The sequence below is a fragment of the Ideonella flava genome, from assembly GCF_051857595.1.
Lineage (GTDB): Bacteria > Pseudomonadota > Gammaproteobacteria > Burkholderiales > Burkholderiaceae_C > Ideonella.
The window spans coordinates 111,675-169,345 of sequence record NZ_JBPZHD010000015.1; the positions used below are offsets into that span (position 1 = coordinate 111,675).

The 57,671-nt window shown below is 68.3% G+C and carries 41 protein-coding genes (1 of these 41 only partly in view); 11 read left to right on the forward strand and 30 right to left on the reverse strand.

Annotation, left to right across the window (positions count from 1 at the left end):
• Window positions 1-31 precede the first annotated feature (31 nt).
• The 3 genes from guaA to guaB all read right to left on the reverse strand — a co-directional run bounded on the left by guaA (window position 32) and on the right by guaB (window position 4,564).
• Entirely contained in the window at window positions 32-1,639 is a 1,608-nt protein-coding gene (gene guaA, locus ACS5PM_RS28370) for a glutamine-hydrolyzing GMP synthase (RefSeq protein ID WP_439391280.1), read from the reverse strand.
• On the reverse strand, window positions 1,636-2,898 hold the full coding sequence (locus ACS5PM_RS28375) for an MFS transporter (protein ID WP_439391281.1): 1,263 nt from the start codon (window positions 2,896-2,898) through the stop codon (window positions 1,636-1,638). Before ACS5PM_RS28375 ends, guaA begins: the two co-directional genes overlap by 4 nt.
• Before the next feature lie 193 nt (window positions 2,899-3,091).
• Complete coding sequence (gene guaB, locus ACS5PM_RS28380; protein WP_439391283.1) at window positions 3,092-4,564, reverse strand: IMP dehydrogenase; 1,473 nt, start codon at window positions 4,562-4,564, stop codon at window positions 3,092-3,094.
• A gap of 134 nt (window positions 4,565-4,698) precedes the next feature.
• Here guaB and ACS5PM_RS28385 point away from each other — a divergent pair, with 134 nt between their 5' ends.
• The gene (locus ACS5PM_RS28385) at window positions 4,699-5,220 is read left to right on the forward strand and encodes a DUF4124 domain-containing protein (RefSeq protein ID WP_439391284.1); all 522 of its coding nucleotides are present in this window, start codon (window positions 4,699-4,701) and stop codon (window positions 5,218-5,220) included.
• A gap of 6 nt (window positions 5,221-5,226) precedes the next feature.
• Here the strand turns inward: ACS5PM_RS28385 and ACS5PM_RS28390 are convergent, their stop codons facing one another.
• Complete coding sequence (locus ACS5PM_RS28390) at window positions 5,227-5,532, reverse strand: RnfH family protein (protein WP_439391285.1); 306 nt, start codon at window positions 5,530-5,532, stop codon at window positions 5,227-5,229.
• Window positions 5,519-5,974 carry a type II toxin-antitoxin system RatA family toxin gene (locus ACS5PM_RS28395; protein WP_439391286.1) on the reverse strand — a complete coding sequence of 152 codons (456 nt, stop codon included), beginning with the start codon at window positions 5,972-5,974 and terminating at the stop codon, window positions 5,519-5,521. The genes ACS5PM_RS28390 and ACS5PM_RS28395 overlap by 14 nt, the downstream gene beginning before the upstream one ends.
• Before the next feature lie 54 nt (window positions 5,975-6,028).
• On the opposite strand from ACS5PM_RS28395, the gene smpB reads away from it, so the two are divergent.
• Together smpB and pip are read left to right on the forward strand one after the other, a co-directional pair.
• Window positions 6,029-6,511: an SsrA-binding protein SmpB gene (gene smpB, locus ACS5PM_RS28400; protein WP_439391288.1), complete on the forward strand. Its 483-nt coding sequence runs from the start codon at window positions 6,029-6,031 to the stop codon at window positions 6,509-6,511.
• A 290-nt stretch (window positions 6,512-6,801) separates the two neighbouring features.
• The gene (pip, locus tag ACS5PM_RS28405; protein WP_439391289.1) at window positions 6,802-7,770 is read left to right on the forward strand and encodes a prolyl aminopeptidase; all 969 of its coding nucleotides are present in this window, start codon (window positions 6,802-6,804) and stop codon (window positions 7,768-7,770) included.
• A gap of 3 nt (window positions 7,771-7,773) precedes the next feature.
• On the opposite strand, the gene ACS5PM_RS28410 is transcribed toward pip, so the two are convergent.
• The 5 genes from ACS5PM_RS28410 to adh all read right to left on the reverse strand — a co-directional run bounded on the left by ACS5PM_RS28410 (window position 7,774) and on the right by adh (window position 13,102).
• Window positions 7,774-8,970 (reverse strand): PLP-dependent transferase, encoded by a 1,197-nt coding sequence (locus ACS5PM_RS28410; RefSeq protein ID WP_439391290.1) that lies wholly within the window; start codon window positions 8,968-8,970, stop codon window positions 7,774-7,776.
• Entirely contained in the window at window positions 8,967-10,358 is a 1,392-nt protein-coding gene (gene rimO, locus ACS5PM_RS28415) for a 30S ribosomal protein S12 methylthiotransferase RimO (protein ID WP_439391291.1), read from the reverse strand. Before rimO ends, ACS5PM_RS28410 begins: the two co-directional genes overlap by 4 nt.
• A 52-nt stretch (window positions 10,359-10,410) precedes the next feature.
• A complete protein-coding gene (gene phaR, locus ACS5PM_RS28420) occupies window positions 10,411-10,986 on the reverse strand; it encodes a polyhydroxyalkanoate synthesis repressor PhaR (RefSeq protein ID WP_439391292.1) in 576 nt (191 codons plus the stop codon).
• A gap of 137 nt (window positions 10,987-11,123) precedes the next feature.
• Window positions 11,124-11,501: a DUF779 domain-containing protein gene (locus ACS5PM_RS28425; RefSeq protein WP_439391293.1), complete on the reverse strand. Its 378-nt coding sequence runs from the start codon at window positions 11,499-11,501 to the stop codon at window positions 11,124-11,126.
• Window positions 11,502-11,581: 80 nt separating this feature from the next.
• Entirely contained in the window at window positions 11,582-13,102 is a 1,521-nt protein-coding gene (adh, locus tag ACS5PM_RS28430; protein ID WP_439391294.1) for an aldehyde dehydrogenase, read from the reverse strand.
• 660 nt (window positions 13,103-13,762) lie between these two features.
• Here adh and ACS5PM_RS28435 point away from each other — a divergent pair.
• From ACS5PM_RS28435 to ACS5PM_RS28445, 3 genes are all read left to right on the forward strand, one after another.
• Entirely contained in the window at window positions 13,763-14,911 is a 1,149-nt protein-coding gene (locus tag ACS5PM_RS28435) for a porin (protein WP_439391295.1), read from the forward strand.
• Window positions 14,912-15,238: 327 nt separating this feature from the next.
• Complete coding sequence (locus ACS5PM_RS28440; protein ID WP_439391296.1) at window positions 15,239-17,326, forward strand: sigma-54-dependent Fis family transcriptional regulator; 2,088 nt, start codon at window positions 15,239-15,241, stop codon at window positions 17,324-17,326.
• A 109-nt stretch (window positions 17,327-17,435) separates the two neighbouring features.
• Window positions 17,436-18,308, forward strand: coding sequence for an MBL fold metallo-hydrolase (locus tag ACS5PM_RS28445; protein WP_439391298.1), 873 nt, complete (start codon window positions 17,436-17,438; stop codon window positions 18,306-18,308).
• 291 nt (window positions 18,309-18,599) lie between these two features.
• Here ACS5PM_RS28445 and ACS5PM_RS28450 read toward each other — a convergent pair whose 3' ends face one another.
• The 4 genes from ACS5PM_RS28450 to pedF form a co-directional block, all read right to left on the reverse strand.
• Entirely contained in the window at window positions 18,600-20,063 is a 1,464-nt protein-coding gene (locus ACS5PM_RS28450; RefSeq protein ID WP_439391300.1) for a cytochrome b/b6 domain-containing protein, read from the reverse strand.
• An 83-nt stretch (window positions 20,064-20,146) separates the two neighbouring features.
• A complete protein-coding gene (locus ACS5PM_RS28455) occupies window positions 20,147-22,312 on the reverse strand; it encodes a TonB-dependent receptor family protein (RefSeq protein WP_439391301.1) in 2,166 nt (721 codons plus the stop codon).
• A 98-nt stretch (window positions 22,313-22,410) separates the two neighbouring features.
• Entirely contained in the window at window positions 22,411-23,322 is a 912-nt protein-coding gene (locus ACS5PM_RS28460; RefSeq protein ID WP_439391302.1) for a substrate-binding periplasmic protein, read from the reverse strand.
• Window positions 23,306-23,785 carry a cytochrome c-550 PedF gene (pedF, locus tag ACS5PM_RS28465; RefSeq protein ID WP_439391303.1) on the reverse strand — a complete coding sequence of 160 codons (480 nt, stop codon included), beginning with the start codon at window positions 23,783-23,785 and terminating at the stop codon, window positions 23,306-23,308. Before pedF ends, ACS5PM_RS28460 begins: the two co-directional genes overlap by 17 nt.
• 286 nt (window positions 23,786-24,071) lie before the next feature.
• Here pedF and ACS5PM_RS28470 point away from each other — a divergent pair, with 286 nt between their 5' ends.
• The 3 genes from ACS5PM_RS28470 (at window position 24,072) to ACS5PM_RS28480 (ending at window position 28,692) form a co-directional block, all read left to right on the forward strand.
• Window positions 24,072-26,177: a 4Fe-4S binding protein gene (locus tag ACS5PM_RS28470; protein ID WP_439391304.1), complete on the forward strand. Its 2,106-nt coding sequence runs from the start codon at window positions 24,072-24,074 to the stop codon at window positions 26,175-26,177.
• Complete coding sequence (locus tag ACS5PM_RS28475) at window positions 26,174-27,166, forward strand: FAD:protein FMN transferase (RefSeq protein WP_439391305.1); 993 nt, start codon at window positions 26,174-26,176, stop codon at window positions 27,164-27,166. The genes ACS5PM_RS28470 and ACS5PM_RS28475 overlap by 4 nt, the downstream gene beginning before the upstream one ends.
• Before the next feature lie 125 nt (window positions 27,167-27,291).
• Entirely contained in the window at window positions 27,292-28,692 is a 1,401-nt protein-coding gene (locus ACS5PM_RS28480) for a sensor domain-containing diguanylate cyclase (RefSeq protein WP_439391306.1), read from the forward strand.
• A 101-nt stretch (window positions 28,693-28,793) separates the two neighbouring features.
• On the opposite strand, the gene ACS5PM_RS28485 is transcribed toward ACS5PM_RS28480, so the two are convergent.
• From ACS5PM_RS28485 to ACS5PM_RS28560, 16 genes are all read right to left on the reverse strand, one after another.
• Entirely contained in the window at window positions 28,794-29,207 is a 414-nt protein-coding gene (locus ACS5PM_RS28485) for a type II secretion system protein (RefSeq protein WP_439391307.1), read from the reverse strand.
• 2 nt (window positions 29,208-29,209) lie between these two features.
• Window positions 29,210-29,587, reverse strand: a complete 378-nt coding sequence (locus tag ACS5PM_RS28490) for a type II secretion system protein (protein WP_439391308.1) — start codon at window positions 29,585-29,587, stop codon at window positions 29,210-29,212.
• Between the two features lie 8 nt (window positions 29,588-29,595).
• Window positions 29,596-30,063, reverse strand: coding sequence for a type II secretion system protein (locus tag ACS5PM_RS28495; protein WP_439391309.1), 468 nt, complete (start codon window positions 30,061-30,063; stop codon window positions 29,596-29,598).
• Between the two features lie 30 nt (window positions 30,064-30,093).
• Window positions 30,094-32,076 (reverse strand): secretin GspD/PilQ domain-containing protein, encoded by a 1,983-nt coding sequence (locus ACS5PM_RS28500; RefSeq protein WP_439391310.1) that lies wholly within the window; start codon window positions 32,074-32,076, stop codon window positions 30,094-30,096.
• Between the two features lie 50 nt (window positions 32,077-32,126).
• The gene (locus ACS5PM_RS28505) at window positions 32,127-32,693 is read right to left on the reverse strand and encodes a hypothetical protein (protein WP_439391312.1); all 567 of its coding nucleotides are present in this window, start codon (window positions 32,691-32,693) and stop codon (window positions 32,127-32,129) included.
• Complete coding sequence (locus ACS5PM_RS28510) at window positions 32,690-33,178, reverse strand: hypothetical protein (RefSeq protein WP_439391313.1); 489 nt, start codon at window positions 33,176-33,178, stop codon at window positions 32,690-32,692. Before ACS5PM_RS28510 ends, ACS5PM_RS28505 begins: the two co-directional genes overlap by 4 nt.
• 56 nt (window positions 33,179-33,234) lie before the next feature.
• On the reverse strand, window positions 33,235-33,756 hold the full coding sequence (locus tag ACS5PM_RS28515) for a PilN family protein (protein ID WP_439391314.1): 522 nt from the start codon (window positions 33,754-33,756) through the stop codon (window positions 33,235-33,237).
• Entirely contained in the window at window positions 33,753-34,544 is a 792-nt protein-coding gene (locus tag ACS5PM_RS28520; RefSeq protein ID WP_439391315.1) for a hypothetical protein, read from the reverse strand. Before ACS5PM_RS28520 ends, ACS5PM_RS28515 begins: the two co-directional genes overlap by 4 nt.
• A complete protein-coding gene (locus ACS5PM_RS28525; protein ID WP_439391316.1) occupies window positions 34,531-36,189 on the reverse strand; it encodes a GspE/PulE family protein in 1,659 nt (552 codons plus the stop codon). The genes ACS5PM_RS28520 and ACS5PM_RS28525 overlap by 14 nt, the downstream gene beginning before the upstream one ends.
• On the reverse strand, window positions 36,186-37,379 hold the full coding sequence (locus tag ACS5PM_RS28530) for a type II secretion system F family protein (RefSeq protein WP_439391317.1): 1,194 nt from the start codon (window positions 37,377-37,379) through the stop codon (window positions 36,186-36,188). Before ACS5PM_RS28530 ends, ACS5PM_RS28525 begins: the two co-directional genes overlap by 4 nt.
• A 15-nt stretch (window positions 37,380-37,394) precedes the next feature.
• The gene (gene gspG, locus ACS5PM_RS28535) at window positions 37,395-37,841 is read right to left on the reverse strand and encodes a type II secretion system major pseudopilin GspG (protein WP_439391392.1); all 447 of its coding nucleotides are present in this window, start codon (window positions 37,839-37,841) and stop codon (window positions 37,395-37,397) included.
• A 406-nt stretch (window positions 37,842-38,247) separates the two neighbouring features.
• Window positions 38,248-42,561 carry an RHS repeat-associated core domain-containing protein gene (locus ACS5PM_RS28540; RefSeq protein ID WP_439391318.1) on the reverse strand — a complete coding sequence of 1,438 codons (4,314 nt, stop codon included), beginning with the start codon at window positions 42,559-42,561 and terminating at the stop codon, window positions 38,248-38,250.
• 318 nt (window positions 42,562-42,879) lie between these two features.
• On the reverse strand, window positions 42,880-43,317 hold the full coding sequence (locus ACS5PM_RS28545) for a hypothetical protein (RefSeq protein WP_439391319.1): 438 nt from the start codon (window positions 43,315-43,317) through the stop codon (window positions 42,880-42,882).
• Complete coding sequence (locus ACS5PM_RS28550; RefSeq protein WP_439391320.1) at window positions 43,314-47,372, reverse strand: RHS repeat-associated core domain-containing protein; 4,059 nt, start codon at window positions 47,370-47,372, stop codon at window positions 43,314-43,316. The genes ACS5PM_RS28545 and ACS5PM_RS28550 overlap by 4 nt, the downstream gene beginning before the upstream one ends.
• 741 nt (window positions 47,373-48,113) lie before the next feature.
• A complete protein-coding gene (gene acnA, locus ACS5PM_RS28555) occupies window positions 48,114-51,032 on the reverse strand; it encodes an aconitate hydratase AcnA (RefSeq protein WP_439391321.1) in 2,919 nt (972 codons plus the stop codon).
• 185 nt (window positions 51,033-51,217) lie between these two features.
• The gene (locus tag ACS5PM_RS28560) at window positions 51,218-52,729 is read right to left on the reverse strand and encodes a S8 family serine peptidase (RefSeq protein WP_439391322.1); all 1,512 of its coding nucleotides are present in this window, start codon (window positions 52,727-52,729) and stop codon (window positions 51,218-51,220) included.
• Window positions 52,730-53,018: 289 nt separating this feature from the next.
• Here ACS5PM_RS28560 and ACS5PM_RS28565 point away from each other — a divergent pair, with 289 nt between their 5' ends.
• Entirely contained in the window at window positions 53,019-54,587 is a 1,569-nt protein-coding gene (locus ACS5PM_RS28565; RefSeq protein WP_439391324.1) for a methyl-accepting chemotaxis protein, read from the forward strand.
• Between the two features lie 275 nt (window positions 54,588-54,862).
• A protein-coding gene (locus ACS5PM_RS28570; RefSeq protein WP_439391325.1) for a beta strand repeat-containing protein crosses the window boundary here: on the forward strand, window positions 54,863-57,671 show its 5' portion. Its footprint extends 1,628 nt past the window's final position; 2,809 of the gene's 4,437 nt are visible here — the first part of the coding sequence; it begins with the start codon at window positions 54,863-54,865; its stop codon lies off the right edge, out of view.

Below are 57,671 nucleotides of genomic sequence, written 5' to 3' on the forward strand. Positions count from 1 at the left end.
TCGTCGGCGGGGCTTACCGGCTCGTCCACGGTCACTCCCACTCGATGGTGGCGGGCGGCTTGCTCGACACGTCGTAGGTCACCCGGTTGATGCCACGCACCTCGTTGATGATTCGACTGGACACGCGCTTGAGCAGACCGTAGGGCAGCTCGGCCCAGTCGGCGGTCATGAAGTCGCTCGTCTGCACGGCGCGCAGGGCCACCACGTAGTCGTAAGTGCGGCCGTCGCCCATCACGCCCACGCTCTTGACGGGCAGAAAGACGGCGAAGGCCTGGCTGGTGAGGTCGTACCAGCTCTTGCCGGTCGCCTCGTCCTTCCATTCCCGAAGTTCCTCGATGAAGATCGCATCGGCCCGGCGCAGCAGGTCGGCGTAGTCCTTCTTGACCTCGCCCAGGATCCGCACGCCGAGGCCCGGCCCCGGGAAGGGGTGGCGATAGACCATCTCGTGCGGCAGGCCCAACGCCACGCCGAGCTCCCGCACTTCGTCCTTGAACAGGTCGCGCAGCGGCTCCAGCAGCTTCAGGCCCAGGGTCTCGGGCAGGCCGCCGACGTTGTGGTGGCTCTTGATCGTGGTCGCCTTCTTGGTCTTGGCGCCGCCGGACTCGATCACGTCCGGGTAGATCGTGCCCTGGGCGAGCCACTGCGCACCCTTGTGGCCGCCAGTGCCCGCCTTGAGCTTGGCGGCCTCCGCCTTGAACACCTCGACGAACTCGCGGCCGATGATCTTGCGCTTCTGCTCGGGGTCGCTGACGCCGGCCAGGTGACCCAGGAACTGGTCAGCCGCGTCGACATGGATCACCTTGGCGTGCAGCCGGCCCACGAACATCTCCATCACCATCCGGCCTTCGTCCAGGCGCAGCAGGCCGTGGTCGACGAAGACGCAGGTCAGCTGGTCGCCGATGGCGCGGTGGATCAGGGCCGCGGCCACGCTGGAATCGACGCCGCCCGACAGGCCGAGAATCACCTCCTCGTCGCCCACCTGCTCGCGGATCGCGGCGACCGCTTCGGCGATGTGGTCCTTCATGATCCAGTCGGGGCGGGCAGCCGCGATCTTGAGCACGAAGCGCTCGAGCAGCGCCCTGCCCTGCAGCGTGTGCGTCACCTCGGGGTGGAACTGCACGGCGTAGTAGCCGCGGGCCTCGTCCGCCATGCCGGCGATCGGGCAGCTGGGGGTGCTCGCCAGGAGCTTGAAGCCCGGCGGCAGCTGGGTGACCTTGTCGCCATGGCTCATCCAGACCTTCAGCATGCCGTGGCCCTCGGCGGTGCGGAAATCCTCGATGCCCTCCAGCAGCTTCGTGTGGCCGCGGGCGCGAACCTCGGCATAGCCGAACTCGCGGTGGTCGCTGTATTCGACCAGGCCGCCGAGTTGCGCCGCCATGGTCTGCATGCCATAGCAGATGCCGAGCACAGGGACCCCGAGATCCCACACGGCCTGCGGGGCGCGCAGCTCGGCTGATTCGTAGGTGCTGGCGTGGCTGCCGGACAGGATGATCCCCTTGGGCGCGAACTCGCGCACGAAGGCGTCGCTGACGTCGTTGGGATGGATCTCGCAGTACACGTGCGCCTCGCGCACGCGGCGTGCGATGAGCTGGGTGACCTGGGAGCCGAAGTCGAGGATCAGGATCTTGTCGTGCGTCATGGAGCGGTGGGCGTGGTGGCCGGTTGGGCCGCCGACGCGGCCTGGTGGGTACTGAAATGGCGGACCGCGAGCAGGGTCGCCAGCCCCTGCAGCACGGCACAGAAGTAGTACGGCGCGCCAATGCGCCAGTCGCCGCGCGGCAGATGGGAGACGACCGAAAGCAGCGCCGGCCCGACGATGGGCGCGATGACCGCCATCAGGCTGTTCAGGCCGGCGACGGCGCCCATGGTCTGGCCCTGCGTGCTCTGGCCCGCGGCGTTGGAGATGATGCTCTGGATGGCCGCCGTGCCGGCGAAGCCCAGCAGGTTGGCAAAGATGACGGCGTACATCATCCAGCCCTCGGTGGCCGCCCCCCAGGCGGCGAACGCCAGGGTCGAGGACAACAGGCCCAGCACGGCCAGCCGGCGGGGCGAGAAGCGGCGCAGCAGCGGGCCCATGAGCACGCCCTGCACGAGGGCGGACATGACACCGACGGCGAACAGCGACCAGCCGGTCTCGCGCGGCCCCCAGCCGAACTTGAGGTCGGTGTAGAGCACCCAGGTCATGTGCAACGTGAACTGCGCCAGGCCGGCCAGCCCGACCACCGCCACCAGCAGCCCTATGCCCTGGATCTGGGCCAGCCCGGAAAGCGAGCTGACCGGATTGGCCCGCTTCCACTCGAAGCGGCGGCGGCGCTCGGGGGGAAGCGACTCCGGCAGCACGAAGTAACCGTACAGCCAGTTGGCCAGCGCGAGCACGCCGGCCGCATAGAACGGCAGGTGCAGGTCGATGCCGCCTAGCACGCCGCCCACCGCCGGGCCGAGGATGAAACCGAGCCCGAACATCGCCCCCAGCATGCCGAAACGCTTGGCTCGCTGGTCCGGCGTCGAGATGTCGGCCACGTAGGCGTTGGCAACGGCCGCGTTGGATTGCATCGCCCCGCTGAACAGGCGCACCACGATCAGCATCCACAGCGCCGTGGCCATCGCGGTGACGAAGAAGCTGAGCGCGAGCCCGCAGAAGCCCACCAGCAGCACCGGCCGGCGGCCGTAGCGGTCGGACAGTCCACCGATGATGGGCGAGCCGAAGAAGTTGGCGATGCCGAAGGAGAAGGCCACGACGCCGAACCACATCGTCTTCTCGGTGGCCGACGAGGTGAAGCTGCCCACCAGGTGCGGCAGCACCGGGATGATCAGGCCGATCGCGATCATGTCGATCAGCACGGTCAGCATGATGAAGGGCATCGCGGCTTCGCGGCCGCGGGCGGCGGGAGCGCTCATCGACTTCTGATTCGTTCGCTGCAAATGACCGCGCCCGGCGTCATGGCCGGGCGCTTTCCATCGGGGGGCCGATCCCCCTCGGGGGGACCGGCGCCATTGGCGCCGTACGGGGTCTCGGCCGCCGACGGGCCGCCCCTAGGTGGCCGATCCCCCTTGGGGGGACCGGCGCCATCGGCGCCGTAGGGGGCTTCATTCACTCGGCCCGGTAGTTCGGTGCCTCTTTGGTGATCTGCACGTCGTGCACGTGGCTCTCGCGGATGCCCGCCGAGGTGATCTCCACGAACTCCGCCAGCTCGCGCATCTCGTCGATCGTCGCGCAGCCGCAGTAGCCCATGGCCGCCCGCAGGCCGCCGGCCATCTGGAAGATGATGGACACCATCGAACCCTTGTAGGGCACCCGGCCCTCGATGCCCTCGGGCACCAGCTTGTCGGCGTTCGGGTTGGTGGTCTCGTCGTTTTCCTGGAAGTAGCGGTCGGCCGAGCCGGCCTTCATCGCGCCGATCGAGCCCATGCCGCGGTAGCTCTTGTAGCTGCGGCCCTGGAAGAGGATGACTTCGCCCGGAGCCTCTTCGGTGCCGGCGAACATGCCGCCCATCATCACCGTGCCTGCGCCGGCTGCGATGGCCTTGGCGATGTCTCCCGAGTAGCGGATGCCGCCATCGGCGATCAGCGGGACGCCGGTGCCCTTGAGCGCCGTCGCGACGTTGTCGATCGCCGTGACCTGCGGCACGCCCACGCCGGCGACGATGCGGGTGGTGCAGATGGAGCCGGGACCGATGCCGACCTTGACGCCGTCGGCGCCCGCCTCGACGAGGGCGAGTGCCGCGGCACCGGTGGCGATGTTGCCGCCGATCACGTCGACCTGAGGGAAGTTCTTCTTCACCCAGCGGACCCTCTCCAGCACGCCGTGGGCGTGACCGTGCGCCGTGTCGACCACCAGCGCATCGACGCCGGCCTTGACCAGCAGTTCGACGCGCTCTTCAGTGCCCTCGCCCACGCCGACCGCAGCGCCCACGCGCAGCTTGCCGTTCGGGTCACGCGCCGCGTTCGGGAAGGTGGTCTGCTTGGTGATGTCCTTGACCGTGAACAGGCCGCGAAGCTCGAGCGCATCGTTGACGACCAGCACCCGCTCCAGCTTGTGCCGGTGCATCAGTGCCTTGGCTTCGGCGAGCGAGGCGCCCTCGCGCACCGTGACCAGCCTTTCGCGGGGGGTCATGATGTCGCGTACCGGGGCGTCGAGCCGGGTTTCAAAGCGCAGGTCGCGGTTGGTCACGATGCCGACCACCCTGCCGTCCTCGACCACCGGGAAGCCCGATATCCCATGCTGGCGCGAGAGCTCGATCACGTCGCGCACGCGGGCGCCCGGGGCGATGGTGATCGGATCTTTCAGCAGGCCGGACTCGTAGCGCTTGACCCGCGCCACCTCGGCCGCCTGCTGCTTGGGAGACAGATTCTTGTGGATGATCCCCATGCCCCCCTCTTGCGCGATGGCGATCGCCAGGCGCGCTTCGGTCACGGTGTCCATCGCGGCGGACACCAGCGGCAGGTTCAGGAGGATGTTGCGGGAAACGCGGGTGGCCAGCGAAGTGTCGCGAGGCAGCACCTGGGAGTACGCCGGCACCAACAACACATCGTCGAAGGTGAGCGCTTTGCCTAGAAGGCGCATGGGAAAGCTCCAGACGCAAAAGAGGATTATACGGATGACCGAATGCACGGCTGCGGCCGGGGCGCACGCCGTACACTGCCGGCTGAGATAGCCACCCACGTGACGGGTCCGCAACGGGCCTGCCGTCGCCACGCATGCAATACAAAGCCACGCCATTCCGCTCGTTGGGACGACTCGGACTCCTGGCCCTGACGCTGGCGCTCGCCGCCGGCGCGGCCAACGCCCAGAGCATCTGGAAATGGCGCGACAAGGACGGTCGCGTGCAGGTCAGCGACCGGCCGCCGCCGATGGAAGTGCCGGAAAAGGACATCCTGCAGCGGCCGCACGGCGCCCGCGCGCCTATGGCCGCCGCCAGCGATGCGCCGATGGGCGCCGAGTCCGCCTCCGGCGTCGATCCTGCGCTGGAGGCCAAGAAGAACAAGGCCCTGGCCGACAAGGCCGCTGCCGACAAGGCGAGGCTGGCGGCCGACAAGGCCAGGAGCGACCAGGTCAAGCTCGAGAACTGCCAGCGGGCCCGCAACCAGCTGACGGCGCTCGAAGGCGGCCAGCGAGTCGCGCGGATGAACGACAAGGGCGAGCGCGAGGTCCTGGACGACGCGGGTCGCGCCGCCGAGATCGCCCGCACCCGGCAGATCGCCGACGCCAACTGCCAGTAGCGCGACTCAGCGCTTGTGCTTGCGGTAGCGCTGCCGCCGGGCTTCCTTCGGGTCCACCGTCAGACCGCGGTAGATCTCTATGCGATCCGCCTCGCGCACAGGCGTGTCCAGCGGCTTCGCCTTGCCCCAGATCCCGACGCTGAGGCCATCCTCGGCGCGAAGGCCGTGCCGCTCGAGAAGCCCGCTGGCGCGCAGGGCATCGGCCAGCCGGCTGCCCGGCGGAAGATCCAGTTCGACCTGGTCCACCCGCCTGGGCGCAGGGCTGTAGCTGACCTGGACCTTCACCGCCACCGCCTCTTCAACGCGGGCCATGGACCTGCTCCGCCCGGCTGACGAAGGAATCGACGAAGGTGTTGGCCACGCGGTCGAAGACTGGGCTGAGCACCGCCTCCAGCGGCCGGCTCGAGAAGGCGTAGCGCAGGTCGAACTCGATGCGGCAGGCTGTCGGCGCCTCCGCGCCCGGCCGGCCCAGGGGAACGAAATCCCAGGCCCCTTCGAGCAGCGAGAACGGCCCGTCGACCAGTTTCATCAGCACCTGGCGATCGGGCACGTGCACGTTGCGGGTGGTGAAGGCGTGGCGCACGCCGGCGTAGTGCAGGCCGATCCTGGCGGTCATGCCGTCCTCGTGCTGCTCGAGGATCTCGGTCTTCTCGCACCAGGGCAGGAAATCCGGGTAATGCTGCAGGTCGGTGACCAGGCGGTACATCTCGGCGGGGGAGTACCACAACAGGACGGACTTCTTCACGTGCTTCATACAATGGCCGGATTCTAGGCACCCGCCATCGCATCCGAAGGTGCCCCACGCCCCATGCCGCCTGCTTCCAACGCCCTCATCGCCGAAAACCGCCGAGCCCGCTTCGAATACCACATCGAGGAGCAGTACGAGACCGGCATGGTGCTGGAAGGCTGGGAGGTCAAGGCCATCCGCGCCGGCCAGGTCCAGCTGACCGATGGCTACGTGGTGATCAAGGGCGGCGAACTCTTCCTGATCGGTTGCCGGATCAACGCCTTGCGCAGCGCCTCCACCCACGTCCATCCCGAGGCCGACCGGACCAAGAAGCTCCTCATGAGCAAGGACGAGATCCGGCGCCTGATCGGGAAGGTCGAGCAGCGGGGCTTCACCCTCGTGCCGCTCAACCTGCACTACAAGGGCGGCCGCGTGAAGGCCGAGATCGCGCTGGCCAAGGGCAAGGCCCAGCACGACAAGCGCGAGACCGAGAAGAAACGGGATTGGGACAGAGAAAAGGGCCGCCTGATGAGACATAAGGTCTCATCAGGTCCGAAGGAATGAACGGCGAAGCCGGTCAGCGGCCCTTTCGGCACCGCCACAAGGGCCGCCTGATGAGACATAAGGTCTCATCAGGCCCGAAGGAATGAACGGCGAAGCCGGTCAGCGGCCCTTTCGGCACCGCCACAAGGGCCGCCTGATGAGACATAAGGTCTCATCAGGTCCGAAGGAATGAACGGCGAAGCCGGTCAGCGGCCCTTTCAGCGCCGCCACAAGGGCCGCCTGATGAGACACAAAGTCTCATCAGGTCCGAAGGAATGAACGGCGACAGGCCGGAACACAGGGGGTTGACCATGACGCTGGATGACGTGCTCTACCCTCCCCTCGAGCCCTTGCGCACCGGCCGCTTGCAGGTCAGCGCGCTTCACGAGATCTACTGGGAGACGGTCGGCAATCCCCACGGGATCCCGGCAGTGTTCCTGCACGGTGGCCCGGGCGCCGGCATCTCGCCCAGGAGCCGGCGCTACTTCGATCCGGCGCGCTACCACGTCACGCTTTTCGACCAGCGCGGAGCCGGCCAGTCCAGCCCGCTGGGCGAGACGCGAGAGAACACCACCGGATTGCTGATCCAGGACATCGAGCGACTGCGCGAGATGCTGGGCATCGAACGCTGGCTGGTCTTCGGCGGCTCCTGGGGCTCGACGCTGTCACTGGCCTACGCGCAGGCCCACCCCGAGCGCTGCCTGGGCCTGGTGCTGCGCGGCATCTGGCTGGTGAGCGACGAAGAGATCGACTGGTGGCTGCACGGCGTGCGCAACTTCTTCCCGCGCGAATGGGAGGCGTTTGCGGGTCATGTGCCCGAGGCCGAGCGAGGCGACCTGCTCGCCGCCTACAGCCGCCGCCTGAGCTCGGACGACAGGGCCGTCTACACGCCGGCGGCCCGGGCCTGGAGCCGCTACGAAGGCTCGTGCCTGCACCTGCTGCCCCACCCTGAGACGGCAGACGCCTTCACCGAGGACGCGATAGCCCTCGGCATCGGCCGCCTCGAGGCCCACTACTTCCGGCACAAGGCCTTTCTTCGGCCGCGCCAATTGCTCCAGGACATGGCCCGCATCCGGCACCTGCCGGCCTTCATCGTGCACGGGCGCTATGACGTCATCTGCCCGGTGCGCTATGCCTTCGCCCTGGCCGATGCCTGGCCCGGCTGCGAACTGAGGATCATCGAGGACGCGGGCCATTCGTCCTACGAGCCCGGCATCGCCGCGGCCCTGGTCGACGCCACCAACCGCTTCGCCCGCGAAGGGCACTTCGCCGGCCGCTGAGCATCAGGCGGCTTGCAGGCGCTGCAGGCCCAAGGCGAGGTCGGCGATGAGGTCGTCGGTGCCCTCCAGCCCGATGGACAGGCGCACCAGCGTGCCCGCGTAGGGGCTGCCCAGCTGGCGCAGCCGCGTGCTCGCCTGGTAGGGCACCGCCAGGCTCACCGGCCCACCCCAGCTCCAGCCGATGCGGAACAGTGCCAGGCCCTCGATGAAGGCATCGACGCGCGCCGGCTCCACGGCCGGGTCGAACTCCAGCGTCATCAAGCCGGCGGCCGCACGGCAGACACTGGCCCAGTGCTCGTGCCCCGGGGAGCCCGGCAGGGCCGGGTGCAGCACGCGGCGGATGAGCGGCCGCTGGCCCGCAGCCCACTCGGCGATCCGCCGGGCCGAGGCATCCTGAGATGCGTAGCGCAACGGGAGTGTCGGCAGCGCACGCAGGACGGCCTCGGCATCGTTGGCGCCTACGCCCAGACCGAGGCGGCTGTGCGTCATGGCCAGTCGCTGGTAGAGCGCCTGGTCGCGGCAGGCGATCGAGCCCATCAGCAGGTCGCCACCGCCCGAGGGGTACTTGGTCAGCGCGTGGATGGTGAGGTCCACCCCCAGCTCGAAGGCATCGAAGGCCAGCCCCGCGCCCCAGGTGTTGTCCAGCGCGATGACGGCCTGCGGCGCAGCTTCGCGCACGGTGCGCACCAGCGCCGGCAGGTCCGGGAACTCCATCGTCACCGAGCCCGGGGCCTCCAGCCAGACCAGTTTCACATCCGGGCCGAGGGCCTGCAGCAGGGACTCCGGCTGCATCGCGTCGTACACCTTGTGGGAGATGCCCCACCGCGCCAGTTCGTGGCGCGCGAACTCCTTGCTGGGGTTGTAGACGTTGTCGGGCAGCAGCACGGCGTCACCGCTGGACAGCAGCGCCATGTTCACGTTGGTCAGCGCCGACAGGCCGCTCGGAGCCAGCAGCACATGCTTGGCCCCTTCCAGCGTGGCCAGCCGCTCCTCCAGGGTGAAGGTGGTGGGCGTGCCATGCAGGCCGTAGGTGTAGGCCTGCTTGTCGAGCCAATGCTGGCTGCGCAGCGCCGCGACGCTGGGGAAGAAGACGGTGGAGGCCTTGCAGACCGGCACGGCCGGCGATGCAAAGCCCTCGGGCGGGCGGTATGGATGGTGGATCAGGCCGGTGGCCGGTGAGCAGTCCTTCTTTGCACTCATAGGGGCTGGCCCACCAGGTCGTGCCCTTCCGCGGCAACGATCCGGGCCTTGGCGAATTCACCGGCACGCAGCTGGGTCGAGGCCTTGAGCGGCGGCAGCAGGCGCACCGTACCGTCGATCTCGGGCGCATCGGCATACGAGCGCCCGACGCCACCCTTGCGGCCGAGCGCCGGCGCATGATCGACCAGCACCTGCATGGTCGCGCCCACGCGGCGTGCCAGGCGAGCGATCGACACCTCCTCCGCCACCGCCATGAATCGCGCGCGCCGCTCCTCGCGCAGTTCGTCCGGCAGCGCGCCGGGCAACTCGTTCGCCGCCGCGCCGGTCACCGGCGAGTAGGCGAAGCAGCCCGCACGGTCGATGGCCGCCTCGCGCATGAACTGCAGGAGGTGGTCGAACTCGCCTTCCGTCTCGCCCGGGAAGCCGGCGATGAAGGTCGAGCGAATGACCAGCTCGGGGCACATCTCTCGCCACTTCTGGATGCGCTCCAGGTTGCGCTCGCCGCTGGCCGGGCGCTTCATGCGCTTGAGCACATCGGGGTGCGAATGCTGGAAGGGCACGTCCAGGTAGGGCAGCACCAGCCCCTCGGCCATCAGCGGGATCACCTCGTCGACGTGCGGATAGGGGTAGACATAGTGCAGGCGCACCCAGGCGCCGTGAGCCTTGGCCAGCTCGCCCAGCTGGGCCACGAGATCGAGCATGCGGGTCTTGACCGGCTTGCCGTCCCAGAAGCCCGTGCGGTATTTCACGTCCACGCCGTAGGCCGAGGTGTCCTGGCTCACCACCAGGAGCTCCTTCACGCCGCCCTCGAACAGCGCCCTCGCCTCCTTCAGCACGTCGCCCACCGGCCGCGAGACCAGGTCGCCGCGCATGCTGGGGATGATGCAGAAGGTGCAGCGGTGGTTGCAGCCCTCGCTGATCTTCAGGTAGGCGTAGTGCCTGGGCGTGAGCTTGATGCCGGCCGCGGGCACCAGGTCGACGAAGGGATCGTGCGGCTTGGGCACGTGCACGTGCACCGCGTCCATCACCTCCTGCGTGGCGTGCGGGCCGGTCACGGCCAGCACCTTGGGATGGATCTGCTTGACCAGGTTGCCGCCACCATCGCCCTGCTTGGCGCCCAGGCAACCGGTGACGATGACCTTGCCGTTCTCGGCCAGGGCCTCGCCGATGGTGTCCAGGCTTTCCTTCACCGCGTCGTCGATGAAGCCGCAGGTGTTGACGATCACCAGGTCGGCCCCCTGGTAGGTCTTGGCGGTCTGGTAGCCCTCGGCGGAGAGCTGGGTCAGGATGAGTTCGGAATCGGTGAGGGCCTTGGGGCAGCCCAGGCTCACGAAGCCAATGGTCGGCGCGGGCTTGTCGGCGCCCAGCGCGGTGGGGTCAGCGGTCATCCCGCGATTGTCGCAAACCGGCATCGGCCCGCCCGGGCTGCCGGGGCAAGGCCTACTTCTGCGGCGGCGCGGGGAAGCCGGGGAACAAGCCGCCCGACTGCTTCTGCATCTGCTCCTGCATCTGCACGAAGAGGTTCTTGGACTGTTCCAGGTAGTTGCCCATCAGCCCTTGCATCATCGGAGCCTGGCCGCTCATGAACTGGGCCCACATCTCGGGCGTGAAGGCCTTGGGGTCGTACAGCCCGCGGGCCTGCTCGGCCATTCGGGTCTGCATCTCGACGAAGGTCTGCAGGTTCTTCTCGAGGTAGGAGCCCATCATCCCCTGCATGGCGTGGCCGTAGAAGCGGATGATCTGCTCCAGCATGGTGGCGGTGAACATCGGCGCGCCGCCGGTTTCCTCTTCCAGGATGATCTGCAGCAGGATGCTGCGGGTGAGGTCGTCGCCGGTCTTGGCATCGCGCACCTCGAAGGCCACGCCATCGAGAACCATCTGCTTCACGTCCGCCAGGGTGATGTAGGTGCTGGCGCTGGTGTCGTAGAGGCGGCGGTTCGGGTACTTCTTGAGCACCCGCAGGGGCGGGGGCGCGGTGATCGCGGCACCGGGCTCGGGCCGTCGGGCGGATGGCATCGGGTGGGGCTCCTTGTGCGCCGCGGCACATGGGAAAGTTGTGCAACTGCACAACGATTCTAGGTGCGCGGTCCGCGATGCCCCCCGCGGGGATTCACTGTCAGGGCAGCCCCGAACGCCGCCCCGGCGCCGGCGGGTCAGCCGGCCGGTTGGTCCTGGGCGTCGAGCTGCGCGATCTCATCGGCCGTGAACACGCGCGAGCGGGTGTGGAAGGCCTTGCCTTCGGGACCCTCGAGCGAAAAGGTGCCGCCATGGCCCTCGATCACGTCGATGATGAGCTGGGTGTGCCGCCAGTACTGGTACTGCGCCTTCCCGATGTAGAACGGGCAGCCGCCGATGTCGCCCAGGTACACGTCGCCAGCCCCGGTGGTGATCTCGCCGAGCAGGTAGCAATTCGCCGCGCTGTTGTCGCAGCAGCCGCCGCTCTGGTGGAACATCAGGCCCGGACCGTGCCGGGCCTTGAGGAACGCGATGAGCTCGAGCGCCGCCGGGGTGGCGATGACCTTCTCGATCATGGGAATCTTTCATGGTCCGAATGAGAAAAAGGGAGGCGGTCGCCCGCCTCCCGTCGTCGTGGTGAACCTCGGCCCGCCGCTCAGAAGAAGCCCAGCTTGTTCTCGCTGTAGCTCACCAGCAGGTTCTTGGTCTGCTGGTAGTGGTCCAGCATCATCTTGTGGGTCTCGCGACCGATGCCCGATTCCTTGTAGCCGCCGAAGGCGGCGTGTGCCGGATAGGCGTGGTAGCAGTTGGTCCACACGCGACCGGCCTTGATGGCCCGGCCCATGCGGTAGGCCACGTTGCCGTTGCGGCTCCAGACCCCGGCGCCCAGGCCGTACAGCGTGTCGTTGGCAATCTCGAGCGCCTCGGCCTCGTCCTTGAATGTGGTCACGGCCAGCACCGGGCCGAAGATCTCCTCCTGGAAGATGCGCATCTTGTTGTGGCCCTTGAAAAGCGTGGGCTGCACGTAGTAGCCGCCTTCGAGTTCACCGCCGAGCTTGGCCTGGCTGCCGCCGCAAAGCAGTTCCGCGCCCTCCTGCTTGCCCAGGTCGAGGTAGGACAGGATCTTGGTCAGCTGCTCCTTGGACGCCTGCGCGCCGATCATGGTGTCGGTGTCGAGCGGGTTGCCCTGCTTGATCGCCGCCACGCGCTTGAGGACCCGCGCCATGAACTGGTCGTAGATGCTCTCGTGGATCACCGCACGGCTCGGGCAGGTGCAGACCTCCCCCTGGTTGAAGGCGAACAGCACCAGGCCCTCGATCGCCTTGTCGAGGAAGGCGTCGTCCTTGTCCATCACGTCGGCGAAGAAGATGTTGGGCGACTTGCCTCCGAGCTCCAGCGTGGCCGGGATCAGGTTGTTGGCCGCGGCCTGTGCGATCACGCGGCCGGTGGTGGTGGAGCCGGTGAAGGCGATCTTGGCGATGCGCTTGCTCGTGGCCAGCGGCATGCCGGCTTCACGGCCATAGCCGTTGACGATGTTCAGCACGCCCGCGGGCAGCAGGTCGGCGATCAGCTCGGCCAGCACCAGGATCGAGATCGGGGTGTTCTCGGCCGGCTTGAGCACCACCGCATTGCCCGCGGCCAGCGCCGGGGCCAGCTTCCAGGCGGCCATCAGGATGGGGAAGTTCCACGGGATGATCTGGCCGACCACGCCCAGGGGCTCGTGGATGTGATAGGCCATGGTGTTCTCGTCGATCTCGCTGATGCCGCCCTCCTGGGACCGCAGCGCGCCGGCGAAGTAGCGGAAGTGGTCCACCGTCAGCGGGATGTCGGCATTCAGCGTCTCGCGGATCGGCTTGCCGTTGTCCACCGTCTCGGCGTAGGCCAGCAGCTCGAGGTTCTGCTCGAGGCGGTCGGCGATCTTCAGCAGGATGTTGGACCGGGTCGCGGCATCGGTCTTGCCCCACTTGTCGGCGGCGGCGTGGGCGGCGTCCAGCGCCAGCTCGATGTCTTCGGCCGTGGAACGGGCGGCCATCGTGTAGGGCTTGCCCGTCGTGGGCGTGACCACGTTGAAATACTCGCCCTTGACCGGCGGCGTCCACTGCCCGCCGATGAAGTTGTCGTAGCGATCCTTGAAGGCGATCTTGGCGCCAGCGGCGCCGGGTGCAGCGTAGATCATGTGTCTCTTTCGGTCTGGTGGAACAGGTGGCTTTAGCCGTGCGGCCGACCGAGACAACCCAACTTCCGTGCCAGGCGCGCGACGTGGGCGATCGGCCCGCCGGGCCCAGGTTTACGCCTACCGGCTGCTCCCGCCGGAGACGCAACGCCCTGGTGTCATTGATCCGCTGTGTCACCTTGAAGCAGGCGTCTCGGTCGAACAAGCGCCGAGGGCATCAACCTTGAGGAACATCGGCTGCCGACTCGTGGAATCGAAGGCGGTGTCCCTCGCTTCGGGTGGTGGTCGGAACTTGAGCGCCCACGTGCACCGCGCTGCCACAGCGCGCGGCCAGGTCAGCCCGCAGCCTCGTGGCAAACCCGTAGCGCGAGCGCTGAATTCGGGGCCCGACCGTGGTTTGAGCGCCTGGCACGCCGCTGGCATCTGAGCGTCGAACACCTACGAGGTGATGCCGGCCCCCGTGCCGGCAGACCCAGCAGCTGCTGCTTGACCACGGCGGACAGCTGCCGGGCCTCGCCAGAGGCCCGAGGCGCGACAAGGCGCCACACCCCCTGTCCCGAACAACCACACCCAGGCGAGGAACGGGCCTGCGCGTGAGCGCGCGCAAGGCCCGCCACTTCAGCGCTCGAAATCCACCCAACCATCCATCGAGGAGACAGACCCATGCATTCAGCCACCCCCAGCCGCGTCCTTGTTCCGTTGGCGTTGTGCGCCATGGCCGGCCCGGCAGGCGCCGTCGACATCAAGGCCGGAGACTGGGACCTGTCGGTCGGCGGCTTCATCAACGCCTATTACACGTATGCCGATTGCGACGGCAACCAGGCGATCACCGGTGTCGCCCTGGCCACGCAAGCGCTGGGATGCGGCGGACACGACAAGAGCACCGTCATCGGCAACGGCCTTTTGCCCAACGCGCTCATCGTCGGCGCCAAGAGCAAGCAGGCGGGCTACGACGTCGGCGCCACGCTGATGATCGGCGCCGCCGTCGCCACCGGCAGCTCCATCGCCAGCAACAGCGAGGTGGATGTCCGCCAGGGCTTCCTCACCGTCGGCCGTCCCGAGATGGGCACCTTCAAGCTCGGCCGCGACTACGGCATCTTCGGCGCCAACGCCATCCTCGCCGACATGACGCTGCTCGGCGTCGGCTTGCCCACCTCCGCCACGCAGCGCGGCCGCGTCTCGCTGGGCCACATCGGCGCCGGCTACAGCTACCTCGGCACCTATGGCGAGATCACCTACACCGCGCCCACCGCCAGCGGCTTCACCTTCAGCGGTGGCCTGTTCAGCCCGGTCAGCAATGGCGTCAACGCCCCCAGCGCCACCGAGCCGCAGTTGCAGGCCCAGCTGGCCTACGCGATGCCCGCGGGCAAGGTCTGGCTCGGCGCCAAGACCCAGAAGTTCGACGAGAGCGTGGCCGGGGCAGGAGACGACTTCCGCATGAGCGGCGTCGAGCTGGGCGGCAGCGTCGACTTCGGCGCCTTCTCGCTGCTGGCCAACGTGCAATCGGGCAAGGGCCTGGGCGTGCTTGCCGACGGCGACTCCGGCGACCGCAAGCAGACCGCCGTGCTGGTGCAGGCCACCTTCAAGGCGACCGCCGACCTCAAGCTCGGCCTGGGCTACGGGCAGACCAAGCTGAAGGACGGCGTCGCCACCGACCTGGACAAGAACGTCAGCCTGACGCTGGGCAGCTACTACAAGCTCACGCCCTCGTTGACCCTGGTGGGCGAACTCAACCGCACCGAATCCACCCCGGTGGTGGGCGACAAGGCGCGCCAGAACGGGGTTTCTCTCGGCGCCATCCTGTTCTTCTGAGACCCAACTCGCGCCCCGCGGCTGCGGGGCGCTGCCACGGCCGAGGCGCTCGCCCTGATCGAGCGCCTCGTAGCCGGCCTGGCGGCGGGCGCAGGATCAGGCAGCCCCTGCCCTTCCGTAAGCCTCGCGAAAGCACTGTCACCTTCCGGACCAGAGTTGTCCCGGATTGGGACAACCCTGTGCCCCGCACCAGGGATTCCTGCAGCTGACGCAGATCAATTCCAGGGCCTACGATGGCTTGTGCGTCGCTGTCCGGCCGCTACGCTTCGCAGCACCCGGCGGTCGCTACGCTTCGAAGGACCGGCGATACGCAAAAGGACCCGTGCGATGGTGAACTCTCTCCCGGCTCGCGACCCGACCACCCTGCCGGTGCCCGGGGACACATTGCATGCCGAGACCATCCTGCATTCGCACGAGCGCTGTGTCGCACGGGGCTTGTCCCGCATAGACCGGCCCGACCACGCCGGCCTGATCCGCTCCGATCTGGCCATAGCCCGCGAGCGCAACCTGCGCCTGCACCTGCATGCGGCGCCGGTGATGGAGCTGCTGCTGGAGCAGACCATGGCCAGCCAGAGCATGGTGCTGCTGACCGACGCGCAGGGCACCGTGCTGCACTCGGTGGGCCACGATTCCTTCCTGCAGAAGGCCTCCAAGGTGGCCCTGGCGCCGGGGGCGAACTGGTCGGAGTCCAGCAAGGGCACCAACGCCATCGGCACCGCGCTGGTCGATGAAATCCCGACCGTCGTGCATGCCGACGAGCACTACATGCATGCCAACGGCTTCCTCACCTGCTCGGCATCGCCCATCTTCGACCCGCGCGGCAACATGCTCGGGGTGCTGGATGTCTCGGGCGACCAGCACTCGTACCACATGCACACCATGGGGCTCGTCAAGATGTCGGCCCGCATGATCGAGAACCACTGGCTGACGGACGACTTCCGCCACGCCCTGAGGCTGCATTTCCACAGCCGGCCGGAGTTCATCGGCACCCTGATGGAAGGCATCGTCGCCGTCGGCCGCGACGGCAAGCTGCTGGGCGCCAACAGGAGCGCGCTCGACCAGCTCGGCCTGAGCGGTGCAGCCCTGCGCATGAACAGCGTCGCCACGCTTTTCTCGGTCACCGTCGGCGCGGTGGTCGACCATTTCCGTTCCCCCATCGCCCCGCCCATGGCCATGGTGCTGCCCAATGGCCAGCGCCTTCACATGCGCGCCGCCTTCAACTGGCCGACCTGGCACGCGCTGGGCAGCACGACAGTGGAGGCGGAGGAGGATCTGCCTCCCCCGTCGTCCTGCCCGCCGGTGGAGTCCGCCTACTTCTCGGCTGCGGCGAGACCCGCGCCGGGCATGACGTCGGGCAGCGCGCCGGGAGCCGCCAGCGGGCTGTCCGGCCTGCGCTACCTGCAGACGGGCGACCCGCAGATGGAAGCGGTCGTGACTAAGGTCCGCCGCGTGCTCAACCGGGACATCTCGGTGCTGGTGCTGGGCGAGACCGGAACGGGCAAGGAGCTGCTGGCCCGCGCCATCCACCAGGATTCCGACCGTGCCCGCCACGCCTTCGTCGCCGTCAACTGCGCCTCCATCCCCGAGAGCCTGATCGAAGCCGAGCTCTTCGGCTACGAGGACGGCGCCTTCACCGGCGCGAGGCGCAAGGGGGCGACCGGCAAGATCCTGCAGGCCAACGGCGGCACGCTGTTCCTGGACGAGATCGGCGACATGCCGCTCGCCCTGCAGGCCCGCCTGCTGCGCGTGTTGCAGGAGCGCCAGGTCACGCCGCTGGGCTCGGCGAAATCGGTGCCGGTCGATGTCGCCGTCATCAGCGCCACCCACCGCAACCTGCGCGAGATGATCAGCGGCCAGGGCTTCCGCGAAGACCTGTACTACCGCCTCAACGGCCTGGTGGTGCGCCTGCCCGCCCTGCGCGAGCGGACGGACCTGATGACCATCGTGCGGAAGATCCTGCGGGCCGAAACGAACGGGCGGCCGCTGGACCTGCACGCCGAGGTGGTCCAGCTGCTCCAGGGCTACCACTGGCCGGGCAACATCCGCCAGCTCACCAACGTGCTGCGCACCGCCGCCGTCATGGCCGGCAGCGACATGGTGATCACGCGTGCCCACCTGTCGGACGACTTCCTCGAGGACGCGCAGGAGGACCTGTCTGCGCCCGCGGTGGCCGTACCGGTGGCGTCGGCATCGGCACAAGCTGTCGCGCAACCGGTGGCGACACCCTCCGTGCCGCCTTCCTCCACCGAGCCCGATTCGGGTGCCGCCACGCTCGAGGAGCTCGAGCTGCGAACCATCCAGCGGGCGGTCGACGAGGCCGGCGGGAACATCTCCGTCGCCTCCCGGCGCCTGGGCATCAGCCGCAACACGATCTACCGCAAGCTGCGCTGGCAGGCCACGACGAGCCGGGGCTGAGAGTTTCCCCGAACTGACGCGCGGGGCACGCGTCTTGCAGTGCTGAGGGCATCTGCCACAACGTGGAGCGGCGAGCCAGCGGCCCATCGCTCGCAAGCCCTTCAGCGAAATGAAAATCCTCGTGCTCGGCTCCGCTGCCGCGGGAGGCTCGCCCCGCTGGAACTGCACTTGCCGCCAATGCGCCGGACTGCGTGACGGGACCTTGCGAGGTCGTCGCCGCACCCCCGGCTCGATCGCCGTCTCGGCCGACGGCGAAGGCTGGCTGCTCATCAACGCCTCGCCCGACCTGCCTCAGCAACTGCGCGACACGCCGGCCCTGCAGTCACCGTCCGGCTGCGGCGGCCCCCCGCCCATTCGCGCCATCCTCCTGACCGACGCCCGGCTGGACCACGTCGCCGGCCTGCTCAACCTGCGCGACGGCCCGCCCCTGGAGCTGTACTGCACCCCGCGGGTGTTCGAGGAGCTCACCGGCGAACTGGCCCTGCTGCCGGTGCTCGACCACTACTGCGGCGTGCGCTGGCACCTGCTGCCGATCTCGGGTGAACTCGGCGACGAGCAGGAGCCGGCCGCGCAGTCCAGCGCCGAGTTCCGCGTCCCCGGCTGCCCCGGCCTGCGCCTGCGTGCGATCGCCCTGCCCGGCTCCCCCCCGCCTCACTCGCCGCGGCGCGACGACCCTGCGGCCGGCGACTCCATCGGCGTCCTGATCGAGGACGAGGCCAGCGGCGAGCGCCTGTTCCACGCGCCGACGCTGGAAGGGGTGGGCCCGGTGGAGCGCGAATGGATGGCGCGCGCCCAGTGCATCCTGGTCGGCGGCCTGCACGCGCCGCTGAACGACCTGGCCACGCTCTCGGCCACGCGCAAGGTCCTCACCGAAGCCCAGCACGACCACCCTCTGCTGGACGAGGCCAGCGCCGAACGCCGCCAGCTCGCCGCGCACGGCATCGAGGTTGCGCACGACGGCATGGAGATCGAGCTGAGCTAGGAGGCAGCAGGCGGAGCAATGGCCGATGGCCATTGCCCCTGCGAACGTTTTGCTCCCCCGAAAGCCCGCCTCCAAGCGGGGGCTCCCGTCAGGTCGTCAACACCTCCCAGCCCTCCTCCGCGAGAACGCCACCAGCCAGACCGACGAAGGGCGCTGGCAACTCGTCACTCATGCTGGAGCCTCCCTCTCGGAGGGAGGCTGGAGGGAGCCCATTGCAGGCTGGAGCCCCCGCTTGGAGGGGGCTCGGGGGAGCCCAGCATGCGGCCAACGGCCATCCGCTGAGCTATCAGCTCAGCGGATTGCCACACCCCACGGCAACTTGCCCACGCGAATCTCGGCCAGCTTGATGTGCTTCAGGGCATCGACCACGGCGACGGTGCCCGAGCGGCCGCAGGCCACGTAGAGCTTGGCGCCGTCGGGCGACAACGCCATGTTCCAGGGGCGCTCGCCCACGGGCACCGTGGCCACGGTGGCCAGCGTCGTCGAGTCGATGACCGACACCGAGGCCGCGCCGCCGTTGGAGACAAAGATCCACTTGCCGTTGGGATGGACGGTCACGCCGTTGCTGCGCGAGCCGACCTTGGCCTTGTTGGCCACCTGCAGGGTGCGGGTGTCGATGACGTAGAGCTCGTCGGAGTTCTCGGCGGCCACGTAGGCCCTGGAGCCGTCGGGCGAGAAGCCGATGCCGCGCGGCCGCGCCCCGACCGCGATGCGGGCCACGTCCTGCCGCTTGGCGACGTCGATCACGTTGACCGCCTCGCCCTCCTCCGCACTGACGAACAGCAGCTTGCCGTCGGGCGAGAACACCACGTGCTCAGGGTTCTTGCCGGTCACCGGCACGACGAAGGCCTTGGTGTTGGTCGCCGTGTCGACGAAGGCGACGTCGTTGCTCTCCTCGATGGCCACCGCAGCCAGGCGCCCGTCCGGGGACAGGCCCACGCCCTCGGGCGACTCGCCCAGCGCCACCTCGCCGCTGGCCTGGCGCTTGACCAGGTCCACGATCACCAGCCGGTTGTTCGGCTGGTCGCTGACGTAGGCGCGCAGGCCGTCCTTGGAGATCACGGTGCCGCGGGGCTTCTTGCCGGCAGCGACCTCGGCCACGACCTGGTCGGTGGCGATGTCGATGATGCTCAGCGTGCCCGAGCCTTCGTTGGGCACGTAGGCGAAGGGGGCCGCCTGCGCATTGCCGGCGACGACCACGAGGCCGGCCGCCAGGGCCGCCGGCCACATGCGCTGGAACAGGCCGTCGCGACGCACGATCAGGTGCAGCAGCGCGAAGGCCACATGCCCCGCGATCAGCGCGCTGAAGGCCCAGCCCAGGGCCACGTGCATGCCGTTGAAGAAGTTGTAGACACCCGGCAGGTTGGGCCCCCACGGCTTGAGTGCGATGCCGAAGAACTTCACGCCGTGCTGGCTGAAGTTCGAGGCGATGTAGCCCGACAGCGGCATGAGCAGCATGCAGGCGTACAGGGCCCGGTGGCCCCACAGCGCGGCGCGGCGAGCGCGCTGCGCCATGCCGGCGGGCCACGGGGGCGGACGATGCGCGAGGCGCCACGCCAGGCGCAGCGCGATCAGCGCCAGCAGCACGAGCCCGAAGGATTTGTGCAGGTTGACCACCTGCCCTCGCGCCGGCGTGCCCTTGGGCGCCAGGTCGTCCAGCAGGAAGCCGAACACGATCTGCGCCAGCAGGGCCAGGCCGATGGCCCAGTGCAGGATCATCGCGACCCGGTCGTAACGGGCAGACCGCTCATCCATGAAGGCAACTCCTCGAGGCCGTGGGACCACTTTGCTTGAACCCCCGCGGGGGCGGGCTGGGCGCAGCCCGGCCCTGGGGGCGATCAGAAACTGTAGCTCGCGTTGAAGCCGGCCAGCCAGGTGCGCCCCGGCGCCGGTTCAAAGAAGCGGCCGTTGCCTTCATTGACGATCACCGAGCCCGCATAGTTCCGGTCGAAGAGGTTGTCCGCCCGCACGAAGCCATTGAAGGCCCACGGCCCGCGCTGCACGCGGTAGCCGACGCTCGCGCTGGCCATGCCGAAACCGGCCGCGGCGTCGCTGTTCAGGTCGTTCACCTTCACGTCGCTCAGGGCCCGGACCTCCACGCCCGCCTGCCAGCCTTCCGGCGGCGCCCAGCGCAAGGCGGCGTAGCCGGAGGTCCTGGCCACGCCGGGCAGCCGGTTCCCCGCGGGGATGACGAGCGTCGGCGTGTTGCAGGGGGGCGCGGCGCAGGTGGTGAAGCTCTCATCGTACTGGGCATCCAGCCAGGTCAGCGAGGCCTGGGCCTTCCAGTCGCTCGCGAGCTTGGCGGACCAGCCGATCTCCAGCCCGTCGCGCCGGGTCTTGCCCGCGTTCTGGAAGCTCGCGCGGCCGCCCAGGTTGGTCTGGGTGACGATCTCGTCGGTCGTCCGCACCATGAACAGCGCCGCGTTCAGGGCCTGGCCTTCCGCCGGCTTCCACTTCACCCCGAACTCGAGGTTGTCGCTGCGGGCGGCCTTGAGGTTGGTGTTGAGGCCGGCCGAGCCGTCGCTGCGGTAGGCCAGCTCGTTGAGCGTCGGCGTCTCGAAGCCGCGGCCGGCGGAGAGGTAGACGTGCAGCGTCTCGCTGGCCAGGTACATCACCGAGGCGACCGGCGTGGTGGCGCTGAAATCGGTGCTGCCGCTGTCGTCCCCGTTCGGGCCGACGATGTAGTGGTCGCGGCTTCTGACCTTGACCACGCTGTGGCGCACGCCTGCGTCGAAGCGCCAGTCGGCCCGCGGCCTGACCGTGGCCTGGACGTACTGGTCGAAGGCGGTGCTGCGGTTGTCCTCGTCCCGCCTCAGGCCGCCCTTGACGCCGAGGGTGTCGCCGATGAAGTTCTCGTAGCCGCGGCGATGCTCGTCCAGCCCGTCGAAGGAGACGCCGGCAACGACCGCATAAGGCATCAACGCGAAGCGCTGGTCCAGCGTCCAGCGCAGGTCGGCGCCGCTGTAGTCACGTGCCAGGTCGATCACGCCACCGGGGTGGGTCGGGCTGCCCTGCGGCCCGACCGGGATGGCCTGGAACTGCTCGGTGTGGCGGCTGCCGCCGTAGGCCATCAACTGCAGGCGCTGGCTCGCCCCGAGCGACTGCTCGTAGGTGGCGCCGAGCTGGGTCTGGTCGAAGGACTTGCGGGTGTTGAAGGCGAGCGCCACCGGATCGACGCTGCGCGGGTCGGCATCGAACTGGGCACGGGTCAGCCCCAGCGGATCCTGGGCTTCAGGCGTGTCCACGCTGTTGGCGACGACCGTGAGCTTGCTGCCGCCGCCTGCCGGTTGCCAGGTGAACTTGAGGTTGCCGATTTCGCGCCGGACCGCGCTGTGCACCCGATAGCCGTCGGTCTCGAAGTGGCTCACGTCGGCAAGGTAGCCGAACTCTCCCGCTGCGCCCTGCAGCTGCAGGTTGGCGCGCAGCGCCTGGTCGCTGCCGGCGGCGTAGCCGAAGTCCAGCGTGGGCGGGCCGCTGCCCTCGGCGCTGGTCACTTCGATCACGCCGCCCGAGGAGTTGCCGTACAGGGCCGAGAACGGGCCGCGCAGGATCTCTATGCGCTGGGCGCTGCTCAGGTCGACGTGCGAGACCTGGCCCTGGCCATCGGGCAGCGTGGCGGGGATGCCGTCGACGTAAAGCCGCACGCCGCGGATGCCGAAGGTCGAACGCGCGCCGAAGCCTCGCACCGAGACCTGCACGTCCTGCGCGTAGTTCTGCCGGTCTCGTGCGAGCAGGCCCGGCACGCCGCCCAGGCTCTCGGCGATGTTGGCTTGCAGCCGCGTGTCGCGGATCTGGTCGGCCTGCAGGCGATCGACCGAGGCCGGCACGTCGAAGGGCCGCTCCGACAGGCGCGTGCCGATGACCACGACGCTTTGCGTCTCGGCGTCCGGCGCAGGCGTGGGCGTCGGCGAGGCCGCCTGCTGGGCACCTGCGGCTACCGGCAACAAGGCGGGCAGCAAGGCCCGGAGGGAGGAAGCGAGGAAAGAGGCGGGTCGATTGTTCATGCTGTCGGCCGCCTGCGCGGCCCCGGGGCAGACCGGCTTGGCCGGCCTGCTTAAACCCCCGCGGGGGCGGACTGAGCGATGGCCCCGCCCTGGAGTGCTCAGAGGTGCCAGCTCACATGCTCGGCAGCGAAGATAGCCTGCAAGCGCCCGCTTGCCTGCAGGGTTTGCATGGCCTGTTGCAATGCCGCCGCGAGTTCGCCGGCGTCCTGCCTCACGGCGCAGCCGACGGCCCAGCCGTCGCGAGGGGCGCGGGGCGAGGGCAAGGGCTGAAGCACGAAGCGCGGATCGCCGGCCAGCACCGCCTCGAGCTCGGATGCCAGGCCCGAAGCGGCGTCGGCCTTGCCCTCGAGCAAGGCCTTGGCCGCCGCGGCGCCGTCCGGGAAGGCGGTGGTGAGGCGGTCTTTCAGGACGCCGCCCTCCGCCCCGGCGAGCAGCCAGCCCGGCAGGGACTGGCCCGCGACCGCCACCGCCAGGCCCTGCAGGTCGGCCAGGCTGTCGGCCCGGCTCAGCTTGCTCTTGTCGAGCGCCAGCACCACCCGTTCGCGGTAGTACGGCGCGACCACCTGCACCTGCGGATTGGCCTGCGTCAGCTGACGGTCCAGCGGCACGTGGAGCAGCACGTCGGCCGGGCCCCAGCCCAGGTAGTGGCCCTTCCAGACCATGTTGCGCAGGTCGTCGTTCATGTTCTCGCCCGCCTGGAAAGGCAGCGCGCTGAACTTCAGCCCCATCTCCTGGGCCAGCAGGCGGCCGAGCTCGACGTCGATGCCGCGCCCGTCGACGTGGAAGGGCGGCATCTCGTGGTAAAGGCCGACGACCAGGCTGCCGCGCTCGCGGATGCGATCGAGCCGTCCGCCGCTGCCTTGCGCCCGGGCCGCTGCCGGCCAGACACACGCGCCGGCGGCCGCTGCCAGCCAGCGCCGGCGCGAGACCGCCCTCGGCTCCGGGCCGATGTTCCGGTCGAGCAGCCCGGCCGAGCTGGAGCTGCCTGGGGCATCACATCGGCTTCTCACGCCGGGTCTCCAGGTAAGACTTGATGGCCCACATCGCTTCCTGGTTCAGCGTGCCCTCGAAGGGGGGCATGTAGACGGCGCCGTTGCGAGAGCGGCCGTTGCGCACCGTGGTGAGGAAGTACTGGTCGTTCTCCGTCACGCAGGCGTTGCGCTTCTTTTCGTCCTTCAATGAGACGCAGTCGTTGTCCAGGCGGCGCAGGTCGGGCGCGATGCCGCCGGAGATGGCCTCCAGCCCATGGCAGCGGGCGCAGTTCTGGTTGAAGGCCGAGGTGCCGATGCGCACGGCGGTCTCGCGAGGATTGCCCTGGTCGCGGAACGGGTTGAGCTCACGCCAAGCCTCGCCGAGGGTGGGCAGCTCGTGGGTGTCCACGGCCTGGGGCGTCACGTCTCCGTGGGCCATGGCCAAGGTGCAGGCGAGCAGGCCGGCGGCCAGGCTGGCCGCTCGCATTGCTTGTCTCCTCATGTCGGAACTCCTGGGTCAAGTGGATGGGCTTGGGGCGTGCCGACTGCAATGGGTATGCCACCTTTGCGTTCCCCGGCCTCGTACCGGGCTGGCTCAGGGAAAACATGCATCGGCCTGTCCCATATCAAGACAAGGTGACGCCTGTGACACCCAGGGTGGAGCGTGCCGTCGCATCCGCGCACAGGCGGCGACGTCGCAAACCCGGTGTCCGAAGCCGTGGCGGCCGCCTCCAGGCCAGGCACGGCCATTGCGTTCATTCCGCCCCATGCGCACCGCCAGTGCCTCCATGACACACCGCTGCAGGGCCATGCTGGTGGCTGCCTTCGTGTTCGCCTGGCTGAGCAGCCAGGCGCAGGCCGGGGTGATGACGCGCGAGCGCCTGCAGGAGCTCTTCCCGTCGCCTCTGATCCTGGGCGAGCGCGATGCCGCCCTGCCCGTCTGGCCCCTGTTCAAGCAGGAGGCCACCGCCACGGTGCTCGTGGCCTATGTCTTCGAGTCGATCGACCTGGCGCCGGTGCCCGGCTTCTCCGGCACGCCGATCAACCTGCTCGTGGCGCTCGACGCGCAGGGCAGCTTCCTGGACGTCCGGGTGCTGTCGCAGCACGAGCCGGTGTTCCTCGACGGGCTGGGCGAGGCACCACTGATGCGCTTCGTCCAGCAGTACCGCGGCCTGTCGCTCAAGCAGAGCATCAAGGTCGGCAGCGAACAGACGCGGGCCGCGCGCCAGACCAGCGCCACCGCGACCATCGACGGCGTGGCCAAGGCAACGGCTTCCGTGCGCATCCTCAACCAGAGCCTGCTGGCCGCCTCGCTGAAAGTCGCGCGCGCCCGGCTCGGCTATGCGGCCGGGCGCGATCCCGAGCTGGTCGCGCACCTGCGGACGGGTCCGCCACAACGCCTGGACTGGGCAGCTCTGCAGCGCATGGGCCTGGTGCAGCACGTGACCCTCAGCCGCGATGAGGTCGAGCGAGCGTTCGCGGGCACGGCGGTCGAAGGCCAGGGCGTCTCCGGCGACGGCCCCTACATGGAATTCTGGCTGGCCCACCTGGGCGTGCCGAGCGCCGGCCTGAGCCTGCTCGGCGACGGCGGCTGGGCCCATCTGCAAAGCCGGCTCGACAACGGTGACCATGCCCTTCTCGTCGTTGCCCGCGGCGCCGACAGCTTCGTCGGCGAAAGCTTCGTGCGCGGCGCCGTGCCCGATCGGCTCACCCTGCGCCAGGGGGAGTTGCCGCTGGAGCTGCGCGACCTCGATCTCGACGACCCGCTCGCGCTTCCCCCCGAGCTGGCTGGCGCCGAGTCCAAGGTGTTCCGGGTCATCGGACCGGCCGGGCTGGACCCTTCCCAGCCGCTGAGCTTCGGCTTCCGGGTGACCCGCAGCAAGGGCATCGTCTATCCCGAAAGGGTCAGCCGCGACTTTGCGCTGGCCTACAGCGTGCCTTCGGACCATGTCGAACCGGCGACCGGCGATGCCAAGTCCTGGCGCGGGATCTGGGCCTCGCGGGCGACCGAACTGGCAGTCCTCGGCTTCGCGCTGGCGGCACTGGCGATCGTACTGGCGCGCCCCTCGTGGCTGGTGGCCGACGCTCGGCGACTGGCGTGGTTTCGCAATGGCTTCGCCGTCTTCACGCTGGCCTTCATCGGCTGGTTCGCCCAGGGGCAGCTGTCCATCGTCAACCTGACGGCCCTGGTTCAGGCCGTCCGCGCCGGCCGCTCGCTCGAGTTCTTCCTCTATGACCCGGTGACGCTGGTGCTGTGGGGCGTCGTCCTGCTGACGCTGCTCGTCTGGGGGCGCGGTACTTTCTGCGGGTGGCTGTGTCCCTTCGGCGCGCTGCAGGAACTGGTCGCGCAGGCCGCGTCTGCCTTGCGCCTGCCGCGCTGGCGTTTGCACCGCAAGACCGATCGCGCGCTCAAAGGCCTGAAGTACGTGGTGCTGGCGGTCCTGCTGGGCAGCGCGCTGATGCCGGGCGGCCCGACCGATACGCTGGTCGAGGTCGAACCGTTCAAGACCGCCATCACGCTGGGCTTCGGTCGCGCCTGGCCCTTCGTCCTCTGGGCCGCAGGCCTCGTGCTGGCCAGCGCGTTCGTCTACAAGGCCTATTGCCGCTACCTCTGCCCGCTGGGCGCCGGACTGGCCCTGCTCGGCCGGCTGCGCCGCTGGGACTGGATCGCCCGCCGCGCCGAGTGCGGCACGCCATGCCAGACCTGCCGCCATCGCTGCGCCTACCAGGCCATCGACCCGCGCGGCCGCGTCGACTATGCCGAGTGCTTCCAGTGCCTGGACTGCGTGGCCATCCATGCCGACCCGCGCCGCTGCGCGCCCTTGATCGCCCAGGGGCGGGACGATCGACGGGTCTTCATCCTCCGCCCCGTACCTATGGAGCCCACGCCATGAAACGACGGCAAGTGCTGTACGCCGCCATGGGGCAAGGACTGATGAGCGCCACCTCTTTGCAAGCAGCTCCCTCCCCTTCCGCGCCGCTTGTGTGGCGACGGCGTGACTGGCTGGGCTTCGGCACCATGCTGTCGATGCGTGCCGGCGGCGAGGATGAAGCCCAGCTGGAGCGCGCCCTCGACGCCAGCGTGGCGGCCGTGCGGCTGATCGAATCGCAGATGAGCCTGTTCGACCCGGGCAGCGCGCTCTCGCGCCTGAACCGCGACGGCGAGCTGCGCGATCCCCCGGGCGACCTGCTGGCCGTGCTGCGCCTGGCCCAATGGGTGGCGCGCCAGAGCGGCGGCGCCTTCGACGCCACGGTGCAGCCGCTGTGGGAGCTGTTCGACGCCGCCCGCCACGAGGGCCGCCTGCCGCGGGCCGCCGAGGTCGCGGCAGCCCGGGAAAAGGTCGACTGGCGCGCCGTGAACATCGAGCCAGGCCGGGTCCGCTTCGGCCGCCCGGGCATGGGCATCACGCTCAACGGCGTGGCCCAGGGCTATGCCTGCGACAGGGTGCGCGACGTGCTGCGCGCCCACGACGTCCGCCACGCCCTCATCGACACCGGCGAACTGGCGCCCATGGGCCACAACGCCGAGGCGACGCCCTGGAGACTCGGCCTGGTCGACCCGCGCGACGAGCACGCGCTCATGGCCCGGGTGCTGGCCGATGGCCGCTGCGTGGCCACCTCCGCCGACGAGCCCAGCAGCTTCTCGTCCGATCACCGCCACCACCACATCTTCGACCCGGCCAGCGGCTACTCGCCTCCGGGCTTCGCCAGCGTCACGGTGGCCGCGCGCAGCGGTGCCCTGGCCGATGCCCTGACCAAGGTGATGTTCGTCGCGGGGCCGGCTCACGTGGCCGAACTCGCCCAGCGCTGGCAGGTCGACGTGTTGTGGGTCGACAAGCACGGCCACCAAGGCGCCACGGCGGGCTGGAACCTCGCGTCCTGAGGGGCGCCCGGGGGACGGCCTCTAGGGAACAACCCGCGGCTGTAACAGCCGCACCTCGCAGGAGGAACGCGCTAAGCTTTTGACGTCCAGGGAGCAGCGAGAACAGTGCGACGGGTGGTGCGTACATGCCCGATCAGGCCTCGAGAAGCGTCCCGGTCCTGCTGTCCAATGCCGTCCCCACGGCGGCCGAGCAACGGCTCGCCCTGGCGGTCGTGCTGCTGTCCACGCTGGCCTTCGCGGCGGCCGCGCCCTACGCGAAAACCCCGCTCGCGCCCCAGCCGGTCTTCGTCGCCGTCTACCAGTCGGCGCTGGCCATCAACGACGCCCTCACGGCCGTGCTGCTCCTCGGGCTGTTCGGGTTGATGCGCACGCGCGCGCTGCTGCTGCTCGGCGGCGCCTATCTCTTCACTGGCCTGGTCGCGCTGGTCCACGCCCTGAGCTTCCCCGGCCTGTTCGCCGCCAACGGCCTGCTGGGGGCGGGGACGCAGACCACCGCCTGGCTCTACATGCTCTGGCACGGCGCCTTTCCGACCGCTGTCATCGGCTATGTGCTGCTCGGCCAGGATCGGGCGGGACTTGCGTGGCGCACCGACGTGGTCGTCGCGCTGACCGCAGCGGCTGCCGCCTTGCTGGTGGCCGCCTTCACCCTGCTCACCACCGCGGGCGAGCGCTGGTTGCCGGCGATCATGGATGGCCACCACTACACGCCGTCGATGCTCACCGTGGTGACGATGGTCTGGTCGACCAGCGCGGTGGCTGCGGCCACGATGTGGCGCCACCGTGGCCGTTCGGTGCTCGACCTGTGGCTCTTCGTCTCGATGTGCGCGTGGGTGTTCGACATCGGCCTGAGCGCCGTGTTCAACGCCGGCCGCTTCGACCTCGGCTTCTACGCCGGCCGGCTGTACGGCCTGCTGGCTTCCTGCCTCGTCCTCGTCACGCTGCTGACGCAGACGCTGCGCCTGTACGGCCAGCTTGCCGCCGCCAACGACACCCTTAGGGACCTCGCCGAGCGGGACGGCCTGACGGGCCTTTTCAACCGCCGGCACTTCGATCTCGCGCTGCGATCCGAGCTGCTGCGCAACGCGCGCGAGCAGCGGCCACTGTCGCTGCTGTTGGTGGATGTGGACCACTTCAAGCACTTCAACGACACCCACGGCCATCTGGCCGGCGACACCTGCCTGTGCACGGTGGCGCGTTGCGTCGGGCGATGCGTCGGCCGGCCGGCGGACCTGGCGGCACGCTTCGGCGGCGAAGAGTTCGCGGTCCTGCTGCCCTGCACCGACGCCCCGGGCGCGCTGCGCGTGGCCGAGCAGGTGCGCACCGCGGTCGCCGCGAATGCCGCGCAAAACGGCACGCCGGTCACGGTGAGCATCGGTGCCGTCACCCTGTGGCCGCACCCCGGCACGCAGCCGGACGAGGCCATCGCCGCGGCCGACAGCGCGCTCTATGAAGCCAAGGCCGCCGGCCGCAACCGCGTGGCTCGCCGCCTGTCGGCGGATGCCGGCTTGAACACCCTCGCCGCCTGATCCGGCCCGACTTCGAACAGGCGCTCCGCAGGAGCTGCCCCTCGAGCGCGCGCAGTGCCGCTCCCTACCAGGGCGTGCGCGGCCACGGCAACTCCGCGTTCTCACCGCGCCAGCGGCGTATGGCTGAACTCATAGGCAGAGTTGCGGCCTACGGTATCCGGTACCGCGACGCGCACGCCCCGAATCCCCCCGCCTGCCGCCCGGACCAGCTCCCAATCCGCCACACCGCTGAACGGATTCGCATAGAACTGACGAAGGTGCCTTCGCGTGAACGCGAACCGTCTGTCCTCCAGCAAGTCCTCCAACGCCGTCGGATACGTTTTAACTTGACCAGGGGAGTTCTCGTAGTAACTGCCGATCGCCTGCACGTACTGCTGCCCGACCCACTCTAGTTGTTCCATGCGCTGACGCCGGGCGGTCGTCACCCAGACCTCCGATGCAGCCACCATCCCGATGCCGAGCAGCGCAATGGCCAGCAGCAGGCCCAGGTAGGTGAATCCGCGCTGCGCTCCCATCGCTACCAGCTGCCAAAGGCCGTGCCGTCGCGTGCGACTCCGGGAGCGCCGCTACGCACGTCGTAGACGCCCGCTGTCACGCCGTCCGGCGCCGGCACCACGACCCAGGTGTCCGCTCTGTCGGTGAGCGGGTCCACGGGAACCGTTCGCAGGTAGCGCGCCTGAGCGAGCTGCTCCAGGCTCTCCGGCAGGCGCCCGGTGTCGGCTCGATGCTTGTCGATGGCCTCGCGCAGCATCCGCAGATCCGTGCGCAGCGCCACCTCCTTCGAGCGTTCGACCGACGCAAAGTAGCGCGGCGCGGCCAGCGTCAGCAGCGTGGCCAGGATGGCCATCACCACCAGCAGCTCGATCAGCGTGAACCCGCCTTGCCGGCCCGTCATGGAAATCCTCACCACTGCCTGTACGCCCTGCCGTCCAGGCCCTTGCCCGATGCCATGGAGTAGACGTCGAACACGTCGCGGCCGGGCTTTGGGTTGTCCGGCGGGCTTTCGTAGCTGCGCAGTCCCCAGGTCTGCGCATCATTGGCGGCGCGGTCGGCGAAGGGGTCGCGCGGGATGCGCCGCAGGAAGTACAGCTTGCTGCCCTGCGGCACCTGCGCGTTGACGACACCATCCACCAGCACCTGCAGGTTCGGCGGATACCCGGAGCCGCCCGCCGGCCTGGCGATCAGGCCGGCATCGACCATGCGCTTGTAGGCGTCCAGCGCCGAGCGGATCTCACGCAGCGCACGCCTGAGCTCCTCCTCCTTCGCGCGCTGATGCGACAGCTCCGCCAGCGGCATGGCGATGCCGGCAAGAACGGACATGATGGCGATGACGGCCAACAGCTCGACGAGCGAGAAACCTCGTCCAGCCATGATCCGGGTGCCGGGCCAGCCCATCGCGCTTTAGCTCCCGTCCGCCTTGGTCGGTACGCCCGCACCGTTCCTGGGCGGCTCCTTGGGGGCCTCGCTGGAAGGCGCTCCCGGCGACGTCGGGATCATCGGTGGAGGAGTGAAAACGGGCGGCTGCACCACCGGCTGTTCAGTCGGTGGCGCCATGCCCGGCACCGGCCAGCCAGGGGCCGCCGGCACGCCCGGCGCCACGGGAGATGCACCGGATACGCCAGCCGCTGCAGGCGTGCCGAGCTGGATGGGCGCGGCGCCCACCGATGCGTCGGTGCCTGCCAGGAACTCCTGCAACCCCACCCCCGGCAGTTCGACGTTGCGCACGATGTGCGGCGTCACCAGCAGCACGATCTCCGTGCGCATGTCGCTGTCCTGCGCCGCGCCGAAGAGCTTGCTCACCAGCGGCACCTCATTCAAGCCTGGCACGCCGGTGTTGGAGCGCCGTTCGTCGCGCTGGATGAGGCCCGCGAGGATGTTCGTCTCGCCGTCGTGCACCCTCAACGTCGTCGATGTGTTGCGCGTGCCCAGCCGGTAGGCCCGGGTTCCGCTCGTGCGCGTGATCGTCTCGAGGATGTTCGACACTTCCAGCGCCAGCTTCATGCCGACCTCATCGTCGATCGACACGGTCGGCTCGATGTCGAGCTTCAGGCCCACGTCGAGGTAGTTCACGGATTCCGACGTACCGACGTTGGCGGTGGCCGTCGTCGTGAACACCGGCACCCGCTCGCCGATCAGGATCTTGGCCGACTGCTTGCTGCGCACGCGCACCCGGGGATTGGCCAGCAGATGGGCGTCGCCCTTCTGGCTGCGCAACTGCGCCGCAATCGCCGGATCACTCACGTTCAGCCGAACCATGCTCGAGTTGCGGTTGCGGAGCTCGTCCAGCGTGAGCTGCCCCGCCACGCCGCCCGCGCCCACGACACTGGCAGACGCCGACGTGGGCCAGCTGATGCCCATGTCCAGCAGCCGGCTGACACTGACCTCCAGCACCTCCAACTCCAGCATCACCTCGGGCTCGGCGACGTCCTGCGCCGCGACGAGTTTCTCGGCAAGGCGGACGATTTCGGCACTGTCGCGCACGACGAGAAGGTTGAGCTTCTCGTCGACGACCACGTCCCTGGCCTTGGCGATCGCCCGCACGGTGTTGGCCACCTTGGCGGCGTCTGCATTGCTCAAGTAGAACGTGCGCACGACCATCTCGCGGTACTCCGCGGCCTTGGCCTGCGTGTTCGGGTAGATGAGCAGCGTGTCCTCGTCGAGCACACGGCGCTCGAGCTGGTTGGTTGCCAGCAGCAGGCGCAGGATGTCCTCCACCGGCTTGTTCGTCACCGACAAGGTGACACGCTGGTCCGTGCGAACGTCCTTGTCGAACATGTAGTTCAGTCCGGACGCCTGCTTCAGCGCCTCGAACACCTGCTGCAGGCTGGCCCCCGTGAAGCTCAGCGACACCGGCTTGCGGTAGCCCTCCTTCAGCTTCGGGTAGATGCCGAATTCCCGCCCGGTCCTGTCGGCCTGCTGCCGCATCAGTTGCCTGAGCGAGGCGTTGCCTCGCGGGTGGTTAGGGTTCTCGGACAGCACCTCCTGCACCTTCGCGATGGCCGCGTCCACGTCTCCCTTGCGCGCAAGCACCAGGCTGGCGTCCAGCGCCGTCCAGTGACGCTGCGCAGCCTCGACGCGCGTCAATCCAGCGGAGGCTCGCGCATTGGCCGGGTCGATCTTCATGGCCGCGGCATAGGCCTGGCGCGCGGCGTCGAAGTTCCCGGCATCGATGGCCAACTCAGCCTGGCGGAACAGCCGGTTCAGCGCAGCCTCGCGTTCAGTGAAGTAGCTGCTGCGGTACTCCAGGTTCTGCGGGCTCTGGTCGGTCGCCTGCCTGAGCTTGGTGAGGCCAGCTTCCACCTTGCCTTCGGCGAGATCGGCGCGCCCCTCGCGGAAAGCCTGGTACCCGGCGCAGCCGCCAAGGCTCGTGGCGACGGCAGTCAACGCGAGGCATCGGCGCAAGCGTCGCAAGGATGGGATTCGGCTGGGCACGGCTACTTCGATGGAATCAGGAAGGACGGGCCGGACCCCGGGGGGACGGCCAGCGGAACCTCGCGGCGGGTGGCGAGGTGATGCAGCAGCACCTGCTGCGGCTCGATCTGCGCGATGCGGTACTCGTCACCGAGCACGTCGCCGACGCGGCCCTGCAGCACGCCGCGCGGCCCCGCCAGGAACACGCTGGCGCCCTGCTCGTCGCGCCAGCTGCCGATGACCTGGTACGGCGGCGGCGGGGGCGGCGGCGGGAGCGGCTCGATGAAGGGCTGGGCCGCGGGCGCCGCGGCGACTGCCGGAGCGGCTGGGGCAGGCGGAGGCATGCGAACCGCGAAGGCATTGCGCGGATCGTCGGAGTCGGTAGCCCGCGTCCCTGCCGAGAGGTCGTCGGGGATCGCAACCGCGTCGGCACTCGCCGGCACTGGGGACGGAGCCATCGCGAGAGGCACGGGCCGCACGATGGCCGCGGCCACCTCGGGCGCGACATCACCCTCCGGCGGAACCCACCAGCGCAGGACCAGCAGCGCCAGCAGAATCGCGAGCAGCACGGCGAGGCGGCGCTGCTTCATGGCGTTGCGGCCCCGGTTGCAACCGGCCCCGCCGTGCCCGACGCCAGGTAGACGACGATGCCCAGCTTCGCCTCGACATCCGCCGTCTCGGCGCTGGCCCGGCTCAGGCTGAACTCGCGCAGCGTCAGCGTAGCGTTGTCCCGCAGTAGCACGGTCACGAAGCGCCGGATGCTCGGGTACGGGCCCGTGAGGGCACAACGCACGTCGAGGCTGGCCGGCGTCTCCTCGGTGGCGGGGTTGAGGCGGTAGTCCGCCGCCGGCCACCCGAGGCCCTGCTGCACCGCCGCGCGCTGCATGCGGGCGAGCAGTAGCGGCACGTCGCTCGTTGGCGGCAGGGGATGCGGTGCGGGCAGCTCGGCTCGCAACGCCTGCGCGGTGGCGATCGGCGGGGCACTCGCGGGTGCCTCGCGCTCCCAGCGCTGATGGGCACGCCAGGCCAGCCCACCACTGACGAGCGCCGCCGTGATCAAGACCAGGCCACCCATGCCCGCTGCACCGAGGCAGTGATGAAGGCGCCCGAACGCGATCCTCGCCGGCCGAATCATGGCGAAGCCCACCGCGTCAAGATGCTGAAGCGCACCACGCTGCGCCCCGCCGGGTCGGTCGCCTGCTCATGCGAACGCAAGGCGGCTGGTCCGAGCAAGCCGGGCTCGTCGAGGGATCGCACATAGGACAGGGCGTCTTCGAACGTGGGAGCCTCGCCGTCGATCCGCAGCCCGCCGGAAGCAGGATCGACCGACAACGCCAGCAGGTACACGGGTGGCTCGGTGACGTTCTCGATCAGGCGCAACGCAGGCAGCCAGGGCTGCCGCAGCCGGGGTGCGATGTGCTGCAGCCGGCGCTCGTCCGGGGAGAGTGCCACTGGCCTCAGCGCCGCGCGCTGCGCCTGCTCGGCGGCTTCCTGCCGCGAGCGCACCTCCGCATCGCGCTGCGCGCGCTGCCCGGTCCATCGCTGGCCGAGCCACAGCGAGGCCGCGAGCGCCGCAAGGCCCGCGCCCAGCAGGATCCAGCCGAGCCAGGCAGTGCGTTGGCGGCCCAGGAAATCGATGGTGGGCGCACTCACGCAGCCACCTCCGTCCGCCCTGGTGATCGAGGTGTCGGACTGTGTGCACCCGACGCCACCAGCTCGTTCCAGCCTGCTGTGACAGCCGCACCGTCCGGCCCCTCGATGCCCATCCGGGCGGCCTCGATGGCCACGAGGCGGATAGCCTCTTCGTCGTCGCTCGGCATGGCAGCTCCAGCGTTCATCGCGGTGATGCGGCCGTGCTCCATTCGGCACACCATCGCGCGGTCCTGCTCGACCCATGTCCACCACCCATGGCGCAGGCCTCGACGACGCCGCTCGAAGCGCTGCCACCCCCACGCAAAGGCCGGCTGCAGCGACGCAGCACGCAGGCCCGCAGCAGCCATCGCGCCCAGCACCGCTTGGCTGACCGACGGTGCAAGCCCGTAGCCGATGGCCTGGGGATCGCCCACCCGATGGTCGAGCTGCAGCTGCCATCCACTGGCGGATTCGCCCGGGTTCGCGTAGAGCGCGGCGAGCCGGTGCCTCAGCAGGTTCTCCACCTGGGCGCGAGACCACAGGCTGCGGCCCAGCTCGAGCAGCAGCACCGGCAACCAGGCCGATTCGAGCACCAGGTCCAGCGGCTTGCCTCGCGCCTCACTGTCGATCGTCTCCAGCCAGGCGTGCAGCTCGGCTTCAAGCAACGCCTCGGTGCCCGGCTTCGCGCTCAGCACGTGGTGGCCGCGCAGCTCCAGCCCGGCCGCAGAGCAGGCCCAATACTCGGCACGCTCGCGGCCGATGCGCAACACGCCGCGCCGGCGCCTGGTACCGAACTCAAGCGGCCACACGGTCCACCTCCTCCAGTGTCGTGTGGCCCCGCAAGGCGGCATCGATTGCGAGCGCACGCAGGCTGCGCCAGCCGGCGCGCTCGGCCTCGGCCTGGATCTGGGCCTGCGGCGCGCGCGCGGCCACGAGGCCCTTGAGGGCGGCATTGAGCGGCAACAGCTCGCCGAGCGCAAAGCGGCCCGCGTAGCCCGTGCCGCGGCACTGCTCGCAGCCGCGCGCCTGCATCAGCCGCGGCGTCCCGGCCAGCCGTTGCAGCGCGGCGCGCAGGTCCGCGTCCGTTGCATGGCCGGTCACGTCCATCGGCACCGCGCAGTGCGGGCACACGCGGCGCAGCAGCCGCTGCGCGAGCACACCGTTGATGGCGGATGCGAAGGTGTAGGCATCGATGCCGAACTGCTCGAACCGCCCCACCACGTCGAACACCGTGTTCGCGTGCACGGTGGTGAAGACGAGGTGGCCGGTCAGCGCCGACTGCACGGCGATCTGCGCCGTCTCTGCATCGCGGATCTCGCCCACGAGGATCTTGTCCGGGTCATGGCGCAGGATGGAGCGCAGGCCCCGCGCGAAGGTCAGCCCCTTGCGCTCGTTGACCGGGATCTGCAGCACCCCGGGCAACTGGTACTCCACCGGGTCCTCGATGGTGATGATCTTGTCGCGCGACTGGTGCGTCTCGGCGATCGCCGCATAGAGCGTGGTCGTCTTGCCGGAGCCCGTGGGCCCGGTCACCAGCAGCATGCCGTGCGGCTTGCGGCACAGCTGCCGAAGCGCCTCGGCCGATGCGTCGTCGAAGCCCAGCTTGGCCAGCGTCAGCCCGGCCAGGCTCTGGGCCAGGTGCTGGCGGTCGAGCACCCGCAGCACGGCATCCTCGCCGTGGATGCTGGGCATGATGGACACGCGCACATCGATCGAACGGCCGGAGTAGCTGATCTGCAGGCGGCCGTCCTGTGGCACACGGCGCTCCGCGATGTCCAGCTGGGCCATCACCTTGACGCGGCTGATGGCCTGGGCGGCCAGCTCGGCGCTTTCGATCCGGCGCATCGCGGTGAGCACGCCATCCAGGCGGAACTTGACGTTCAGGCCGGTGGGGTCGCTTTCGAGGTGGATGTCCGACGCGCCGGACTTCAGCGCGTCATACAGCGTGGAGTTGACGAAGCGCACGGCCGGGCTTTCGTCGTTGCCGATGTCGCGCAGGCTGAGCACTTCCGCGCTGGCCGAGACGACCGCGGCGCCGCCCGCCTCGGAGCCCATGGCCAGGCTGCCCAACGCGGTCAGGCTGCTCTCGCAGTGCGCCAGCCAGGCGTCGAGGGTGCCCACGCTCACCAGCGATACATCGAGTGATCCGAAGCGGCTGCGCGCCCAGGCCACGGTGTCGTTGTCGAAGGGGTCCGTGATCACCAGTTGCGGCCTGGATGCCGCGTCATGCAGCAAGGCGCAGCGGCGGCGCGCGCATTCGGTGAAGGGCAGTTGCTCGAAGCGTGGCTCCCATCCAAGCAGCGTCTGCATGCGCTGCACCGGCAATTGCAGCAGCGCGCCCAGCTCGTCCACCAGCGCCTGGGCGTCATCCGCCGTGGCCAGGAGCGCCGGCAGCACGTCGGCTTCGCCCTGCGAGCGGATGGCGGCGATGCGCTGTGCGAGCGTGCCGGTCATTGAATGGCCGCCGCCAGCTCGAAGATCGGCAGGTACATCAGCACCACCACCGTGCCGACGCCCACCCCGATCAAAACCATGACGATGGGCTCCAGCGCGCGCATGCCGCGCTCCAGCGAACGCGCCACTTCAGCGTCGTGGAACTGCGCGATGCGCGTGAGTACGCCACCCATGTCGCCGGTGCGCTCGCCGGCGCGCATCAGCTGCTCGGCCACCGGCGTGACCATGCCGGCGCGCACGTGGGCGTCAGCCGGCGCCAGGCCGTCGCGCAGCGCCCGCTCGGTGGCGCTGCCACCGTCCCGCAGCCCTTGGGGCAGCAGGCCGTTGGAGAGCGAGAGCGCCTCGGGCAGCGGGATGCCGCCGGACACCAGCATGCCCGTGGCGCGGTACCAGCGCGCGAGGAAGTAGGTGCGCAGCCGGGCCCGCAACGGTGCCCACCGCAGCAGGCGCTGCAGCATGCGGCCCCGGAACGACGGCGTGATGGCCGCGGCAACGATGGCCGCCACCGCCACGCCCGCAGCAGCAACCAGCCATGCGCCGTGCGCACCCAGCCACCCGGCCCACCACACCATCGCGCGGGCCGACCACGGCAGCTCGCCGCCCATGCCCTCGAACACGCGCGCAAAGCGCGGCATCACGTACAGCAGCAAGAAGAGCAACACAGCCGTGCCCACGCCGGAAAGTAGCAGCGGGTAGATCGCCACCGACGTGATGCGATGCCGCAGTTCGGCCACGCGCTGCTCGTGTTCAAGGAAGCGGGTGAACGCCTGCGGCAGGTCGGAGGTCAGCTCGGAGGCGCGCACCAGCGCCACCAGCAGCGCCGGGAAGCGCGCATCGGCAGACAGCGCGTCGGACAGGCGCGCGCCGCCGCGCAGGCGATCGGTGAGGGCCTGCAGCACTGGGCGCTGCGGGGCCTTCGCGGCCTGGCCCAACGTGTCCAGCCCTTCGATGAGGCTCAGGCCCGCTTGGAGCAAGTCCCGCAACTGCTCGACGAACACGAGCACATCGAAGGACGAGCGCGTCGCCCCCACGTCGAACACCTGCTCCAGGCCGAAAGCTGCCGGACGCAGCGTCAGCACGGAGTAGCCTTGCTGCGTGGCCCGCTGCCGCGCGTCGTCGAGGCTCGCCGCGTCGAGCTCGATCGCTTGCGGCGCGCCGCGCCCGCGCACGACTTCCAGTTTGATGCGCATACCGCCGCGGCGCGCTCAACGCCCGGAATCCCAGACGCTGAGGTCGGCGTTCTCATCCGAACCGCCCCGCTGGCCGTCCTTGCCGTAGCTCAGCAGTTCGAAGTCGTGTCCCGCGTCGCCCGGTCGGCGGTAGAGGTACGGGTGGCCCCAGGGGTCGAGGGGAAGCGCCTTCGCGAGGTAGGGGCCCGACCATTTCGGTTCGTCGGCCGGGCGCTCGACGAGGGATTTGAGGCCTTGTTCCGTGCTGGGATAGCGTCCTGCGTCCAGGCGGTACGTGGCCAAGGCCTTGTCGAAGGCGTCAAGCTGGGCGCGCGCGGCCTTCACCTCGCTCTTGCCCACCTGCTGGAAGAAGCGCGGCGCAACGTAACTCGCCAGCAGGCCAATGATGACCATGACGACCAGCAGTTCGAGCAGAGTGAAGCCCGCGGTGCGCGGTTGCGCTCTGATTGAAGTTAACTGCACTGCGCAGACGCCGAGGTGGCCACCCCATTCAACTCGGCAAGCAGGCAAGGTACCCCTGGCATGTTGGACCTCTCTTGTATGGACGCCAACACCTTCTGCTGCCGACTCGAATCCATTCGAGTTCGGAACATGTGAACGTATTCCAAGCGCATTTCCCGATCCCCCGCTAGCGCGCCGGTGAGTGCCCAGTGCTCCGACATCGCCTCGACGCCGTCGGACGCGGCGCGCTTGTAAAGCGCGCGAATAGCCTCCACGTCACCGCGGTCCGCGGAGGCCATCAGCGCTTGAACTTCAGGGTCCGTCTTTTCGCAGCATCCTCGGTCACGAATCATGGCGACTGAACCGAACAGGATGGCCAAAAGCACAAGACAAATCGCGATCAGAGACTTCCTGGCAAGCATCACTCTTATCTCAAGTCGTAGGTAATCCACATGCCGGGCGTCACACCAATGCCAAGCGAGGTCCCAGGGATGCTCAACATATTCCAAACACCGGTATCGAAGGAGCCAAACGAAGAGGATTGACCATTAGGGGCTGTTACCGGGACATCAAGTTGTCGGCTTAGGTCCATGGCAATGTTTGTCTTCCCTCTGCCTGTCCTGCATGCATCAAGCTTGATTGGCATTCCCGGCGCCCATTTGCCACTTTCTCGAATAAGTGTAGCAAGGCGCGATGCATTCATCTGGCTGACAGTAGTCTGACTGCCGTGCGAAATGATCGTCAGCAAGCCAGGTGTATCTGGCGCCGCTTGTGCAGCGGCGTAGTTTGAATCAGTGGGCTTGAGGAGGATTATCTTTTCTAGGCCGTTCGGGTCGACAGCGCCGATTGGGCTTCCATCCACGTAGGCATAGGTGTTGACGCCACCCGCCAACCCAATCGGATCGCTCTGGGTATACCGCCCCGTATTCGGATCGTAGTACCGATTCCAGTTGTACCAAAGCCCGCTCTCGGCATCGAAGTACTGCCCCGGGAAGCCGATGTTGAGGCCGCCGACGGTGTTGGTCACCACGGTGCGCCCGAAGGCGTTGTTCGATGCGCGCCAGACGACCTGGGCGGCAGCATTGGTCACCACCTCGGGCCGGCCCAGGTGGTCGTTGTGGCTGGCGTAGAAGGCACCGCCGCGCATGAAGCCGATCATCTCGCCGCCCAGCCACACATAGGCCGTGTTGCCCTGCGGGCCGCGCTCGTACAGCAGCTCGCCGCCCGCGCCGTAGACGAACAAGGTGTTACCCAGCGAGGTGGTCTTCCACAGCCGCTGGTTGTTCGTCGCATAGCCGTAGGTGCCCACCACCGTGCCGCCCACCTTCGCCTGAGACAGGCGGTTGAAGGCGTCGTAGTCGTAGGTCTGCGCGGTGCCGTTGGGCGCGTGTTGCTTGAGGTTGCCCACCGTGTCGTAGATGAAGTTCTGCGTCGTGCCTCCGCCGGTCACGGTCTTCAGCCGGTTGGAGGCCGGGTCGGTGGTGTAGGTGTAGGTGACACCGCCGACGGTGTGGGTCTTGCGGTTGCCGCTGGCGTCCAGCGTGAAGCTCTGATTGGCGCCGCTGCGCGTCACCGTGTCCAGGCGATCCTGGTCGTCGTAGGCCAGCGTGGACGACTGGCTCGCGCCGTAGACCTGGTCGGTGATGCTGGCGATCGTGTCCAGCTTGGGCGTGAAGCCGTATTGCAGCCCATGCACCGCGCCGCCGCCCAGGGCGGTGAGACGGCGGTCGACGTCCTGCGTGTACATCCGCGGCAGTCCGTTGCCGAAGCGCCAGGCGTAGCGCTGGTCCGTTGCCGGCTGGTAGAGCATGCTGTCGGCCACCACCAGCGAGCCGTTGCCGGGGTTGCCCAGCACCTTGCTCAGCCGGCCGTAGGTGTCGTACTGGAAGGTCAGCGTCTGGCCGTCGGGGTAGCTCATGCCGGTGAGCTTGCCCACGGTGTCATACGTCCAGTTCACGGCGAGCGACTGGCTGAGCGCCGTCACGGTCTGCTTGGTCAGCCGGCCCCCCACCTCGTAGGCGAAGGCCACGCTGCCGCCGGTGCCGGCCAGCTTGGTCAGCCGGCCCTTGCCGTAAGTGCCCTCGTCGTAGGTGAGGCTCTCGGCCGTAGTGCCGTTGGTGCGCGAGGTCACGCGGCCGGCAGCGTCCAGGCCGAGCTTGACCTCGCGGCCGTCGGCGTACTTGGTGGAGCTGAGCCGGCCCACGGTGTCGTAGCCGAACGTCGTCACGCCCGTGTCCGGGCTGGTCTGCTGGGTGACCTGGCCGAAGCCGTTGTACAGGTAGCTGGTCTTCAGGCTGCGCGGGTCGGTGAAGCTCTCCAGCTGGCCTGCGGCGTCGTAGGCGTTGATGGTGGAACTGCCGTCGGGCCAGTGCTGGGTCTTGGTCACGCGTCCCAGGATGTCGTAGTCGATCTGCGTGGCATGCCCGTCCGCGGTGGAGATGGCCCGGGCGTTGCGCGCGCCGTCGTACATGAACGTCGTGGTCTGGCCGGCCTTGCCGGTGATCGTGACTGGCTTGCCGGAGAGCCCGTCGAGGGTCATGTTCTCCTCGAAGAACGGCACTCCGTCGACCCAGTCGAGGGCATAGTCGGGAATGGTGTCCCACTGGTCTGGCGGCACGTGGTTCGCCTGCAGCCATGCGGGGCGAACGGTGCCGTCGCGCACCGACTGCCACGTGGTCGCGGAGACGGCGCCGTTGCTGTAGGTGGGCGTGTTCCGGTGGAACTTCGACTTGTGGGTCTGAAGATCCTTGGTGAACAGCGCCTCCTCCGCGGCGGCGTTCTTGGTCTTCAGCAGGAAGTCGCCGTTGTAGGTGAAGTCCGTGCGCGCCCCGGTGGAGTCGGACGTCGACAGCAAGCGGTCTTGCGTGTCGAACTGGCTCTTGGCCCAGCCCACGCTGGCCGTGGTGGCCGAGAGCGTGTTGCCGCGGAAGTCGTAGGTCAGAGTGGTGGTGACGCCGTTGGCGTCCTTCACCGAGCCAGGAAACCCCATCGCGGTGTAGCCGCTGTAGGTGGTGACATGCCCCAGCGGGTTGGTGACGGTCAGCAGGCGCCCCTTGTCGTCGTAAGTGGCGGTGGTGCTGGCCGTGCCCGACGGCAACGTTTCCTTCGTGACGATGGTCTTGGAAACGCCGTTGGGGTGGAAGAGGGAGTACTCGTAGCTGACGGTGCGCACAGCGCCGCCGGGCTTGAGGTCCTTGACGGTGATCGAACCCGGCAGGTTGTTGAACATCGCGCCGGCCGGGCTGGTGTAGGTATAGAGCGTCTGCTGCAGCGCTACGTCCTTGGCGTCATACTGCGTGATGGACTCGATCTGGTCGCCCGCGTAGGTGTAGACGGTCTTGCTCTGCGCCGCCGTGCCGGGCGCGACGGTGCGCACCTTGATACGACCGTCCTTGTCGAACTCGTAGTTCGTGACGGCGCCGTTCAGGTCGGTCGAGCTGGTCAGGCGCCCATCCGTGTAGCTTTGCGTCGCGGTGGCGGCCGAACAGCCGGGGGACGCGCTGTACTCCGTGCGCACCACGTTCTTGCTCCCGTACGAGGCGGCAAAGGTGTACTTGGTCGTGGTGCCGCCATGGGTCAATGTGGTCGAGTCGGTGCCGTAGGCAAGGCCGTCGACGTCGCTGACGATGACGCGGCCGAGACTGTCGTACTGGTACGACTTCCCATTGGCGCCGGTCAACAGATGGGCGCCGGCAGAGCTGGTGTAGCTGTACGACGAAGCCGATTTCCATTCAGTGGAGCCGGCCACCTGGCTCTGCACCGACGACAGCATGCCCGCAGAGGTATACGTGTACTTCCACAGCGAGTTGTCCGGCGCGGTGACCTGGGTGACGTGCTTGCCGTCACCCCAGACGAAGCTGAGCTGCTCGCCCATCGCGTTGCGCAGCGTCGACAGGCGGCCGCTTTGTGCATCCCGCGTGAAGGTATGGCTCGCCGTGGTGGAGTAACTGTCCTGGATCTTGTTGACCAGGAAACGGCGGCTGGAGCCTGCAGGCGTGTACGCCGAGAAGTAGTGGGCAATGCGTCCAACGTAGACCACGATCGCACTGCTGGAGGACCTGATCGCGTAGACCTGCGAGTTGCCGGGTGTGCCGCCTGCCCTCAATGCGCTGGGCAGGAAGTAGTAGGCCGTGGCGCCGGGCGGCACCCACTTGTACAACTCGAAGGTGTCGCCACCGGGCAGCGAGAACGTGATGGTGTCGTCCCAATTCAGGGGGTTGTTGGTGATGCTCTCGCTGCCAACGTCCAGCGCATAGTCCACGCTCGACTGCCAGTTCGTCCCGAAGATGAACCCCCGATCCCACTTGTCTTCCGATCGATAGCGTCGGCCCATGCCGAGTGGCAGCGCCGAGTCGTGCACGAAATCGGTCTGCCGCAAGCGCTTATTGCCGGTGGCCAGATCAACAGGGTTTGGGGATTCTGGTGTGGTGGACGGAACGCCAGAGGAGCAGCTGTCACCCGACTCCTTCTTGCCATCGCCGGCGCCTGTGGTGTTCGCCTGGAAAGTCGGTGGCTGGCGAGAAGGATCTGGGTACGCAGGAGTGGGCGAAAACCCAGGGCGGGCATTCGGGTCGAGCGGCGGCGGGTTGGGCGGCGGCGGTTCGGGCGGCAACCGATCCCCTTTGACGGGGACCACTTGGGGGGGCGGCTCCTGGGCAGTTGCGTTCAGCGCGCTCAGCGTGATCGCAAACAGCACACCTACAGTGGCAATGGCTCGTGGGTTCATGGGGTCGTGGGGCATCGGATCGCCTGCTGGCGACCGTATTCGAATTGACGTGGATAAGCCGCAGGAGCGCTCGCCGAGGCCGGAGCGCTTGACCTCAGCCCTCGCTGGAGTTGCAGAACTTTACCGGGGGGTGATTGAACGACCGCACAGTGGCGACGGCGGGGCACCTACAGCGCCCGGGCGATGGGTATACCGCTCAACTTCGCGGCCGACGCGCAATGAGCAGCGCAAGTCGGAAGCTAGGCCCGGCCGCCGATTCATGACCAAATGGAGGAAGGCGCACCGGCGGGCCTGATCGCATTCCCGCCAACACATGCAGCAGCACGGATGTGCTCAGTTCGACGCGTGAGGCCCAAGTCCGCCGACCTTGCGCCCCAACAACAGCGACATCACATTGGCAACGCTGATCACGGGGCCCCAAAGCGCCAAGTACGGGAAGTACGAGGCCACAACAAGCATGGGCAGGATGCCTGCTCCGCCGGCTATCGCGACAAATCGATCTGAAGCGGCAATCACACCCAGATATGCCAGCGACGAACTTAGGTAGGGGATGAGAGCGACACCGAACATTTGCTTGCCGAAGCCCGCTCTCCTCCCGATCCTGGCGAAGCAGAGTAAGAGAACAATTGACAGAACTGCGTACCCAGCAAGCACGGGGACAGTTTCTTTAGACAGACGCCGACCAATCTGGTCCCAGTGGATACCCAGCAAAACGGACGAAGCGATGAAGTGCCCCGCACCAACAATCCACGCAACGCGTTGCCATCTCATCGCCAACCCCATGGTGTATCGGGAAGGAACGGCGATGACGCAGGCGGATTCAGCAGCCGATCCAACTCACGACCAAGTCCTCCCGGTGTCATTGTGCTGCCGAGGTTCTTGAATCTGCCCACGCCCCTCACTGCATTGCCAACACATGTGGCACAGAGACCCGGCATGCATCCGCCCTGCTTTTCGATGTTGTTCGCGATTTGAGCTTCCTCTGTAGGCGTCGTAGGGAATCGAATTGTCCGAACAGCTGGCCCGTCAAGGCGTTGATATGAGACGTACGCCCCAAGCGACGCGTCCCTATCAAACAGGGCGTCTCCGGAGCCCTTAATGTCATTGCGGAACGAACCGCCCGGATCGTAGAGAACGGCCCCAGGGCCACCACCAACCAGTACGCCGGCGTGTCCGACGCCGTTCGTATTGACGATGAAGACCGTGTCGAGTCCCTTTGGGTCAATGCCATTCAGCGGATTGCCACCGACATACGCGTACGTATTGACCCCACCCGCCAACCCAATCGGATCGCTCTGGGTATACCGCCCCGTATTCGGATCGTAGTACCGATTCCAGTTGTACCAAAGCCCGCTCTCGGCATCGAAGTACTGCCCCGGGAAGCCGATGTTGAGGCCGCCGACGGTGTTGGTCACCACGGTGCGCCCGAAGGCGTTGTTCGATGCGCGCCAGACGACCTGGGCGGCAGCATTGGTCACCACCTCGGGCCGGCCCAGGTGGTCGTTGTGGCTGGCGTAGAAGGCACCGCCGCGCATGAAGCCGATCATCTCGCCGCCCAGCCACACATAGGCCGTGTTGCCCGCCGGCCCCCGCTCGTACAGCAGTTCGCCGGCCGGGCCGTAGACGAACAAGGTGTTGCCCAGCGAGGTGGTCTTCCACAGCCGCTGGTTGTTCGTCGCATAGCCGTAGGTGCCCACCACCGTGCCGCCCACCTTCGCCTGAGACAGGCGGTTGAAGGCGTCGTAGTCGTAGGTCTGCGCGGTGCCGTTGGGCGCGTGTTGCTTGAGGTTGCCCACCGTGTCGTAGATGAAGTTCTGCGTCGTGCCTCCGCCGGTCACGGTCTTCAGCCGGTTGGAGGCCGGGTCGGTGGTGTAGGTGTAGGTGACACCGCCGACGGTGTGGGTCTTGCGGTTGCCGCTGGCGTCCAGCGTGAAGCTCTGATTGGCGCCGCTGCGCGTCACCGTGTCCAGGCGATCCTGGTCGTCGTAGGCCAGCGTGGACGACTGGCTCGCGCCGTAGACCTGATCGGTGATGCTGGCGATCGTGTCCAGCTTGGGCGTGAAGCCGTATTGCAGCCCATGCACCGCGCCGCCGCCCAGGGCGGTGAGACGGCGGTCGACGTCCTGCGTGTACATCCGCGGCAGTCCGTTGCCGAAGCGCCAGGCGTAGCGCTGGTCCGTTGCCGGCTGGTAGAGCATGCTGTCGGCCACCACCAGCGAGCCGTTGCCGGGGTTGCCCAGCACCTTGCTCAGCCGGCCGTAGGTGTCGTACTGGAAGGTCAGCGTCTGGCCGTCGGGGTAGCTCATGCCGGTGAGCTTGCCCACGGTGTCATACGTCCAGTTCACGGCGAGCGACTGGCTGAGCGCCGTCACGGTCTGCTTGGTCAGCCGGCCACCCACCTCGTAGGCGAAGGCCACGCTGCCGCCGGTGCCGGCCAGCTTGGTCAGCCGGCCCTTGCCGTAAGTGCCCTCGTCGTAGGTGAGGCTCTCGGCCACCGTGCCGTTGGTGCGCGAGGTCACGCGGCCGGCAGCGTCCAGGCCGAGCTTGACCTCGCGGCCGTCGGCGTACTTCGTGGAGGTCAGCCGCCCCACGGTGTCGTAGCCGAAGGTCGTCACGCCCGTGTCCGGGCTGGTCTGCTGGGTGACCTGGCCGAAGCCGTTGTACAGGTAGCTGGTCTTCAGGTTGCGCGGGTCGGTGAAGCTCTCCAGCTGGCCTGCGGCGTCGTAGGCGTTGATGGTGGAGGTGCTGGCGGCGCCGCCGCCGGGCCAGTGGTAGCTCTTGGTCACCCGGCCGAGGATGTCGCGGTCGTTCGTCGTGGCACGCCCGTCGGCCGTGGAGATGGCCCTGACGTTGCGCGCGCCGTCGTACATGAAGGTGGTGACTTGCCCCGCCTTGCCGGTGATGGTGACCGGCTTGCCGGAGAGGCCCTCGAGGGTCATGTTCTCCTCGAAGAACGGCACTCCGTCGTACCAGTCAAAGGCGTAGTCGGGAATGGTGTCCCACTGGTCTGGCGGCACGTGGTTCGCCTGCAGCCATGCGGGGCGAACGGTGCCGTCGCGCACCGACTGCCACGTGGTCGCGGAGACGGCGCCGTTGCTGTAGGTGGGCGTGTTCCGGTGGAACTTCGACTTGTGGGTCTGAAGATCCTTGGTGAACAGCGCCTCCTCCGCGGCGGCGTTCTTGGTCTTCAGCAGGAAGTCGCCGTTGTAGGTGAAGTCCGTGCGCGCCCCGGTGGAGTCGGACATCGACAGCAAGCGGTCTTGCGTGTCGAACTCGCTCTTGGCCCAGCCCACGCTGGCCGTGGTGGCCGAAAGCGTGTTGCCGCGAAAGTCGTAGGTCAGGGTGGTGGTCACGCCGTTGGCGTCCTTCACCCAGCCCGGAAACCCCATCGCGGTGTAGCTGCCATAGGAGGTGACGTGCCCCAGCGCGTTGGTGACGGTCAACAGGCGCCCCTTGTCGTCGTAGGTGGCCGTGGTGCTGGCCGTGCCCGACGGCAGCGTTTCCTTCGTGACGATGGTCTTGGAAACGCCGTTGGGGTGGAAGGCAGAGTACTCGTAGCTGACGGTGCGCACAGCGCCGCCGGGCTTGAGGTCCTTGACGGTGATCGAACCCGGCAGGTTGCTGAACATCGCGCCGGCCGGGCTGGTGTAGGTGTAGAGCGTCTGCTGCAGCGCTACGTCCTTGGCGTCATACAGCGTGATGGACTCGATCTGGTCGCCCGAGTAGGTGTAGACGGTCTTGCTCTGCGCCGCCGTGCCGGGCGCGACGGTGCGCACCTTGATACGACCGTCCTTGTCGAACTCGTAGTTCGTGACGGCGCCGTTCAGGTCGGTCGAGCTGGTGAGGCGCCCATCCGTATAGCTCTGCGTCGCAGTGGCGGCCGAGCAGCCCGGGGAGGCGCTGTACTCCGTGCGGACCAATTGCTTGCTGGCGTACCAGGTGGCGAAGGTGTACTTGGTCGTGGTGCCACCGTGGGTCAACGTGGTCCAGTCGGTGCCGTAGACGAGGCTATCGGTGTCGCTGACGGTCACCCTGCCGAGACTGTCGTACTCGTACCCCTTCCAATTGGCCCCGATGTTGACGCTGGTCAGCAGATGAGCGCCGGCCGGACTGTTGTAGCCGTACGCCGAAGCCGGCTTCCATTCGGTCGAACCGGCCGCCTGACTCTGCACGTTTGCCAGCATGCCCGCAGAGGTATACGTGTACTTCCACAGCGAGTTGTCCGGCGCGGTGACCTGGGTGACGTGCTTGCCATCGCCCCAGACAAAGCTGAGTTGCTCGCCAATCGCGTTACGCAGCGTCGACAGGCGCCCGCTTTGCGCATCTCGCGTGAAGGTATAGGTCGAGATGCCGGTCCAGCCGTCAAGGATCTTGTTGACCAGGAACCGCCGGGTACCGCCAGCAGGCGTGTACGCCGAGAAATGATGGGCAATGCGACCGACGTAGACCACGATCGCGGTGCTGGTGGACCTGAACGCGTAGACCTGCGAATTGCCGATAGCGCCACCCGCTCTCAGTGCGCTCGGCAGGAAGTAGTAGGCCGTGCCGGTGCCAGGCGGCACCCACTTGTACAACTGGAATGTGTCGCCGCCGGGCAGCGAGAGCGTGATGGTGTCGGCCCAGCCACGGTAATCGGAATAGCCACTGTCAGCCGGAACGTCCAAGCCATAGTCCACGCTCGACTGCCAGTTCGTTCCGAAGATGAATCCCCGATCCCACTTGTCTTCGGATCGATAGCGTCGGCTCATCCCCAGGTTCAGCGCTGACGCGTGCACGAAATCGGTCTGCTCCAGGCGTTTGTTGCCGGTGGCCAGATCCACCGGCATGGTGGATCTTGGCGTAGTGGACGGGATTCCGGAGGAGCAGCTGTCACTTGATTCCTTTTTGCCGTCCCCCGCACCGACGGTACTCGCCTGGTAATACGGTGGTTGGCGGGCGTATCCCGAAATCCCACCCCCCCATCCCCCTGCTGAGCTGAAAGTACCTTCTGTCAACTTTCCGATGATTTCTACCCGCTGAGGATCAGAGTCGTCATCTTGAGCCGTCGCGCCCAGTGCACTCAGCATGGCCACCGATAGAACGCATAGCCTGGCAATGTCCCTTGGATTCAGCATAGATTCGTGTGACTCTCGAGGGAGTGAATATCTTCGTGGCCACTCACGGCGAACAGAGTTCAAGTGCAGGTGGGCGAGCCAAAGGGAGCCTGCGGCAGGCAGGAGCGATTGACTTCGGCGCTTGTTCGGCTAAGAAACTGGAACCGGGGCGGGCTGCGCAAGCACGACGCTCGGACTCAACATCCAGGGAGCGGCGGGGCGCGCTGACAATTCCGGTACGCGAGCGATCAGTGATACGGACGTGAGGTCAACCCTTGGACGGCTGAAGCCCGTAAATGAAATGTTTCTCTGGTGAGCGTGCATGCCGCCGCACCTCCCTCAATCAAGTGTTCTTGTCGTATTGGCCAGAGGCCCGCAGCGCAGTGTACTGAGATTTACTTGCGCTAAGTTACAAGTGGGTTACCAAGAGCAACACCGGCTTCACGTTCAGCACCATGCGCTGCCCTCACCCATTCAGTACGCCGGGGGGTCGCTAGCAGGGAACGAGTGCTCCGAGCCCTTGTCGACATGCGCCTGGGTCGGGCCGTGCTCCTGTGTAGGAACCGCCGCGGGCGCCACCGCGACCGCGCGATCGCGTGCGCCCAGCAGTTGCCGCAGCACGTATTGCAGGATGCCGCCGTGGCGGTAGTACATCAGCTCCTGTGGGGTGTCTATCCGCACCAGCGCCGCGAACTCGATCGCCGAGCCGTCGCCGCGCGTGGCCTTCACCTGCACGTTGCGGCCATCCTGGAAGGCCGAGGCCACGCGCTCGCGAAGGCCCAGGATGTCGAAGCTCTCCTCGCCCGTCAGCCCCAGCGCCGCCGCCGAATCGCCCGCTTCGAACTGAAGCGGCAGGATGCCCATGCCGACGAGGTTGGAGCGGTGGATGCGCTCGTAGCTCTCGGCGATGACGGCCTTGATGCCCTGCAGGAAGGGACCCTTGGCGGCCCAGTCCCGGCTGGAGCCTGATCCGTACTCCTTGCCCGCCAGCACGACGAGCGGCGTGCCTGCCGCCTGGTAGCGCTCGGCGGCGTCGTAGATCGAGAGGACCTCGCCCGTGGGGAGGTAGCGCGTCACGCCCCCCTCGAGCGCGGGTGTGAGCCGGTTGCGGATGCGGCCATTGGCGAAGGTGCCTCGCACCATCAGCTCATGGTTGCCGCGGCGGGAGCCGTAGGAGTTGAAATCCACCGGCGCCACGCCCTGCTCCACGAGGTAGCGCCCGGCCGGCGAATCCTTGCGGATGCTGCCGGCCGGCGAGATGTGGTCAGTGGTGACGCTGTCGCCCAGCACCGCGATCACGCGCGCACCACGGATCGGTGCGATCTCGCTTGGCGGTGTCTTGCCCATGCCGTCGAAGTAGGTGGGCCGGCGCACGTAGCTCGACTGGTCGTCCCACGCGTAACGGCTGCCGTCCGGCGCGCTCAGGGCACGCCAGCGTTCGTCGCCTTCGTAGGCCTTGCCGTAGGCGTGCCGGTACATCTCGGGCCGGATGGCCTGCGCGAGCACCTCGTCGATCTCGGCCCGGGTCGGCCACAGATCCTTCAGGAAGACCGGCGCGCCGTCGCGGTCGACGGCAAGAGGCTCGTTGTCGACATCGATGTCGATGCGCCCCGCAATCGCAAAGGCAACGACGAGCGGCGGCGACATCAGGAAGTTCGCCCGCACCTCCGAATGGATGCGTCCCTCGAAGTTGCGGTTGCCTGAAAGCACCGAGGCCACGACCAGGCCGCGGCCCTGGATCGCCTGCGACACCTCTTCAGGCAAGGGGCCGGAGTTGCCTATGCAAGTGGTGCATCCGTAGCCCACCGTCTGGAAGCCGAGCCGGTCCAGGTACGGGGCGAGCCCGGCGCGCTCGTAGTACTCGGTCACGACGCGCGAGCCGGGCGCCAGCGAGGTCTTGACCCAGGGCTTGCGCTCCAGGCCTCGCTCCACCGCCTTGCGCGCCAGCAGGCCGGCAGCGAGCATCACCGACGGGTTGCTGGTGTTGGTGCAACTGGTGATCGCCGCGATCACCACCGAACCGTCCGTCAGCGAGTCGGCCAGACCGACCGGCCCCGCAGCAGCTGCGGCGGCCGGCGAGGCGCTGCTGCCCTCGCCCCACACGCCCTCGTCCTTCTTGCCGACCGGCGTGGTGACCGCGGATTCCTTGGCCGCTGCGGCGACGGCGATGGTGGGCCGCAACGAAGGCAGCGCATCGCGGAACACCTGTTTCGCCTGGCCCAGGGCGAGCCGGTCCTGTGGGCGGCGCGGCCCGGCGATGCTCGGCTCGACCGAATCCAGCGCCAGCTCCAGCACCTCCGTGAACACCGGCTCGGGGCTGTTCGCTTCGTGGAAGAGTCCCTGCGCCTTCATGTAGGCCTCGACCAGCGCCACCTGGTCTTCAGGACGGCCGGTGAAGCGCAGGTAGTCGAGCGTCACCTGGTCGACCGGGAAGATGCCGCAGGTCGCGCCGTACTCCGGCGCCATGTTTCCTATCGTCGCGCGGTCGGCCAGCGCCATGCTGGACAGGCCGGGACCGTGGAACTCGACGAACTTGCCCACCACGCCCTTCTTGCGAAGCATCTCGGTGATGGTCAGGACGAGGTCGGTGGCGGTGGCGCCCGCGCGCAGCGAGCCGGTGAGCCTGACGCCCACGACCTGCGGGATCAGCATCGACACCGGCTGCCCCAGCATCGCCGCCTCGGCCTCTATGCCGCCCACGCCCCAGCCCAGCACGCCCAGCCCGTTGACCATGGGCGTATGCGAATCGGTGCCCACGAGCGTGTCCGGATAGGCTTGCCGCAGCCCGCCCTCGCCGACGGCGCCGTCGCCCCCGGCGCCGAAGACCACCCGCGCCAGGAACTCCAGGTTGACCTGGTGGCAGATGCCCATGTTGGGCGGCACGACCTTGAAGTTGGCGAAGGCCTGCTGGCCCCACTTGAGGAAGGCGTAGCGCTCCTCGTTGCGGCCGTAGTCCAGCGCCTCGTTCTGGTGGAAGGCGGCCGAGGAGCCGAAGCTGTCGACCTGGATCGAATGGTCGATCACGAGCTCCACCGGTTGCAGGGGGTTGATCCGGTCGGGGTCGCCTCCCAGCTCCGCCATGGCGTCGCGCATCGCCGCCAGGTCCACCACCGCCGGCACCCCGGTGAAGTCCTGCAGCAGGACCCGCGCCGGCGTGAAAGCGATCTCGCGCTCTGCCGGCGCCGCCGGATCCCAGCCGGCCAGCGCCCGGATGTCATCCGGCGTCACCGTCACGCCGTCTTCGTGGCGCAGCAGGTTTTCCAGCAGGATGCGCAAGGAATACGGCAAGCGTTTCGGGTCCAGGCCCTCGCGCTCGAGCGCATCGAGGCGAAAGTATTCGTACTCGTTGCTGCCGGCACGCAGCGTCGACCGGGCGCCGAAAGAGTTTTTCATGGGGATGAGCGGTTGAGCGGCCGCAGGGCCGGAGATGAAGCGGGGCAATCGAAGTGCCGACCAGGGCGGCGAGCCGACCCTGGCATGGTGCCTCACGGCAGCCGCGGTGCATACATGCAGCCCAAAGCCAAAGCGCCGACCCGCAGGTCGGCGCTTGGATCGCCCTGGGCCGGGTCAGGCCCGGGTCAATGGTCGATGGTCAGGTCCACCATCCCGGCAATCGCGGCCTTGTAGGCGGCGAAGGCGTCGATGCGGCCGTGCCCGACCATGTTGTTCGGCCAGTCGGTGGGCGATGTCCCGCCGCAGGTCTGGTTCACCGGATCGGTCACGCCGTCGGTCTGCGCGGTCTTGCGCAGCAGCTTGGCCACCGCGTTCGGCCGGCCCTTCAGCTCGGGCACGGCCGACATCAGCAGCGCCGCGGCGCCGGCCACGTGAGGCGTCGCCATGCTGGTGCCGTTCAGGTTCGCGTAGGTGGCAGGCGGCCAGGCCGAATTGACGGCGACGCCGGGCGCGGACACGTCGGGCTTGATCTTGCTGACGCCCGCCACCGGGCCGCGGCTGGAGAAGCTCGCCAGCTTGTCGGCACTGTCGGTGGCGCCGATCACGAACGCAGACGAGTAGATCGCCGGCGGGGCCGTGATGGTGCTGCAGGCCGGACCGTCGTTGGCGGCCGCGGCAACGAAGAAGATGCCGCCCTTGGTGAGGTGGTTCACCGCCTGCTTGATCTCGTCGCCGACAGTGCAGCCTTCGCCCACCGTGCAGCCCCAGGAGTTGCTGACGATGTCGGGCGCGAGGTCGGGGTTGGGGTTCTTGCCCTTGAGGTTGGTCGGGGCCAGCATCCACTCCATGCACTCGATGTAGGTGGCCGGGGTGCCGGCGCCGGCATTCATGTTGCGGCAGCCGATCCACTTGGCGCCCGGCGCCACGCCGACCTGGTGCGTGTCGTGGTCGTCGCCGGCGAAGGTGCCGGCGGTGTGGGTGCCGTGGCCATGGTCATCGCACGGCTGCGGCGAGTTCGCCGGGCAGCTGCCGTTGGGGCTGTGGATGGCATCGTGCCAGTGGTAGTTGTGGTCGGCCGTGGCGCCGTCCCAGCCGCGGTACTGCGGCTTGAGCGCCGGGTGGTCCCACTTGTAGCCGGTGTCCTCCCCCGCGATGGTCACGCCCTGGCCGTTGAAGCCGGCGGCCCACACCTGCGGCGCGTTGATCTTCGCCACGCCCCACGCCACCGTCTCGACGCCCTCGGGTGACACAGCGCCCTGCGGCAGGGAGCCGGGCCCCGGCAGCGCGACCGGAATGGCCGGGTTCGGCTCCAGACGGCTGACGTCCGGGCGAGCGGCCAGGGCGGCGACGTCGTCGGCCGACAGCCTCGCGTGGATCACGTTGGCGATCCAGAACGGCTGGTACTCGACTCCACGAGCCTGCAGCCAGGCCCGCAGGCCCGCCTGCTGCGAATCCGCCCGCTCGCGCAGCGCCTGGACCAGCGCGCGGCGGCGCGCCTTGTAGTCTGCCGCTCCGCGCGGCAGCGGAGCCAGCGCCGGGGTGGCCTGCTCCTGCAGCACGATCAAGGCATCGGCCCGGCCATCGCGCCGCGCCTGCGCGGCCAGGTCCGGATTCACTTGGGCACCGAACACCGAACTGCAGGCCACCGCCAGCGCGGCGAGAGGCACGGGCCGAAGACGTCTTTGGGTTGTGCTCATGCTCGAAGGCTCCTCGAATGTGTTCAAAGCCGCGCGCAGCCGCGCACGGAGCAGGCTGGCGATTCTGCGGGAGGGCGGCGGCACGGCGGCCCTGCGAGATAGGGGGACGAGGCCGGCCTCGGCCGGGGTGGCACTCTTGCACGAGCCGGTCATCGGAAATCGTTCTCCCGGCGAACTGGCCCGTAGGCCGGGCTCATTTCGGCTCTTGGCCTGCCGGGGGACAGGCCGATAGTTCCGGACTGGCGGTTGTCCCTACGCCCTGAGGACCACGCCGCACTGAAGGTGTGGAATGAAGACCTTTCTCGATTTGCGCATTGGCTCGCGACTGGCTGCGGCCTTCGCGTTCGTCGTGGTCCTGCTGGTGGCAGTCGTCACCGTGGGCCTGCTGCGCCTGACCGACCTGCGCGACCAGCTCAACCTGGTCGTGGACAACCGGTACCCCAAGGTCCTGCTCGCGACCGACATCAAGAATGATGTGAACGTCATCGTGCGCAACGTGCGCGCGATGCTCATCGACAAGAACGAGCAAAGCCTGCAAAAGGCGGCGGCCGACAACGCGGCCGCGCGCTCGCGCATCGGCGAGGCGATGAACAAGCTGGACCGGACGCTGCAGGCGCCCGAAACGCGGCGGATCTTCGCCGAGCTGCAGCAAAGCCGCGCGCCCTTCGTCGCGGACCAGAGCGCCTTCGAGGACCTGATGGCCGCGGGCCAGCGGGAGGCGGCCGCGGAGCTGACGCTCGGCAAGATGCGCAAGGACCAGCACGCCTACCAGCAGTCGATCGACTCGCTGGTGGGCGAACTCGGCCGCCAGTTCAAGCAGGCCTCCGACGAGGGCAACAAGGGCTATGAGTTCGGCCGGCTGGTGATGCTCGTGCTCGGCGGTGCCGCGATCGGCCTGGCGGCGCTGATGGCGTGGATCGTCACGCGCTCCATCACGCGGCCGATCGGCAGCGCGGTGCAAGTGGCCAGGGCCGTGGCCGCCGGCGACCTGCGCTCGGAGATCCGTGTGGAGACCAAGGACGAGGCCGGCCAGCTCCTGCAGGCGCTCAAGGAGATGAATGCCGGGCTCGCCCGCATCGTCACCGAAGTCCGGCAGGGCAGCGACGGCATCGCGACCGGCTCCAATCAGATCGCCACCGGCAACCTGGACTTGAGCCAGCGCACCGACGAACAGGCCACCAACCTGCAGCAGACTGCGGCTTCGATGGAGCAGCTCACCGGCACGGTGCGAACCAACGCCGCGACCGCGCGCAGCGCCAGCGAGGTGGCCGAGGCGGCGTGCCGCGTGGCGAGCGCAGGCGGCCAGGTGGTCGGTCAAGTGGTGCAAACCATGGGCGAGATCGCGCAGGCCAGCCAGAAGATCGCCGAGATCACCGGCGTGATCGACGGCATCGCCTTCCAGACCAACATCCTGGCCTTGAATGCCGCGGTCGAGGCTGCGCGCGCCGGTGAACAGGGTCGCGGCTTCGCGGTCGTGGCCGCCGAAGTCCGGGCACTCGCGCAGCGCAGTGCCCAGGCCGCCCGCGAGATCAAGGGCCTCATCGGCGACAGCGTGACCAAGGTCCAGAGCGGCAGCGAACTGGTCGACAGCGCCGGGCGCACGATGACCGACATCGTCGCCCAGGTGCGAAGCGTCAACGAGATGCTGGCGGAGATCAGCCGCGCCACCGCCGAGCAGACCTCGGGCATCGACCAGGTGAACGATGCCGTGTCGCAGCTCGATCAGGTGACGCAGCAGAACGCGGCACTCGTCGAGGAGTCCGCTGCGGCCGCAGAGAGCCTCAAGCTGCAGGCTGCACGGCTGGTCTCGACCGTCGCCGTGTTCCGTCTGAACGACAGGGAACTCGCCGCGGCATAACTCGGATCGACCGGGACAACACCCATCGACGGCGGCCCCAGCGGGCCGCCGTTGGCGTTTCTGAGCCACTGCGGCGCTTGAAGGCGGTGGCACGTGCAGGACGAGGCAGGAGGTTTCTGTCCACCGAATAGGAGCAAACAACTACGCCCGACCGCAACGACTCCGATGCCCTTGGCAGGGCTGCTGCCTAGAGTGGGCCACGCAGTCTCGAGGCGCCACCCATTGCCGGGAATGCCTCGAATGGCTGCCAGCAGGCCATCGTCAAGGAGACCATCTTGGGCAACAGCACGTCTTTCAACAACACGCCGCAGGCTGGGGACGACCTCTACACGTCCGCGACGACCGGACTGACCGAGGACTCGCTCTTCATCAGCTATCTCGCCGTGATGGCCAACGATCTCGGCGGCGCAGCAAAGACGCTCTATTCCCTGGACAACGGCACGAACAGCAGCGGTGCCCTCAGCCCCACCGATCTCCTGACCCAGGACATCGTGAGAACAGAGGCGCTGACCACCGACCGAAGCGCGCAAGGCGCCAAGATCTGGATCACCGCCGACGGAAAGGTCGGCTACGACGCGGCCACCCTGTCCGCCGCCTTCCAGGATCAGCTCCAGCATCTTTCGGCCGGCCAATTCCTGACGGACACGTTCACCTACGCCATCCGTCTGGGCAACGGAACCCTCAGCTGGGCGACCGCCACCGTCCAGATCGCTGGCGTGAACGACGCGCCCGTGGTCACCGGCGCCGTGACCGGCACGGCCTTGGAAGATGGGTCGAGCGTGACCTTGAACGCCTTGGCCCATGCATCGGATGTCGATGCGGGCGCGACGCTGTCGGTGACGAACCTGCCCGGCTCGTTGCCCCCCGGCGTGACCTACGATGCGCTGACCCATTCGTTCACGCTCGATCCGTCCAATCCGGCCTTCCAGCATCTTGCGGCCGGCGCTCACACGACGGTGACGGTGGACTACGGCGTGACCGACGGCACCTCGACGACGCCCGCCTCGGTTTCCTGGAGCATCGCAGGCACCAACGATGCGCCTGTGGTCAGCGGCGCAGTGATCGGCACCGCCCTGGAAGACGGCTCAACCGCGACCTTGAATGCCTTGGCCCATGCATCGGATGCAGACGACGGTGCGACGCTGACCGTGACGGGCCTGCCCGCCTCGCTGCCACAGGGGGTCACCTACGATGCGCTGACCCATTCCTTCACGCTCGATCCGTCGGATCCCGCCTTCCAGCACCTCGCGGCCGGCGATCACACGACGGTGACGGTGAACTACGACGTGACCGACGGCACGGCAACGACAGCTGCATCGGTTTCGTGGACCGTCAACGGTACCAACGATGCGCCGGTGATCACCTCGAGCGGAGGCGGCGCGACCGCCACCCTGAGCATCGACGAAAACTCGACCGCCGTGACGGCCGTGACGGCGAGCGATGCAGACGACGGCGCGACCCAGACCTACTCGATCGTCGGTGGCGCCGACGCTGCCCGGTTCACTATCGACGCGTCGACCGGCGCACTCTCGTTCATCGCGGCCCCGAACAGCGAGGCCCCGACCGACGGCGACTCCGACAGCGTGTACGACGTCACGGTTCGCGTTTCTGATGGACTCTCGTTCGACGACCAGGCCATCGCGGTGACGGTCAACGATGTGAACGAGTTCGCCGTCACGACGCCCTCCGACACGAACGCCGCAGCAGACGCGATCGACGAGAACTCGGCCGTCGGCACCGTGGTCGGCGTGACCGCGCACGCCAGCGACGCCGATGCGACGACCAACGTCGTGACCTACAGCCTCTCCGACGACGCCGGCGGCCGGTTCGCCATCGATGCAACCACCGGCGTCGTCACGGTGGCCGGGGCCATCGACCGCGAGGCCGCCGGAGCCGCCCTGAACATCACCGTGCGGGCCACCAGCGCCGACGGTTCCACCGCCGACCAGGCATTCACGATCGGCATCAACGACGTCGACGAGTTCGACGTCACCACCCCGGCCGACACGAACCCAGCAACCGACGCAATCGACGAGAACTCGGCCGTCGGCGCCGTGGTCGGCGTGACCGCGCATGCCAGCGACGCCGATGCGACGACCAACGTCGTGACCTACAGCCTCGCCGACGACGCCGGCGGCCGGTTCGCCATCGATGCAACCACCGGCGTCGTCACGGTGGCCGGGGCCATCGACCGCGAGGCCACCGGAGCCGCCATGAACATCACCGTGCGCGCAACCAGCGCCGACGGCTCGACCGCCGACCAGGCATTCACGATCGGCATCAACGACGTCGACGAGTTCGACGTCACCACCCCGGCCGACACGAACCCAGCAACCGACGCAATCGACGAGAACTCGGCCGTCGGCACCGTGGTCGGCGTGACCGCGCACGCCAGCGACGCCGATGCGACGACCAACGTCGTGACCTACAGCCTCTCCGACGATGCCGGGGGCCGGTTCGCCATCGACGCGACCACCGGTGTGGTCACGGTGGCCGGCGCCATCGACCGCGAGGCCGCCGGAGCCACCCTGAACATCACCGTGCGGGCCACCAGCGCCGACGGCTCGACCGCTGACCAAGCGTTCGCGATCGGCGTCAACGACGTCGACGAGTTCGACGTCACCACCCCGGCCGACACGAACCCAGCAACCGACGCAATCGACGAGAACTCGGCCGTCGGCACCGTGGTCGGCGTGACCGCGCATGCCAGCGATGCCGATGCGACGACCAACGTCGTGACCTACAGCCTCTCCGACGACGCCGGCGGCCGGTTCGCCATCGATGCAACCACCGGCGTCGTCACGGTTGCCGGGGCCATCGACCGCGAGGCCACCGGGGCCGCCCTGAACATCACCGTGCGGGCCACCAGCGCCGACGGCTCCACCGCCGACCAGGCATTCACGATCGGCATCAACGACGTCGACGAGTTCGACGTCACCACCCCGGCCGACACGAACCCAGCAGCCAATGCAGTCAACGAGAACGTCGCGGTCGGCACGCTGGTGGGGATCACCGCCGCCGCCGCCGACGCGGACGCCACGAACAACGGGGTGACCTACTCGCTGAGCAGCAACCCAGGTGGCC

Bases quoted from the DNA above. Each gene is read 5' to 3' on its own strand.
- guaA (WP_439391280.1), bottom strand. From the start codon at position 1,639: ATGACGCACGACAAGATCCTGATCCTCGACTTCGGCTCCCAGGTCACC.
- ACS5PM_RS28375 (WP_439391281.1), bottom strand. From the start codon at position 2,898: ATGAGCGCTCCCGCCGCCCGCGGCCGCGAAGCCGCGATGCCCTTCATC.
- guaB (WP_439391283.1), bottom strand. From the start codon at position 4,564: ATGCGCCTTCTAGGCAAAGCGCTCACCTTCGACGATGTGTTGTTGGTG.
- ACS5PM_RS28385 (WP_439391284.1), top strand. From the start codon at position 4,699: ATGCAATACAAAGCCACGCCATTCCGCTCGTTGGGACGACTCGGACTC.
- ACS5PM_RS28390 (WP_439391285.1), bottom strand. From the start codon at position 5,532: ATGGCCCGCGTTGAAGAGGCGGTGGCGGTGAAGGTCCAGGTCAGCTAC.
- ACS5PM_RS28395 (WP_439391286.1), bottom strand. From the start codon at position 5,974: ATGAAGCACGTGAAGAAGTCCGTCCTGTTGTGGTACTCCCCCGCCGAG.
- smpB (WP_439391288.1), top strand. From the start codon at position 6,029: ATGCCGCCTGCTTCCAACGCCCTCATCGCCGAAAACCGCCGAGCCCGC.
- pip (WP_439391289.1), top strand. From the start codon at position 6,802: ATGACGCTGGATGACGTGCTCTACCCTCCCCTCGAGCCCTTGCGCACC.
- ACS5PM_RS28410 (WP_439391290.1), bottom strand. From the start codon at position 8,970: ATGAGTGCAAAGAAGGACTGCTCACCGGCCACCGGCCTGATCCACCAT.
- rimO (WP_439391291.1), bottom strand. From the start codon at position 10,358: ATGACCGCTGACCCCACCGCGCTGGGCGCCGACAAGCCCGCGCCGACC.
- phaR (WP_439391292.1), bottom strand. From the start codon at position 10,986: ATGCCATCCGCCCGACGGCCCGAGCCCGGTGCCGCGATCACCGCGCCC.
- ACS5PM_RS28425 (WP_439391293.1), bottom strand. From the start codon at position 11,501: ATGATCGAGAAGGTCATCGCCACCCCGGCGGCGCTCGAGCTCATCGCG.
- adh (WP_439391294.1), bottom strand. From the start codon at position 13,102: ATGATCTACGCTGCACCCGGCGCCGCTGGCGCCAAGATCGCCTTCAAG.
- ACS5PM_RS28435 (WP_439391295.1), top strand. From the start codon at position 13,763: ATGCATTCAGCCACCCCCAGCCGCGTCCTTGTTCCGTTGGCGTTGTGC.
- ACS5PM_RS28440 (WP_439391296.1), top strand. From the start codon at position 15,239: ATGGTGAACTCTCTCCCGGCTCGCGACCCGACCACCCTGCCGGTGCCC.
- ACS5PM_RS28445 (WP_439391298.1), top strand. From the start codon at position 17,436: ATGAAAATCCTCGTGCTCGGCTCCGCTGCCGCGGGAGGCTCGCCCCGC.
- ACS5PM_RS28450 (WP_439391300.1), bottom strand. From the start codon at position 20,063: ATGGATGAGCGGTCTGCCCGTTACGACCGGGTCGCGATGATCCTGCAC.
- ACS5PM_RS28455 (WP_439391301.1), bottom strand. From the start codon at position 22,312: ATGAACAATCGACCCGCCTCTTTCCTCGCTTCCTCCCTCCGGGCCTTG.
- pedF (WP_439391303.1), bottom strand. From the start codon at position 23,785: ATGAGGAGACAAGCAATGCGAGCGGCCAGCCTGGCCGCCGGCCTGCTC.
- ACS5PM_RS28470 (WP_439391304.1), top strand. From the start codon at position 24,072: ATGACACACCGCTGCAGGGCCATGCTGGTGGCTGCCTTCGTGTTCGCC.
- ACS5PM_RS28475 (WP_439391305.1), top strand. From the start codon at position 26,174: ATGAAACGACGGCAAGTGCTGTACGCCGCCATGGGGCAAGGACTGATG.
- ACS5PM_RS28480 (WP_439391306.1), top strand. From the start codon at position 27,292: ATGCCCGATCAGGCCTCGAGAAGCGTCCCGGTCCTGCTGTCCAATGCC.
- ACS5PM_RS28485 (WP_439391307.1), bottom strand. From the start codon at position 29,207: ATGGGAGCGCAGCGCGGATTCACCTACCTGGGCCTGCTGCTGGCCATT.
- ACS5PM_RS28490 (WP_439391308.1), bottom strand. From the start codon at position 29,587: ATGACGGGCCGGCAAGGCGGGTTCACGCTGATCGAGCTGCTGGTGGTG.
- ACS5PM_RS28495 (WP_439391309.1), bottom strand. From the start codon at position 30,063: ATGGCTGGACGAGGTTTCTCGCTCGTCGAGCTGTTGGCCGTCATCGCC.
- ACS5PM_RS28505 (WP_439391312.1), bottom strand. From the start codon at position 32,693: ATGAAGCAGCGCCGCCTCGCCGTGCTGCTCGCGATTCTGCTGGCGCTG.
- ACS5PM_RS28510 (WP_439391313.1), bottom strand. From the start codon at position 33,178: ATGGGTGGCCTGGTCTTGATCACGGCGGCGCTCGTCAGTGGTGGGCTG.
- ACS5PM_RS28525 (WP_439391316.1), bottom strand. From the start codon at position 36,189: ATGACCGGCACGCTCGCACAGCGCATCGCCGCCATCCGCTCGCAGGGC.
- ACS5PM_RS28530 (WP_439391317.1), bottom strand. From the start codon at position 37,379: ATGCGCATCAAACTGGAAGTCGTGCGCGGGCGCGGCGCGCCGCAAGCG.
- ACS5PM_RS28540 (WP_439391318.1), bottom strand. From the start codon at position 42,561: ATGCCCCACGACCCCATGAACCCACGAGCCATTGCCACTGTAGGTGTG.
- ACS5PM_RS28545 (WP_439391319.1), bottom strand. From the start codon at position 43,317: ATGAGATGGCAACGCGTTGCGTGGATTGTTGGTGCGGGGCACTTCATC.
- ACS5PM_RS28550 (WP_439391320.1), bottom strand. From the start codon at position 47,372: ATGCCGGTGGATCTGGCCACCGGCAACAAACGCCTGGAGCAGACCGAT.
- acnA (WP_439391321.1), bottom strand. From the start codon at position 51,032: ATGAAAAACTCTTTCGGCGCCCGGTCGACGCTGCGTGCCGGCAGCAAC.
- ACS5PM_RS28560 (WP_439391322.1), bottom strand. From the start codon at position 52,729: ATGAGCACAACCCAAAGACGTCTTCGGCCCGTGCCTCTCGCCGCGCTG.
- ACS5PM_RS28565 (WP_439391324.1), top strand. From the start codon at position 53,019: ATGAAGACCTTTCTCGATTTGCGCATTGGCTCGCGACTGGCTGCGGCC.